The 40,480-nt window shown below is 58.1% G+C and carries 27 protein-coding genes, 1 pseudogene and 1 riboswitch (1 of these 29 running past the window's edge); of the genes and pseudogenes, 9 read left to right on the top strand and 19 right to left on the bottom strand.

What is annotated here, in order from left to right; translation table 11 throughout:
• On the top strand, window positions 1-157 hold a 157-nt coding region (locus BM155_RS13215; protein WP_139223265.1), incomplete at its 5' end, for a transposase.
• A 415-nt stretch (window positions 158-572) separates the two neighbouring features.
• Here the strand turns inward: BM155_RS13215 and moaE are convergent.
• From moaE to BM155_RS13180, 7 genes are all read right to left on the bottom strand, one after another.
• On the bottom strand, window positions 573-1,025 hold the full coding sequence (gene moaE / locus BM155_RS13210; RefSeq protein WP_074903616.1) for a molybdopterin synthase catalytic subunit MoaE: 453 nt from the start codon (window positions 1,023-1,025) through the stop codon (window positions 573-575).
• 4 nt (window positions 1,026-1,029) lie between these two features.
• On the bottom strand, window positions 1,030-1,275 hold the full coding sequence (gene moaD / locus BM155_RS13205) for a molybdopterin converting factor subunit 1 (RefSeq protein WP_067151827.1): 246 nt from the start codon (window positions 1,273-1,275) through the stop codon (window positions 1,030-1,032).
• Entirely contained in the window at window positions 1,268-1,759 is a 492-nt protein-coding gene (moaC, locus tag BM155_RS13200) for a cyclic pyranopterin monophosphate synthase MoaC (RefSeq protein WP_074903614.1), read from the bottom strand. Before moaC ends, moaD begins: the two co-directional genes overlap by 8 nt.
• Window positions 1,760-1,763: 4 nt before the next feature.
• Window positions 1,764-2,306, bottom strand: a complete 543-nt coding sequence (gene moaB, locus BM155_RS13195) for a molybdenum cofactor biosynthesis protein B (protein ID WP_074903608.1) — start codon at window positions 2,304-2,306, stop codon at window positions 1,764-1,766.
• Between the two features lie 35 nt (window positions 2,307-2,341).
• The gene (gene mobA / locus BM155_RS13190; protein ID WP_302848370.1) at window positions 2,342-2,923 is read right to left on the bottom strand and encodes a molybdenum cofactor guanylyltransferase; all 582 of its coding nucleotides are present in this window, start codon (window positions 2,921-2,923) and stop codon (window positions 2,342-2,344) included.
• Window positions 2,924-2,955: 32 nt separating this feature from the next.
• Entirely contained in the window at window positions 2,956-3,933 is a 978-nt protein-coding gene (gene moaA, locus BM155_RS13185) for a GTP 3',8-cyclase MoaA (RefSeq protein ID WP_067151815.1), read from the bottom strand.
• Window positions 3,922-4,065, bottom strand: a riboswitch (molybdenum cofactor riboswitch). It overlaps the preceding gene by 12 nt.
• Before the next feature lie 78 nt (window positions 4,066-4,143).
• On the bottom strand, window positions 4,144-5,352 hold the full coding sequence (locus BM155_RS13180; protein WP_074903604.1) for an alginate export family protein: 1,209 nt from the start codon (window positions 5,350-5,352) through the stop codon (window positions 4,144-4,146).
• A gap of 580 nt (window positions 5,353-5,932) precedes the next feature.
• On the opposite strand from BM155_RS13180, the gene BM155_RS13175 reads away from it, so the two are divergent.
• The 4 genes and pseudogenes from BM155_RS13175 (at window position 5,933) to BM155_RS13155 (ending at window position 11,948) form a co-directional block, all read left to right on the top strand.
• Window positions 5,933-7,408: a NarK family nitrate/nitrite MFS transporter gene (locus BM155_RS13175; RefSeq protein ID WP_067151809.1), complete on the top strand. Its 1,476-nt coding sequence runs from the start codon at window positions 5,933-5,935 to the stop codon at window positions 7,406-7,408.
• A gap of 438 nt (window positions 7,409-7,846) precedes the next feature.
• A complete protein-coding gene (locus tag BM155_RS13170; RefSeq protein WP_067151806.1) occupies window positions 7,847-8,716 on the top strand; it encodes a universal stress protein in 870 nt (289 codons plus the stop codon).
• A gap of 344 nt (window positions 8,717-9,060) precedes the next feature.
• A pseudogene (locus BM155_RS13165) lies at window positions 9,061-11,337 on the top strand (ribonucleoside triphosphate reductase).
• The gene (locus tag BM155_RS13155) at window positions 11,334-11,948 is read left to right on the top strand and encodes an anaerobic ribonucleoside-triphosphate reductase activating protein (protein ID WP_074903599.1); all 615 of its coding nucleotides are present in this window, start codon (window positions 11,334-11,336) and stop codon (window positions 11,946-11,948) included. The pseudogene BM155_RS13165 and the gene BM155_RS13155 overlap by 4 nt, the downstream one beginning before the upstream one ends.
• Window positions 11,949-12,066: 118 nt before the next feature.
• Here the strand turns inward: BM155_RS13155 and BM155_RS13150 are convergent, their stop codons facing one another.
• From BM155_RS13150 to BM155_RS13115, 8 genes are all read right to left on the bottom strand, one after another.
• Window positions 12,067-12,945, bottom strand: a complete 879-nt coding sequence (locus tag BM155_RS13150; protein ID WP_074903598.1) for a U32 family peptidase — start codon at window positions 12,943-12,945, stop codon at window positions 12,067-12,069.
• 10 nt (window positions 12,946-12,955) lie between these two features.
• Window positions 12,956-13,951, bottom strand: coding sequence for a ubiquinone anaerobic biosynthesis protein UbiU (gene ubiU, locus BM155_RS13145; protein WP_074903594.1), 996 nt, complete (start codon window positions 13,949-13,951; stop codon window positions 12,956-12,958).
• Between the two features lie 70 nt (window positions 13,952-14,021).
• Window positions 14,022-14,507: a ubiquinone anaerobic biosynthesis accessory factor UbiT gene (ubiT, locus tag BM155_RS13140; protein ID WP_074903592.1), complete on the bottom strand. Its 486-nt coding sequence runs from the start codon at window positions 14,505-14,507 to the stop codon at window positions 14,022-14,024.
• Between the two features lie 203 nt (window positions 14,508-14,710).
• Complete coding sequence (locus BM155_RS13135) at window positions 14,711-15,520, bottom strand: peptidylprolyl isomerase (RefSeq protein ID WP_074903591.1); 810 nt, start codon at window positions 15,518-15,520, stop codon at window positions 14,711-14,713.
• Window positions 15,521-15,535: 15 nt separating this feature from the next.
• Window positions 15,536-16,231 (bottom strand): respiratory nitrate reductase subunit gamma, encoded by a 696-nt coding sequence (gene narI, locus BM155_RS13130; RefSeq protein WP_074903589.1) that lies wholly within the window; start codon window positions 16,229-16,231, stop codon window positions 15,536-15,538.
• A complete protein-coding gene (narJ, locus tag BM155_RS13125; RefSeq protein ID WP_074903587.1) occupies window positions 16,228-16,968 on the bottom strand; it encodes a nitrate reductase molybdenum cofactor assembly chaperone in 741 nt (246 codons plus the stop codon). The genes narI and narJ overlap by 4 nt, the downstream gene beginning before the upstream one ends.
• Before the next feature lie 12 nt (window positions 16,969-16,980).
• Window positions 16,981-18,528, bottom strand: a complete 1,548-nt coding sequence (gene narH / locus BM155_RS13120; protein WP_074903585.1) for a nitrate reductase subunit beta — start codon at window positions 18,526-18,528, stop codon at window positions 16,981-16,983.
• Window positions 18,525-22,286, bottom strand: coding sequence for a nitrate reductase subunit alpha (locus tag BM155_RS13115; RefSeq protein WP_074903583.1), 3,762 nt, complete (start codon window positions 22,284-22,286; stop codon window positions 18,525-18,527). The genes narH and BM155_RS13115 overlap by 4 nt, the downstream gene beginning before the upstream one ends.
• A gap of 353 nt (window positions 22,287-22,639) precedes the next feature.
• Here BM155_RS13115 and BM155_RS13110 point away from each other — a divergent pair, with 353 nt between their 5' ends.
• Window positions 22,640-24,538: a histidine kinase gene (locus tag BM155_RS13110; protein ID WP_074903581.1), complete on the top strand. Its 1,899-nt coding sequence runs from the start codon at window positions 22,640-22,642 to the stop codon at window positions 24,536-24,538.
• Window positions 24,539-24,766: 228 nt separating this feature from the next.
• Entirely contained in the window at window positions 24,767-25,039 is a 273-nt protein-coding gene (locus BM155_RS13105) for a hypothetical protein (protein ID WP_067151767.1), read from the top strand.
• Window positions 25,040-25,132: 93 nt separating this feature from the next.
• Here BM155_RS13105 and trhP read toward each other — a convergent pair whose 3' ends face one another.
• Together trhP and BM155_RS13095 are read right to left on the bottom strand one after the other, a co-directional pair.
• Window positions 25,133-26,437 (bottom strand): prephenate-dependent tRNA uridine(34) hydroxylase TrhP, encoded by a 1,305-nt coding sequence (trhP, locus tag BM155_RS13100; protein WP_067151764.1) that lies wholly within the window; start codon window positions 26,435-26,437, stop codon window positions 25,133-25,135.
• Window positions 26,438-26,725: 288 nt separating this feature from the next.
• Window positions 26,726-28,339 carry an MFS transporter gene (locus tag BM155_RS13095; RefSeq protein WP_067151761.1) on the bottom strand — a complete coding sequence of 538 codons (1,614 nt, stop codon included), beginning with the start codon at window positions 28,337-28,339 and terminating at the stop codon, window positions 26,726-26,728.
• A 193-nt stretch (window positions 28,340-28,532) separates the two neighbouring features.
• Here BM155_RS13095 and narL point away from each other — a divergent pair, with 193 nt between their 5' ends.
• Both narL and moeA read left to right on the top strand, forming a co-directional pair.
• Entirely contained in the window at window positions 28,533-29,186 is a 654-nt protein-coding gene (gene narL / locus BM155_RS13090) for a two-component system response regulator NarL (RefSeq protein WP_074903580.1), read from the top strand.
• Between the two features lie 81 nt (window positions 29,187-29,267).
• The gene (moeA, locus tag BM155_RS13085) at window positions 29,268-30,506 is read left to right on the top strand and encodes a molybdopterin molybdotransferase MoeA (protein ID WP_074903579.1); all 1,239 of its coding nucleotides are present in this window, start codon (window positions 29,268-29,270) and stop codon (window positions 30,504-30,506) included.
• Between the two features lie 59 nt (window positions 30,507-30,565).
• Here the strand turns inward: moeA and BM155_RS13080 are convergent, their stop codons facing one another.
• On the bottom strand, window positions 30,566-35,602 hold the full coding sequence (locus tag BM155_RS13080) for an OmpA family protein (RefSeq protein ID WP_254773190.1): 5,037 nt from the start codon (window positions 35,600-35,602) through the stop codon (window positions 30,566-30,568).
• 110 nt (window positions 35,603-35,712) lie between these two features.
• Window positions 35,713-40,480: the final stretch of a DUF11 domain-containing protein gene (locus tag BM155_RS13075; protein WP_139223264.1), read on the bottom strand. 6,782 nt of this gene lie beyond the right edge of the window; the window shows 4,768 of its 11,550 coding nt (coding positions 6,783-11,550); its start codon lies beyond the right edge, outside the window; the stop codon is at window positions 35,713-35,715.

Here is a 40,480-nt window from a genome sequence, read left to right as displayed (position 1 = left end):
GATCCGGGCGAAGGTGGAGCATCCCTTCCGCTACATCAAGCGCGTGTTTGGCTACGACAAGGTCCGCTACCGGGGGCTTGCAAAAAATACCGATCGCCTGTGTCTGTTGGCAGGCTTCACCAACCTGTTAATCGGGAGAAAATACCTGCCCGTCTAGGGGCAGTGCGCCTGAAATCCGCGGATAGCAGGTTTTAGGCAAGGAAACGAGGGGGTATTGCGTGAAAATATCGGAAATTTGAGCGTTAAACGTTCAACTTTTTGAGTGGCTCAGCTTATTCCCAGAAAACGGTGAGTTGATCAGAGGTTCCCTAGGTACTCCGACAGAGTCGAAATGTTTATATCCCACCACTTGCATTGTTTTTCCGCGTGCCGGTTCTTTTACTCACCAGAGAGCGGATGCATATGAGGTTCTAAAGAGATGATGATTGATCGGGGCGACAAGGTGAAGGGGCGAGCGATTATTATAGGCCCAAATCGTTTTTATGAAATACTTGACAATTTACGTAGGATGTGTAGTGAGATTCGGAGCGCTATTACGAATTCAACAGAGCCTTAAAAACCCCCAGCACAGGCTACCCCCACTTCTCCATCTCCCGTTTATCGATTTCCCTGGCCGCCACCCAGCGGTCTCCGGTTTCGCTGGACTCCTGTTTCCAAAACGGCGCCTCTGTCTTGAGACGGTCCATAATGTACTGGCAGGCGGCAAAGGCCGCCTGGCGGTGGGGGCTGGTCACGCCGACGAAGACAATATCGTCCTGCAGGGCGAGGGGGCCAACGCGGTGCAGCAGGCGCACCCGCCCCAGCGGCCAGTGTGCCCGCGCATCGGCGGTGATGTCCTGCAAACTTTTTTCTGTCATGCCCGGATAGTGTTCGAGCTTCAGCCCGCGGACGGCCGCCCCGGCGTTGAAGTCCCGTACGGAGCCGACAAACATTACGCAGGCGCCGTCTCCGCGGTTTTCCCGGCGCAGTGCCGCAAACTCCTCAGCTACGGAGAAGGCGCCTTTGCGCACTTCGATAAAATCCATCGGCTTACCCTCCGGTTACCGGAGGGAAGAAAGCCACCTCATCACCATCGGCAATTCGAGTGGATGCCAAAGCCATTTCCCGGTTGACCGCGGCCTGAAGGTCCGCAGCTTGCAGTGGCGCCTGCCAGTCGGGAAACTGTTCGCCGAGATATGTGCGCAATTCGGACACACTGCCGGAATAATTTTCCAGCTTGTACTCGGCCGTTCCCAACTGTTCGCGCAGACTTGCAAAAAACAGAATCTTAATCATGCCGCTCACCTCCGGGGCGCCAATGCCCCCGCTTACCGCCATTTTTTTCCAGCAGGCGCGTGGGGCCGATTTCCATCGCCGGGTCCACCGCCTTACACATATCGTAAATTGTCAGTGCCGCTACCGCCGCGGCGGTCAGAGATTCCATTTCCACGCCGGTGCGTCCGGCCAGGCGGCAGTAGCTGCGCACGCGCACGCAGTGGGCCTCCGGCTGCAGTTCAAACTCAATTTCCACCTTGGTCAGCGCCAGGGGATGACACAGGGGGATCAAATCGGCGGTTTTCTTTGCCGCCTGAATACCGGCAATACGCGCTACTGCCAGTGCATCGCCTTTTTTGTTGTTTCCCTCTGAGAGCAAGGCAAAGGCCTCGGCACTCATATGCACCGCGCTCTCGGCGCGGGCACTGCGTTCGGTCACGGCTTTGTCGGTGACATCCACCATGTTGGCTTCACCGCGCGCATTTAAATGAGTTAAACGTTGCACGGCTTCACCCCCTAGAGGCGCAGGACATTTGTGCAGGGCGAATATGCGGCACAAAATTGCATGGGCGGTGACGCGCATCCAACTGTTCGAGCAGTATGCCCTCCCAAGCAGTGCGGCAGGCGCCTGTGGAACCGGGCATACAACAGATCAATGTGTGATTAGCCAGGCCCGCGACGGCCCGCGACTGCACGGTTGAGCTGCCGATGTCTGTGAAGGAAATGTGTCGGAACAGTTCACCAAACCCCTCCACGGTTTTATCGAACAGCGGCACCAGTGCCTCTGGCGTGGAATCGCGTTCGGTGAACCCGGTGCCGCCGGTAACCAGTATCACCTGCACTTCCGCATCGGCAATCCACTGCGATACCGTCGCGCGTATTCGGTAGATGTCATCCGGAACCAGGCACCTGTGCGCCAGCCTGTGTCCGGCGGCCTGCAGGGCATCGACCAGATATTGGCCCGAGGTATCAGTGTTCTCGGTGCGGGTGTCGGAGACCGTCAATACCGCAATATTGAGCGGCTCAAAGTTTTCTGCAGCGTGTCCAGCCATCTATTCTTCCGCCTGTTGAGTCTTGTGAATCGGTTTTAAAGAATGTTCCGCGCGCGGATGGTGCTCAAATGGCCCCGCGCTTGGGCCCCGTATTCCGGCTGAACATGCGCCGCGTACTCAGCCGGCGTATTGATATTGGCAAAACACTGCGCAGTGCCGGGTATTGCCAGTCGCTGCGCGCCGCATTGCCGCAGCAGTGCGCCGATGGAATTCGGTCCGCGTTTGCGCACCGCGGCATCCAGGAACTCACGCACTCCGGTATCCAATGGCAACCACAGCGGAAAATAAAAATCGCCGAAATAACTGGCTCGGCCACTGCGTTGCCCCGCCGCCAGCAGCTGCGCCAGTAGTTCGCCATGCAGCAGCGGCATATCCACGGGGATTACCAGCAATGCCCCGCTTTCCACGGCGCACGCGGTGCCGTAGAGGCCGCCCACGGGCCCCATGCCGGGTACCGGATCGGGAATACCGCCAGGGCGGTTGCCACTGATTAATACCTGCGCCAGCGGAAGCACGCGCAGCAGCGCAACGGCGCGCTGTAGAAAGTGCTCACCGCCCGGCAGTGGCAACCCGGCCTTGTCCCGCCCCATTCGACGCGACCGTCCGCCGGCCAGCACAACACCGCAACAATCCAACACCCGCGACACCGTCAACCTCCCAGCATCGCCAGATTGCGGGTCGCGCCAGTGAAACCTCGGTCCAATTGATGACCGGCGCTCTTGCCGCACACTGCGCTGCGAATCAGCGCCGCCAAATCCCGGTGGTCGCCACTGGCAATCGCGCTGCGCAAATCTATCCCCGCCTCGGCAAACAGACACAGATGCAGGGCGCCCTGCGCCGACATGCGCAGGCGATTGCAGCCCGCACAAAAATCCCGACTATAAGGCATGATTAAACCGATGCGGCCAATATAGTCCGGGTGTGTATACTCTTTTGCCGGCCCGGCGTCGCGCCCCCGCGGCAACAGCTCCCAGCCGGTGTGCAACAGCCATTTTTCAATATCGCGCCCGGCCACATGGTTACTGGCAAAAAAGTCGCGGTTGTCTCCGGTGCGCATCAGTTCAATAAAACGCAAGCTGACGGGCGTTACCTTCACCCAGTCGAGAAACTGCTCAAATCCAGCCAGATTGTGCTCGCGCAACAATACCGAGTTGACCTTGGTTGACACCCCCAGCTCCAATGCGCGATCTATGCCGCGCAGGACATTCGCCAGCTTGTCGTGTCCGGTAATCGCCCTGAAGCGCTGCGGGTCCAGACTGTCGACGCTGACGTTGAGCTGGTCCAGACCCGCGCGCTGCCAGGCATCGATTTGTGAGGCCAGGCGGTAACCGTTAGTGGTGATGGCAACACGGCGGATACCATCCACATTTACCGCGGTTTCAATCAACTGCACCAAGTCTTTGCGCAGCGAGGGTTCGCCGCCGGTGAAACGCACTTTCTCGGTACCCAGGGAGGCAAAGGCGCGAACAACGGTGTTCACTTCAGCGACACTGAGCGGCTTCTCCCGCGCAATCGATTCACCGCACTGGTAGCCATCCGGCAGACAGTAATTGCAGCGGAAATTGCAGATATCGGTCACGGACAGGCGCAGGTAATAGAACCTGCGCCCATAGTTGTCTTTTAACATTAAACGCCTTTCCAAAGCCGGGAGGCAGGCCGGTTTCCCGGACGGCCCTGGTGGTGGAAAAATTTTCCAGCCACGGTTCCCGTTCCATACGCACAGCGCTTAGGTTGAGGGAACTCGGTGTTTAAACTGCGGGCAGTGTAACAGCGGAGCGGAAGATTGCCCGGGGGCAAAAGTGGTACTCCTTACGGCGTACCGCGCCCGTCCCACGGATCAAAAAGCCGCGACCACTTGTAGCCACAATTTGTCGGTATCGCTGCCGTAGTCCTCGGCACGGTAAGAGGCAAATTTCACCAGTGCCGACAAATTTTTGCTCAGTGCGCGCTCATAGCTGAGATCCCACTCACTCCCCCAATCACCAGATCCCTCCGCCGCACTAAAGCGGTGATAGGTTATCCCCAGCCGTCCGCCGGCCAATCCTGCGTTCGCGCCCAGATAAGCATCTTCCACCCCCTCGGCCGGCGTTGTGAGGAATTGGTCGGCGAACCCCTGGAATTTGTGCAGGGTTGCCAGCGGCGTGGCAAAGCCCACACCGTTGTCGCTGCCCAAAATCTCGTAACCCAGCTTGGCATCCACTGGCCCCAGCGCTGTAGACAGTTCCGCCAGGTAATAAGTCGCGCTGTAGTCGAGGCTGCTCTCGCCGCTTTCGCTCTGGCGGGCATAACTCAGGCGCGTTCCCAGTATCCCGACATCTGCGATATAGGTGAAACCGAGTGTTCGGCTGGAATTGTTTGTCGCCTGGTCCAAGTCAACATCCAGAAAAAAAAGATGCAGTTTTTGCTTCTCCGCAAAGGGATAAGTGGCATTGAAAAGATGAATGTCGCCATCCCAGCTTCCCTGATCGCTATCCTCACCAAAAATGCGATGGACTCTGTAGACGTAGCTGTAATCGATTTGCAGAGATTCTGAATTGCCGTAGCGAAAGCGGTATCCGTCAAACGTCTGCTCGTTCTGACGCCAGCCGACCCCACCTACAAAACGCTGATCGCCCAGGTTAATACGTTGACGACCAGCGGTAATGTCGTAGTTGTCGCGCGCGTAGCGAAGATAAGCCCGGTTTACTTCGGTTCCCTCAGGATCAGCCACCAGTGGATATTCTGAGTTGCCATTAGTGGTGGAGTTATAACTGTCACTGCCAACGGCGGAGACATCGTCCATTTCAACGCCGATGACAAGGCCCCGATAGATTCCGCTTGTCCAGCTGAGACGGCTTCTCAAGGTCGATGCATTGGCCTGATCATCAAATCCCGCCTGATCGACACTTTCCAATCGGTAGCGCAGACTCAACCCCAGCTGGCCATTTTGCAGCGCATCGATCAGTGTCTGCGCTTCCCGGTCGGCGGCGAGCGGTTGCATTGCAGCAGTCAAAGTGGCGCAAAACAATAGCGCGCGGTTAGTATTGGTAGCGTTACCGGGGAGCATATTTTCTTCCTCTGGGACAGTATTTAGAAATCTCTGTTGAATGCACTTTCTGAGGGAAAGTTTTTTTCAAGCGCCGACCGGAAACTCAAGTGATAAATTGCCTGAGTGCTCCAGGAGCAATTACAGCGTTCGCGTTACTCTTTAGAGGAGGGCGCAACCTTTGCCCGAAAGTTACACCACGCACCATTTTCCGGGTACTGGCCAGATGGCGTACCACCTGCGCCCTGCCCGATTATTATCCGCGCCGAAGAGAGCAAATACCGAAAGATCGATACCTAAAAATCTACCTATAAAAAGCTCATTACCTGTACCCACTAAGATCCGCTACTCCTATGGAATTATGCGGAACCACAGAGCCCCGGCGTCAGCAGCCAATGCTCAACGTAATTGAGCGCCCTGAAGCCTCAAAAGCGCTTGTGCAATTTCATCAGAGACCACTTAACCGCCGGGGGTAGATCCGATTTTCTGCATGCTTCCCCGCCCTCCCATTACCACTTTTACCAACTTTTCCAGTAACGGGGCCCGCTTATGATGGACTGCCGAGTGATTGGCAAAAACTACTGTGTTAAGAGGAGCTGTCATGCGTTCACAAAGCGGCCTCAACCTTTTCAATTGGCGCGACCCGAAAATTAAAACACTACATATCACTTGGGTTGCTTTTTTTCTGAGCTTCGTCGTCTGGTTCAGCCACGCACCGTTACTGGTATTTATCCAGGAGGCATTCGACCTCAGCAGCCAACAAGTCAAAGCGCTGCTGATTCTCAATGTGGCGCTGACGATACCCGCGCGCATTATCGTGGGCATGATGGTGGATAAATTCGGCCCCCGCTCTGTCTACAGCGCCCTGCTGATGATTTCCTCGGTAATCTGTATCGGCTTTGCCACCGCCGATAGCTATGTATCGCTGGCACTGTTCCGTTTTTTACTGGGCTTTGTCGGTGCCGGATTTGTTATCGGCATCCGCATGGTGGGCGAGTGGTTCCCAGCCAAGCAAGTGGGCCTGGCCGAGGGAATCTACGGCGGCTGGGGCAACTTTGGCTCCGCTGCAGGCGCAATGACCCTGCCGGGTATCGCACTGCTGATCGGTGGTGAAAACGGCTGGCGCTACGCCCTGGGCCTCACTGGTGTCATCGCCGGTCTATACGGCTTCCTCTACTACCGTGTCGCGCGCAATACCCCCGAGGGCGCCACCTATTTCAAACCGAAAAAAACGGGCGGGCTCGAAGTCACCAGCAGAAAGGATCTGTACCTTTATCTGTTGATGAATATTCCCATGTATTTGGCATTGGCATCTCTGGGCTACAAACTGTCACCGGCCGGCGTGCAGCTGTTGACCTGGCAGACCACCTATGTGCTTTGGGGATTACTGGTGCTGCTGTTTGCAGTGCAGTCCCGCCAGATCTGGCTGGTCAACCGGGAACACCTGCGGGCCGGTGTTCCGGAACTGGAAAAATATGAGTTCAAGCAGGTCGCCATCCTCGATCTGGCCTATTTCGTTACCTTTGGCTCTGAGCTGGCGGTAGTATCCATGCTTCCTCTGTTTTTCCTGGAAACCTTCGATGGGCTGAATGCGGTACAGGCTGGTTTGCTGGCTTCCGGCTTCGCTTTTATGAACCTGGTATCGCGTCCCACAGGCGGTCATTTCAGTGACAAAATGGGCCGCCGCAACAGTTTGATGTTTCTCGTCGGCGGCCTGGCCGTAGGTTATTTGGTACTGAGCCAAATCGACAGTGACTGGTGGATACCGGCGGCGGTGATCGCCACTATGGCCTGTTCCTTCTTCGTGCAGGCCGGTGAGGGCGCCGTTTTCGCCGTGGTGCCGCTGGTCAAGCGACGCATGACCGGGCAGATTGCAGGCATGGCCGGAGCCTACGGCAATGTGGGTGCCGTGGCCTATCTGACCGCGCTGTCGTACGTCGATTACAGTACTTTCTTCTTGATAATTGCGGGCTCCGCCGCGCTGGTATTCTTTATCTGCGCCTTTATGGATGAGCCCAAAGGCCGAATCGCGGAAAGATTGCCCGACGGGACAGTGCATCTGATCAGCGTGGAATAAGCGGCAGCTAGCGCGCTAGCCGGGCAATACGCTGATTCAGGAATCTCTGCCTTTTATATGGGAGCTACAGTGGACTTCGGCGCGCTCACCATAGTGTGCGCATTTCGAAAACGCACGAGTACATCCCTGTAGCTCCTGTCCATTTATCCGACAGTTTCGAACTACCCATCCCATCACCTGAACGTCTCATCCGGCCTCAAAGTATCTTTATCGTCAGCTTGAACTTTGTCAGAGATTTCCTGATCCCTGTCAGCATCGCTGCCTTGAACCCTCTGGTAATGATCTGGATCAAGCACCATACAGCAGCTAGCGTTAGATTATGGAGGTACTGGCCACCCGATATGCCCCGACGGGGTCAGGGTGCCCGGGCAATGACGCAGGCTTTGCGCATTATCGCAAGGGGCACCGCGATAATGCGCCCGTTATAAGGATGAAACCGTGAAAAATATTCTCGTCATTCTCGACAAACCCAAACACGAACAAATCGCACTGCAGCGGGCCTTAGCGCTGGCCAAGGCAACGGGCGCGCGCCTGCATCTGATCAGCTTCGTCTACGAACCACAGCTGACGATGGCCGGTATGTATGAGGCAATGGATGAGTTAATGCACACGATGCTGGGCGAGCGCAAACGCTGGCTCGCAGAACTGCGGGAGAAATACCAGCTTCCAGAGGACACCGAGACACAAGCAGTTTGGCACTACAACATCGCCTCCTGGATCCTGGAGATCTTAGAGCGAGAATTCTACGATCTGCTGATCAAAACCGCGCAGAAACAATACGGCCACGGCGGCTTTGGCTCTATCGACTGGCAGCTGATCGAACACGCGCCAATACCTTTGTGGCTCGCCGTCTCCACGCCGTGGATCAAGCGGGACCGCCTGCTCGCGGCCCTGGACCCGATGATGAACACCCCTCTGCACAGAGAACTCAACCAGCGGGTGCTGACCACCGGCGATCATTTGGCTCGACTGTTAGGGGCGGAACTAGAGCCAGTGGCCTGCCTGCCAGGCGCCGGTGTCCTCGAGGAACTGGGGCTGGCCACGGGCCGAAACACCTCCGCGGAAGCGCGGCGCGCGGCGCAGGAACATCTGCAGGCAATCATCGCCAATAGCGGCGCGACTTGCGGTGAGCTGCACCTTGTGTCCGGGAAGCCGTCGCGAGAGGTCAACCGGATCGCAGACCGTCTCAAGGCGCGTCTGATGCTGGTAGGGCGCGGGGTGCGCAAGGGCGCCGCCGGTTTCCTGCTCGGCAATACCGCCGAACGCATTCTCGCCAAATCCAATACCGATGTAATGGTTGTGCCCTAAACCGGCACTCAACCGCCAGTGCAATAGATGTCCCTCATCTATTGCATTGGCGCCGGACATTACCAGCGCAGAAGGGGTAGTAAGTAAACTCCGGATTTATCCGGACCCTCGCGGTCTCCCCCGCCAAACAGGTCCATCCCCCCAGCGCACAATCCCCCGGTGGGGGTAGACGGCTGCATTTCTGAGGGTATCCAGCACTGTCCATGGCACCTTCCCAATGCTTGTTCAGGCACAAAAACCACTATATGTTGTGAAAATATAAATCATCAACACTACATATAGACACGCAAGCTCAATCCGGCGCTCCTCCCGAGTGCCGACAGACGGTTTAGCCAGGAGTCCCAATGCCCGCGTTTTCCCCCTCCGATCTACCGGCAGCAACCCACTATGCCAGCGAGGCCAGCCATCTGCTCGTACACAAACGCGACGGCCGCACAGTGCGTTTTGACCGCGCGCGGATCGCCAGCGCCATTTTGCGCGCGGGACGAGCCACCGGTGCCTTCGGTGCCTCAGAGGCGGACCGGCTCACCGATCAGGCCGTCCAAGTGATCACACACCGTCACGACGGCAGTGCGCCGGTGGATATCGAAGAGATCCAAAATATCGTCGAACAGGTCCTGATTAGCAGCAACTATCTGGACACCGCGCGCGGCTATATTGCCTACCGCAGCCGCCACCAACAGATGCGCGAAGACCGCCAAACGCTGGTGGACGTCACCGCCTCCATCGACGAATATCTGCAGCGGGAAGACTGGCGGGTGGCCGCCAACGCCAACCAGGGCTATTCCCTCGGCGGACTGATCCTGAACAGCGCCGGCAAGATGATTGCCAACTACTGGCTCAACCACGTTTACACACCGGAAATCGGCGCGGCGCACCGCGAAGGTGATCTGCATATCCACGACCTCGACATGCTGTCCGGCTATTGCGCCGGCTGGTCGCTGCGCACGCTGCTGCAGGAAGGGTTGAACGGAATACCGGGCAAGGTCGAATCGGCACCGCCAGTACATCTGTCCAGTGCTATCGGCCAGATAGTGAATTTTCTCGGCACCCTGCAAAACGAGTGGGCGGGCGCACAGGCGTTCAGCTCTTTCGACACCTATCTGGCACCGTTTATACGCAAAGATGGACTCAGCTACCGCGAAGTGCGCCAGTGTATGCAGGAGCTGATTTTCAATCTCAACGTACCCTCCCGTTGGGGCACCCAGACGCCCTTTACCAACCTGACCTTTGACTGGGTATGCCCGGAGGATCTGCGCGAACAGGTACCCGTTATTGGCGGGCGCGAAATGCCATTTACCTACGGCGATTTACAGGAGGAAATGGACCTGATCAACCGCGCCTATATCGAAGTGATGACCGAGGGTGACGCACGCGGCCGCGTCTTTACCTTTCCGATCCCCACCTACAATATCTCAGCGGATTTTCCCTGGCACAGTGAAAACGCGCAGCGGCTATTTGCCATGACCGCCCGCTACGGGCTGCCCTACTTCCAAAATTTTATCAATTCCGATCTGAGCCTCAATATGATCCGCTCCATGTGCTGCCGCCTGCAGCTGGATCTGCGAGAGTTGCTCAAACGCGGCAACGGCCTGTTCGGTTCCGCCGAACAGACTGGTTCCCTGGGTGTGGTAACCATTAACTGCGCGCGTCTGGGTTATCTGCACCGGGGCGACGAATCCGCTTTGCTAGCCGCTCTCGACCGGCTGCTGGAGCTGGCCCGCGACTCCCTGGAAACCAAGCGTAAAGTCATTCAGCGGCATATGGACGCGGGCCTTTTCCCCTACAGCAAACGTTACCTGGGCACCCTGCGCAATCACTTCTCCACCATTGGGGTCAACGGTATCAACGAAATGCTGCGCAACTTCAGCGGCGACCGCGAAAGTATCGTCACCGCACAGGGCCGGGCAATGGCGGAGCGCCTCTTGGATCACATCCGCGCACGCATGGCGGAATTTCAGGAAGAAACCGGGCACCTGTACAACCTGGAGGCGACACCAGCCGAGGGCACGACCTACCGTTTCGCCCGCGAAGACCGCAAACGCTTTCCCGATATTCTCCAGGCCGGCAGCAGCGATGCCCCCTACTACACCAATTCCTCACAGCTGCCGGTCGGTTATACCGATGATCCCTTCGAAGCATTGGCACTACAGGAGTCTCTGCAGGCGCGCTATACCGGCGGCACAGTACTGCACCTGTATTTGGGTGAACAGCTGCCGGACGCCGACAGCTGCCGCAAGCTGGTACAACGGGCGCTGGAAAACTACCGACTGCCCTATATCACCGTAACACCCACTTTCTCCATTTGTCCGCGGCACGGCTACCTGAGCGGCGAACACGAATTCTGTCCCCGTTGCGACGAAGAACTGCTCGCGCAAAAGCGCTGTTGTACCACCCACTGAAAACACTCAAAGGAGCCTTTTATGAACGAGCAAATCACCGTTTTGCGAGATGACGAGCGCACCCGCTGTGAAGTCTGGAGCCGCGTAATGGGATACCACCGCCCCGTCTCTTTCTGGAACCCCGGCAAGCAATCGGAACACCGTGAGCGGCGCTACTTTGTCGCCATCGACAGTAACGACAAAGTGCCGACCGGGAGGACGGAGGCAGCGGCACAGTGAAGGAGCGACTGCGTGTCGGCGGCTTCACCCCCTTTACCGCCATCGACTATCCGGGGGCACTGTCGGCGGTGGTATTTTGCCAGGGATGTCCCTGGCGCTGCCGCTACTGCCACAACAGTGGATTACTGCCGCCCCGCGCACCCACGCCCTACGCGTGGGAGCAATTACTCGAATTCCTCGGCCGCCGCCGGGGAATACTCGACGCGGTGGTCTTTTCCGGTGGAGAGCCGACCGCGCAGGCAGCGCTGGACAGCGCCGTCAACGATGTGCGGGCCCTCGGATTCAAAGTGGGCCTGCACACCGCGGGCATGTATCCGCGCCGGTTGCGCCAACTGCTGCCCAGGCTGGACTGGGTGGGATTGGATATTAAAGCACTGCCGCAAAACTACCCGGCGATCACCGGCGTCGCCGCAAGCGGCGACACCTCCTGGGAGAGTGCCCGGCTACTTGCCGCGGCCCAGGTGCCGTTGCAGGTGCGGCTCACCCGCCATCCGCGGCTGACCAGCGAGGAAGAATTAAATGAAATCAGAAAAAAACTGCTGACACTCGGCATTAATGAATTGGTGGTGCAGCGCTGCAATACACAGTACTGTCTGGACAGCAGACTGTAACCTGTGTTTATCCGGTGCAAACACTCACGGATCTGTCTCCGGGAAAAAACGCTCGAGTGATGGAGTAAAAAAACCTCTGATAAACTCACACGGGAGCTGTAGTGAATTTTCGGCCCTCTCACCCGCGGCTGCGGGCAATCAGTTCGAGTCCCGGCTGAGCCCGCCAGTAGCCGTCTACCCCTTTCTCCAGGTCTTCCCGGCAGGGCTCGCCGCGGCGGGCGCCGTCGAATGCCGACACCACCCGCGCCATGTCTTGCCACTGCGGAGAAAGGCGCAGGATATCCACCCCGAGTTCCTGCATTTCAGCATAGTGATGCAACAGATTGACCGGTTCGGCGGACATTGTCTGAATGCCATTGATTAAAAACAGCGCTTGCTCTTCCTGCGAAGCCAGGGGCAGGCCAGCGGGAAACTCGATGCAGCGGTATCCGCAACTGTCCTTGTCGAGCCCGAGGTGGCGCGCGGTAAAGCAGCGGGCTGAATACGCGAGCGGCATATGGCCGTAGGCGAATACCTCCACTTCGGGTTTTCTGTCACAGGCAGCCAGCACTTCTCCTAATTGGCGTGCGCTCATTTCCACCGGCACAGTCCAGCGCACCATACCCAGTGACATCATCTGCGCCAGCGCGTGCTGATTGTAAATGTTGATCGCGGGGCCACAGACAAAAGCCAGACCCGCCTCCGACAACAGCTGCACCGCCGACATATCGTTGGCCTCCACCAGCAGCTGGCCGTTATCGCAGATTTTACGCACCCAGTTGAGGTCGGCATTGGACTCCAGCAGTGTCAGCGTAGACAGCACTATCTGCTTATCCGACAGCGCCGCCAACTCCCGGGCCAATTGCAGCCAATCCGCCGCGCGCAACTGATGGCGCTTCCCGCATACCACCTCCCCCAGATAAATAATATCCAGCGGTGTGGTCAGCATTTGCGCATAAAACTGCTGGATATCCCCCCGCGGCCAATAATACTGCACCGGTCCCAAAGCGAGCTGCATAACGCCTCCTTTACTGCCAAGGGCGATCGTACGCGCCCAGTGTGGTTTGCTTGCCCTCGGAGTTTTTTGCCAGAGTCGCGCGCCAGCGCTCCTCGATGGAGAAATCCCCACCGCGCCGCAATACTTCGTCTATCGCATCTCGCCAGGTGCGCACCACCTGCGCCACATATGCGGGACTGCGCTGCCTGCCCTCCAGCTTGATCGCGCGGATACCGGCGGCCCGCAGTTCCGGCAACAGCGCCATACTGTTCAAGCTCGTCGGTTCTTCCAGTGCGTGGTGGCGCCTGCCCTCCACGATAAAACGCCCTTTGCACAGCGTGGGATAACCGGCGTTTTCCCCCTCGGCGAAACGATCGATCAACACCCCGTTCAGCCTCGTTTCCAACCCCTGCGCACCGTCTCGCCACTCCACAGCCTGGGCCGGCGAGCAGACGCCGTTCAAATTGGGCGACTCCCCGGTGACATAGGAACTCAAGTGACAACGCCCCTCGGCCATAATGCATAGACTGCCAAAACCGAATACCTCCAGCTCCACTTGGGTTCCAGCCGCCAGCTGCTGCACTTGCTTCAGAGACAGCACCCGGGGAAGCACCGCGCGGCGGATGTGGAACTGGCGGCGATAAAATTCCAGCGCGGAGACACTGGTTGCCGATGCCTGCACCGAAAGGTGTAAAGGCATAGCGGGATACTTTTCTGCCGCATAGCCCATAAGGCCGATATCCGCCAGAATTACCGCATCGGCATTGAAGCCGGCAGCCCGGTCAACTGCCGCCTGCCAGCGCGAAAAACTGCGCGGTTGTGCATAGGTATTGATGGCGACGAACAATTTTCGTCCCCGGCTGCGTATACGCTCGAGCGCCCGCAACGCATTTTTGTCATTGAAATTCAAACCGCTGAAGTTGCGCGCGTTGGTTTCATCATTGAAACCGATATAAACGGCATCCGCGCCGTTATCCACAGCAGCCTCCAGTGCTGGCAGGCTACCGGCAGGGCAAACGAGTTCCATAACAATGTCATTTCAATTTTGAGGATGGATAAAAAGCAGCAGCGCCGCTGACGGGCTTACCCCGGGAAATTCAGGCTTGAGAGAGAGACGCCAGCTTGTCCGCCATAACCGTCAAGCATCGCTGCAGCCACCCCGGGATACGGCTTCGGTCCAGTGCATCCAAGCGGTTCTTCACCGTCAAACCGATTTCCGTCTGCCCGCGGATCATCAACCGGCGATGAAAAAATAGGGTATCCGGATCTTCCCGCCCGGCGGCAATCGCCAGGAAGTCACCCGCTGTCGCGGCAATGGTGGAATCGGCCTCGGCCGCCGCAGAAGCGCGGACAAATCGCCCTCCCCGCTTGCCGATACGGAAATGCACCTTTAAATCTGTCACTGCAATTTCCAACACGCGACCGTCCAGAAAATCAAACACCCCCTCATCCAGTTCTTCTGAAAGCTGCCGGTTGAGGAGTTTCACCAGCGCAACCTCTCCCGGCCATCGCGGGAACAACGGCAGAAATTTGCGGCCAATTCTGTAGCCACCATGTGCAATCAGGTTACCGACAGCTGGCATATTCGGACTCCATACCCGCATCGATGTGTATTGAGGAATCTCTGATTAAGTCGCTTGGCGACAGTAATGAGACCTTTTCCCAAAGATCACTACCGCCCCATGTACTTTAATCAGCGGCTCCTTAAGCTGATGTGTGAGATTACTTCGGTGTGTCCGAATCGTCGAACGCTGCCCCGTTCCGGGACCGTTGATTGGCCGCGCCCTCAATTGAGCAGGCGGATGCCACCGATATCCGCCGAACGAACCAGATCATTGAGGTAGTTCGCAATCATTTGCCGTCGCAGCTTTTCCCGCAAATAGCGATCAATGTTTTTTTCTACATAGGAAAAATCCAGCGGTCTTCCCTGTTCGAGCTGTTCGACATAGATCAAGTGCCAACCGTATTTCGTCCGCACTGGGGATTGCATCAGACCGATTTCACCGGCGAAAACAGCTTCTTCAAAAGGCGCCACTGTATCGCCGGGGCCAACCTGGCCGAGACTGCCGCCAGCGTCGCGGGACGAGCAGTCCGAATGCCGGTGTGCCAATTCCGCGAAACGCAACAGCGGGTCGGGTGCTTTGCGGATATCTTCAAGCAACGACTCGGCGAATTTCCGCTGCCGCTCTTGCGCCGCCTTTTCCCCGGGCTTTACCAGCAGCAGAATATGGCGTACCTCCGCCAGCGGCTTTGAGGTAAACCGCTGCCGGTGCTCGGTATAATAGTCGTAGCGCTGCGCCTGGGTCGGATCGACCTGTGGCACCTCTCTTTCGAGCAATCGCTCTACCGCGGCATCAAATACTTCGCTGTGGATGTCTATATCCTTTTCACACAGCCCACATTCGAAGGCCCGCTCTCGCAACAGGTGAGCCAGTACCAATGCCCTGGCGGCAGCGTAGATTGCCTCCCGGGATGTGTCCGCAGGATGGTACTGCATCTCGGCATAGATCTGTGTCTGCGGGATCTCCCTGCCGTTCACCGTTACCGGGCCGACAAGGGGCCGATCATCTGCATCACTGGCCAGAAGTGCGCTCATGTTCGCCTCCTATACTCACAGGCCGCCGGCAGCCTTGGCGCGCACTATTTGATAGTTGCGGCGGAAGTACTGCACCGGAATACTCCACACATGCACCAAGCGGCTGAACGGAAATACGAGGAATAAGTTCAACCCGAGGAAAACGTGCAATTTGTAGATCACATGTACCTCGCTGATTGCAGCAACTGCCCCCGGTGCATTCAGCGTGACGATCGATTGTGCCCAAGTCATCAGCTTCAGCATTTCCGCGCCGTCCATATGACCCGCGGATACAAAGATGCTGAGCAGGCCCAGAATCAACTGCACATACAGCATCAACAGAATGACGATATCCATACGCGAGGAAGTGGCACGGATACGGGGATTCGCCAAGCGTCGGTGCAGCAATATGGTCATGCCGATAAAACAGATAACACCAAAAAGTCCTCCGGCACCCATCGCCAGTGCCTGTTTGGTAGATGCCTCTACCCCCAACAAATGCCAAACCGCCTTAGGCGTCAGCAATCCAACAAAGTGCCCGGCGAGAATCGCCAGCACCCCGATATGGAACAGATAGCTGCCGAGGCGCAGCTTTTTCTTTTCCAGCAGCTGGCTGGAACCGGTGCGCCAGGTGTACTGATCCCGGTCGTAGCGGATAAGGCTGCCCAGCAGGAAAACGGTAAACGCTACAAACGGATAAATTCCGAAGAAAATGGTATTGAAATAGTTCATTGTTTACTCCCAAGCATCACCGACGTATCCGGCGCGTGATTGCCCGCATCGACCCAGGTAATTGCCTTATCGTCTTTGAGCTGCGCCGCGCTGGGGCGAGTAATGCCCTGCTCGCAGGCACTGCCCTGGGCAGCGGAAAAACTGACTGCCTCTTCTTCCCAGATCTTGTCCAAAACTTCCGGGGTATCGTCCCGTGCTTCTCCAGCCACCTGCCGCGCAAGGCCATCCCGATCGACTTCAACCTCGCTTAAATCCAACAGCGCATCGACCAGTTCCGCATAAACCGACTCCCTAGCCCGCAGACGCGTGGCAAGCAAAGCGAGAATATGAGCGATCTCCTGTAGCCACTCCCGCACCGCCTCCTCCTGTGTGGCGCAAAACTCCAGGTAGGCTGGCAGATAGTCCGGCAACTCACGTTCGGCAAGTGCCAGGCCCGCACTGCGGTAGCGCTTCATCAGGTCCACCATAGCCTGGCCGCGATCGCGGGATTCGCCGTAAACATGCTCGAAAATATGCAGGGATACCGCGCGCCCGCGTTCGAACAGGCCTTCATACTCGCTCTGCCAGTCGAGCAGCTCGCGGCGCTCGTAGTATTCGATAAAGCGCAGCAACCGGTCGCGCAAGCGGGGACTCAGCGCATCGCTTTGACCAATAAAGTGGATAACCTCCGGCAGATGCGCAGCCAATGTTTCGTCCGGGTAGTCCAGCAGTCGAGATATCAATCGAAGACTTTTCATCACCTTCTCTCACTAATCAGCAACTTTCGCTGGGATGATTTCGCGAACCGTTTGTTTTTTACCCCCAAATATATTTACGGGATCATTGCCGGTGCTGCAGCCGTTACCGAAACTGAAACCACAGGCGGATTTAATGTCGTAGGCGCTTTCCGCGTAGGACTTATAGCTGGAAGGCACCACAAAGCGGTCCTCGTAATTAGCCAGCGCCATGTAGCGGTACATATCCTCCACCTGCTGTACCGTCATGCCCGCCGCTTCGAGCAATTCCCGATCCTGCACACCGTCGACATGAACCCCGCGCATATAGGCGCGCATTACAATCATGCGTTCCAACGCGCGCGCCACTGGCGCTTCATCACCTGCAGTGAGCAGGTTGGCCAAATACTTCAACGGTATCCGCAGGGTGGAGAGGTCGGGTATCTCGGCATTCATACCGACGGTTACCGTTTCCACCTCACCCGCCTGAACGGCATTTTGAATCGGGGACAGCGGCGGCACATACCAGACCATCGGCAGAGTGCGATATTCCGGGTGCAGGGGCAGCGCCACCTGCCAGTCAATGGCCATTTTGTAGACCGGCGATTGCTGTGCAGCATCGAGCCATGACTGCGGAATACCTTCCGCGCGCGCAGCCTCCTGTACTTTGGGATCGTGTGGATCGAGAAAAATATCGCACTGGGCGCGGTACAGGTCTTTCTCGTTCTCGACTGCCGCAGCTTCCGCGATGCGGTCGGCATCGTACAGCAGCACCCCCAGGTAACGAATGCGCCCGACACAGGTTTCGGAGCAGACAGTGGGCTGACCGGATTCAATGCGCGGATAACAGAAGATGCACTTTTCGGACTTGCCGCTTTTCCAGTTGTAATAGATTTTTTTATAGGGACAGCCGGAAACACACATGCGCCAGCCCCGGCATTTATCCTGATCGATCAGGACTATGCCGTCTTCCTCGCGCTTATAGATAGCGCCACTCGGACAAGACGCCACACAGGCGGGGTTGAGACAGTGCTCGCACAGGCGCGGCAGATACATCATAAAGGTGTTTTCGAATTCACCGTATATATCCGCCTGTACCTGCTCAAAGTTTTTGTCTTGTCTGCGCTTGTCGAATTCTGTACCGAGGATTTCCTCCCAGTTGGGACCCCAATCAATTTTTTCCATCCGCTGGCCACTGATCAGTGAGCGCGGCCGCGCTACCGGCTGATGTTTTTGCTGCGGCGCCTTGTGCAGATCCTGGTAATCGAAATCAAAAGGCTCGTAGTAGTCATCAATTTCCGGCATGTGCGGATTGCCGAAGATATTCGCCAGTATGCGGTGCTTGCCCCCTTGGCGCGGTTCCAGTTTTCCGTTCTTTTTGCGAATCCAGCCCCCCTTGTACTTTTCCTGGTTTTCCCAGTCCTTCGGATAGCCGATACCGGGCTTGGTCTCAACATTGTTGAACCAGGCGTACTCAACCCCTTCGCGGGACGTCCAAACATTTTTACAGGTCACCGAGCAGGTGTGGCAGCCGATACACTTATCGAGGTTCAGCACCATGCCGATCTGGGCTCTCACTTTCATTGCACAGCCTCCTCCGCGGCCGCCGCCGCTTTAACGTCTTCCCCGTCGAGCCAGTCGACCTTGTTCATCTTTCTCACAATGACAAATTCATCCCGGTTGCAGCCGACGGTTCCGTAGTAATTGAAACCGTAAGACTGCTGCGCATAGCCACCGATCATATGTGTCGGTTTCATTACGGCGCGGGTCACAGAGTTGTGGATACCGCCACGTGTGCCGGTGGTTTCCGCACCGGGTGTGTTCACAATGCGCTCCTGGGCGTGATACATCATCGCCATGCCATCGGGCACCCGCTGCGAAACCACGGCGCGGGCGGCAATAGCGCCGTTGACATTGAAGATCTCAATCCAGTCGTTGTCTTCGATACCCGCCTGTCTGGCATCCGTCTCGCTCATCCATACGATGGGACCGCCGCGGGATAAGGTCAGCATCAGCAGGTTGTCGGAATAGGTACTGTGAATACCCCACTTTTGGTGTGGCGTAATCCAGTTCAAAATAATTTCCCGGTTTCCATTCGGCTTTTTGTTCAATACCGGTGCAACGGTTTTCAAGTTGATCGGTGGCTTGTACACGCACATGTTCTCGCCGAAATCGCGCATCCATTCGTGGTCCTGGTAGAACTGCTGACGGCCGGTGATGGTGCGCCAGGGAATATACTCGTGGACATTGGTATATCCCGCGTTGTAACTCACGTGCTCGTCTTCAAGGCCGGACCATGTGGGCGAGGAAATGATTTTGCGCGGCTGGGCGACAATATCGTTAAAGCGGATCTTTTCTTCTTCTTTCGGTTTTGCCAAGTGCGTGTGGTCGCGCCCGGTAATTTCACCCAACGCCTGCCAGGCTTTTACCGCCACCTGTCCGTTGGTCTCCGGGGCAAGGGAGAGAATCATCTCCGCGGCATCCACCGCCGTTTCGATTTTGGCGCGACCGTCGCGTTCCGATTCCTCCCGGTAGGTGCGGTTCAGTTTTTTCAGGAAATCCACTTCCGCTTCGGTATTCCAGCTAATCCCCTTACCGCCGTTGCCGATTTTCTCCAGCAGCGGTCCTACTGATGTGAAACGGTTGTAGGTGTTCGGGTAGTCGCGCTCCACCAGGATCATGCTCGGTGCGGTTACCCCCGGCACCAGATCGCACTCCCCTTTCCACCAGGCTTTAACGGCAAATGGCTGGGCAATTTCTCCCGGGGTATCGTGGTGAATCGGCAGGGTCACCAAGTCCTTTTCCACACCCAAGTGACCTTCGCAGAGATCGGAGAAGGTTTTGGCTATCCCCTTGAAAATTTCCCAGTCGCTGCGCGCTTCCCAAGCCGGGTCCACGGCTTTTGTCAGCGGGTGGATAAACGGGTGCATATCGGACGTATTCATATCGTCCTTTTCATACCAGGTGGCGGTGGGCAGAACGATGTCGGAATAAAGGCAAGTGGTGGACATGCGGAAATCCAACGTCACCAGTAGATCGACCTTGCCCTCGCGCGGCTCATCGTGCCAGGTGATGTCTTCCGGCTTTTTGCCGCCGGCTTCTCCCAGATCCTTGCCCATCAGTCCGTGCCGGGTACCGAGCAAGTGCCGCAGCATATACTCGTGTCCTTTGCCCGAAGAACCCAGCAGGTTGGAACGCCAGATAAACAGGTTGCGCGGGAAATTCTGCGGGTTGTCCGGGTCCTGGTTGGCAAACTTCAACTCGCCGCTCTGCAGCTGTTGCACGGCATAGTCTTTCGGGTCCATACCCGCGGCTGCCGCTTCCCGGGTCAACTGCAGCGGGTTGACTCCCAGCTGCGGTGCAGACGGCAACCACCCCATCCGCTCTGCGCGGCTGTTGAAGTCGATAATGGAACCACTCCACTTATCCTTGTCGGCCAACGGCGAGACCACTTCGGCCATTTCCAGTTTTTCATAACGCCACTGGTTGGAGTGGTTGTAGAAGAAGGAGGTACCGTTCATATGGCGCGGTGGTCGCTGCCAGTCAAGCGCGAAAGCCAGAGGTGTCCAGCCGGTCTGCGGGCGCAGTTTCTCCTGTCCCACATAGTGGGCCCAGCCACCGCCACTCTGGCCGATACAGCCACACATCATCAACATATTGATCAGGCCGCGGTAACTCATATCCATGTGATACCAGTGATTCAGCGCCGCGCCGACTATAACCATAGAGCGCCCGCGGGTCTTATCGGCGGTGGTGGCGAACTCCCGCGCGACCCGGATCACCTCTCCCCGGGGCACGCCGGTCACGCGCTCTTGCCAGGCCGGGGTATAGGGTTTGTCTTCGTCGTAACCATGTGCGCAATTGGGGTCTTGCAGTCCCTGCTCCACACCGTAATTGGCTAAGGTCAGGTCATAGACACTGGCCACCAGGATGGTTTCCCCATCAGCGCCGCGGATCTTTTTCACCGGCACAAGGCGTTCGATCACATCGTCGTGGCCGGTGTTCTGGAAATAGTCATACTCGTGTGCGGTGCCGCCAAAATAAGGGAAGGCCACAGTGGCAATGGTATCGGCACAGTCTTTCAGGCTGAGTTGAAGTGTCACGTCGGAACCATCGGCACCGTCGCGCTGCTCGATATTCCATTTCCCTTTTTCCCCCCACCGGTAACCGATGGAGCCATTCGGCGATACCAGGCGCCCGTCTTTGTTGAGCGCCACGGTTTTCCACGCCGGGTTATTGCCCTGCCCCAGGTTGTCCACCAGATCAGACGCGCGCAGGAAACGGCCCTGGATCAGCCGGACACCTTTTTTCTCCAGAGTGACCAGCATCGGCATATCCGTGTATGTGCGTACATATTCGGTGAAATAGGCACTGGGCTTTTCCACGTGAAACTCTTTGAGAATCACATGGCCAAAAGCCATCGCCAGAGCCGCATCAGTGCCCTGGCGCGGTGCCAGCCAGGTATCGCCAAACTTGGAGCACTCGGAGTAATCGGAGGTGATCACACAAGTCTTGGTGCCCTTGTAGCGCACTTCACTGAGAAAATGCGCATCCGGGGTGCGAGTCTGAGGGACATTGGATCCCCATACGATGAGGTAGTTTGAGTTGTACCAGTCGGCAGATTCCGGCACGTCGGTCTGCTCCCCCCAGATCTGCGGAGAAGCCGGCGGCAGGTCGCAGTACCAGTCGTAAAAGCTCAGGCAGTTGCCGCCGATCAGCGACAAATAGCGGGCACCGGCGGCGTAGGACACCATGGACATGGCCGGAATTGGTGAGAAACCGGAGATGCGGTCGGGACCGTAGCGCTTCGCGGTGTAGATATTGGCGCTAGCGATCAGCTCGTTGACCTCGCTCCAGTCCGCGCGTACAAAACCGCCCATACCGCGGCAGGCTTTATATGACTTCGCTTTTTCTGGATCCTCGACAATGCTGGCCCAGGCATCCACCGGATCCGCATGCTCGAGCTTGGCCTGACGCCATAGCTTCACCAGGCGCTTGCGGATTTTCGGGTACTTGAGCCGGTTGGCGGAGTACATGTACCAGGAGTAGCTGGCGCCCCTGGGGCAACCCCGTGGCTCGTGATTAGGCAAATCGGGGCGCGTGCGCGGATAATCTGTCTGTTGAGTTTCCCAGGTGACCAGCCCGTCTTTTACGTAAATTTTCCAGCTGCAGGATCCCGTGCAGTTCACCCCGTGGGTGGAGCGCACAATCTTGTCGAACTGCCAGCGGCGGCGGTAACCATCTTCCCAACTGCGGTCATCATCGGTCTTTTCGCCATGGCCGTCGGCAAAAGGCTCCCGTTGCTTTTTGAAATACTTCAGTCGGTCCAGAAAGTGGCTCATACATTACTCCGAGACATAGACGCCGGTATGTGATTAGCGGATGGAGCGGAATATAAAAGCTGCCGGGAGTGAATACACCGGGGGAAAAATCGACTTCAAATTGCCGTCTACCCCTTTTGGGGTAGAACAAAATTTCTCTTTTCCGGTTAAAGTGCGACGGTGTCTGGCGCGAGGAAAAATTTTCCTCCCGCGCGCGCGCCGGGCGCGGGCAGCCGGCTTTTTGGGAGTACTACCAAGTAACCACTGCTTTACTGGCGTAAACGCGGTTACCGTGCAGGTATACAAATGTATCAAGGGTTCCCCAATGAAAATTCCATCGGGCATAATGTGTCCGCAACAGCGAGGGGCTTGCCATGGCCAAAGTATTGAAGCGCGTCCGACAGTCCATTGTCTTCCGTATCGGCGGTTTGCTTCTGCTCACGGCGGTAATCGCCATCAGCTCCATGGTGGCCTCCTATGTGATCTCGGACGCCGCTCAGCACGATGCCGAAGCCATCAACCTGTCCGGTTTCGTGCGTGCGCTGAGCTACAAACTGACCGCTGCGGCACAAAGCGGTGACACCCAATCCACACGGGAAATGACGGCGGCGCTGGACAAGCAGCTGCAAAAAATTTCCACCATCTCCAGTTTTCCACTCTCAGACGCATCCACCGAGGCAGACAATTTCCGCGCCGTACAGCAAGAATGGCAACAGAAGATACGACCACTGTTGAATGACGTCGCCGCCGGAGAAAGGGCGATCGCCAGCCGGGAGTTGCTGGCCTTCACAGACGCTTTCGTCACCAAGGTGGACAGGTTGGTCCTCGACTACCAGCGTATCGCCGAGCAAAAAGTGAAATTCTTGCGATTGGTGCAACTGGCTTCTCTGTTCGCCACCATCACCCTGGTTTACTTCTCGGTGTTTACCCTGTCGCGCTCCGTGGAGCAGCCCCTCAGGGAACTCATCTCCAGCTGCCGAGAAATCGCACGCGGCAACTTCCGCCCGCGCTTGACCCTGCACAGTGAAGACGAACTCGGTCTCCTCACGCAGACGATCCGGCGTATGAGTGAAGTGATCGACCAAACGCACCGTCAACTGGAAGAGCGGGTAAAGGAAAAAACCAAGCAGCTGCGCAAAAGCCACGAGGTGCTCGATTTTCAGTACCGCTTGGCGCGACGCATTAGCGAAGGAACGCTCGTAGGCGCCGAGCTGAAACCGTGGCTGAAGGAATTCAGCGAACTGACCGGACTCAACGACCTGGACCTGTGTCTGATGACGCCCCGGGGAGAAACGCCCTATGAACATTTAATCCACGGCCGGGGAAACCAGAGTTGCACCGAGCGCGACTGCTATAATTGCTCGCACGCCTGTGGTCCCTCGGAGCGTGCGAATCAGCGCCTTTACCGATTCCCCCTGGAGGCGGACAAGCGCAACTACGGAGTCCTCGTTTGCAGCCTGCCGCGCAACCAGCTGCTACACCGCGAGCAGCAACTGCGCCTCAGCGCCTTCGCCGATGCGATCACCACCGCCATTACACTCAAAGAGCGCGGCCAGCAGGAACGCCGCGTGGCACTGATGAACGAGCGCGCCATTATCGCCCGCGAGTTGCACGACTCCCTGGCGCAGTCGCTGTCCTATCTGAAAATTCAGGTCGCGCGCCTCAATCGCTGTACTCGGGGGGAAAACATTGATCGCGCACAAATCAGCGAAATCTCAGAAGAATTGAAACAGGGGCTGGACGCCTCCTATCGCCAACTGCGAGAACTGCTCACCACCTTTCGCCTGCAGGTATCGGAAGGTGGACTGCACAATATCCTCTGCCGCTCCGTGGAACAATACCGCGAACAGCACCCGGAAATCGCCATCGAACTCCACTACGAACTGGAAGAAATTCCCCTTACTCCCAACGAAGAAATTCACCTGCTGCAACTGGTGCGCGAGGCATCGCAAAATGCCGTTTACCACTCCTGGGGCGACCGCGTTTCCATCAGTCTGTTGCCGGGAGAAGGACAGCGAGTTTTCGCCAGCGTCCGGGACAACGGTAAAGGTATCAGCGATGCACCGGAGAAACGGAATCATTTCGGTATGTCCATTATGCAGGAGCGCGCCAGTAACCTCGGCGGCGAACTCATTATCCGCCGCCGCGAAACCGGGGGTACAGAGGTCAGCTTTTCATTTATCCCCGAATACGCACGCGCGCAGCAGACACAAGAAAACAACCAGACTCAAGCAGATTTGCACTTACTTTTCGCTTCCCGGACAAATGGGTGACATTGTTGCGCCTCTGATCTTGGAAAAGGATGTTTTGGGAAAGCGGCCATTAAACGTGGAGAGTATAACAGATTTAAGGAATCGATGACGGAGCTACAGGGGCGCACCCGCGCGTTTTCGAAATGACACCCCATTGCCCGAGCATCCCGAAACCCGCTACACGGCTCATACGAATTTATAGGGGTTCCTAAAAGCAATCAGAGCCCCATCAAAACCGTTGGAAATGCCTTGAAACCCGATACCGTCACCGCAATGCGCGGGCTGATCACTGAAGTCCGCAATACAATGCCATTCAACCTGCCCGCCGCCGCACTCTGCGCCGGCCCCTGTCGCGGATGCCCGAAAAAACTGCTCGAATACCTGGACCAGGAACTGGAAGACTGGGAGCAACGCCTCGACAATGGTGAAAAACCCTCCCTGGGCGATGTTTCCAAATTCGCAAAAACCTGCCGCCGTATTCACCAGGCGCTGGCGGCCAACCAACTGGTGGAGCCCCTTTGAAGCGCAGCCGGGTTTCTCTGTGACTGAATCGCGCGTATCAGAGATGGAAATTTTCAGCGGCCTTTTGCGCAGCAAGCGGCCGCCCGTATCTGATCAGTCGATATAGCGCATCAACATGCTATAGCCGACATGCTCGGCAGGCAGTTCCAGCGGCAGGCGCATGCGCACCACGTGGCCGGATCCCGGCGCCACATCCAGAGATTCACCGCGCTCGGACTCCAGCACTTCGAGGCGGAAGCTCTGGTTGCCGCCGGGAGTAACCAGCTCCAGCTGATCGCCGCGCTCGAAGCGGTTTTTTACTTCGACGGTCATCCAGCCATCTTCCAGGGCCAGTGCCTCGCCGACAAACTGTCGGCTGGCGTTGCTGGATACGCCCTTTTCGTAATTCTGGAATTCGCTGGGCACGTGGCGGCGATAAAACCCCTCGGTGTAACCGCGGTTGGCCAGATGTTCGAGACTGGCCATGAGTTCAAAATCGAACTCGCGACCGGCCAGCGCGTCGTCGATCGCGCGGCGATAGACTTGGGCAGTACGCGCAACGTAATAGTGGGACTTAGTGCGGCCTTCGATCTTCAAGGAATGGATTCCCATCTGCACCAGGCGCTGCACATGCTGCACCGCGCGCAAATCCTTGGAATTCATGATGTAGGTGCCGTGCTCGTCCTCGTACACGGGAATCAGTTCACCTGGACGGTTTTTTTCCTGCAACAACATGGGCTCGGGGTGCCCGCTGGACGGGTCCACCTCCACTGCGGCAATCAGGTCGCCGGTCTCCGTTTCCCGCGCCGGATGGGCATTGTATTCCCAGCGGCAGGCGTTGGTGCAGGCCCCCTGGTTGGAATCCCGGTGGTTGATATAGCCGGACAGCAGACAGCGCCCGGAGTAGGCCATACAGAGCGCGCCATGGACGAAGACTTCCAGCTCCATCTCTGGACAGCGCATGCGGATTTCTTCAATTTCGTCTAGGGACAGTTCCCGCGAGAGGATGACCCGCTCCAGCCCCTGTTGCTGCCAGAACTTCACCGTGGCCCAGTTGACTGCGTTGGCCTGCACCGAGAGGTGTACCGGCATGTCCGGCCAGTGTTCGCGTACCAGCATAATCAGCCCGGGGTCGGACATGATCAGTGCATCCGGTCCCATTTCAATCACCGGCTCCATGTCGCGGAGGTAACTGCGCAACTTGTCGTTGTGCGGAGCCACGTTACTGGCCACATAGATCTTCTTGCCCTGGCTGTGGGCTTCTTCGACTGCCGCCGCCAGATTCTCCATCCGGTTGAATTCGTTATTCCGCACCCGCAGGCTATAGCGCGGCTGGCCCACGTAGACTGCATCGGCGCCGTAGGCAAAGGCAAAACGCATGCTTTTCAAAGTCCCGGCCGGGGAAAGGAGTTCAGTCATGGCTTACTTCCGCGTGGGAGGGGGGAGTTGATCCCGCCTCGTTATTGCTTCTTGCGATGTTATCCACACAGCCGCACGGCTGCGGGCTGCAATTGTACCCCAACTTTCCGAGATCACACGGGCCAACGCAGTCAAAGTACGCACAAGCCCCCCGCTCCGGGAGGCTGCGGGCGGCACGGCGATGAATAATCAGGGATTCCCCGACAGTCCCAGTGCGACAGACATATTTTCCACGCACAAAAAAGGGGAGTACCGACTCCCCTAAGCCGCAACACACAGCGGAAATTGTTATGGATTATAGAACTCGCCGTCCTTGCGCAAATAGAACCAGTAGTTGATCAACAAGCACACCGCATAAAACAGGGCAAAGCCGGCCAGCGCGTACTCCGGGGTTGTCGCCTTGATCTGCTCGCCGAACACCTGAGGGATATAAAAGGCTCCATAGGCCGCAACCGCGGAAGTCCAACCCAATACCGGGCCCGCCTGCTCTTTTGGGAATACCATGGCGATGGTGCGAAAAGTGGAGCCGTTGCCGATGCCTGTGGCCGCAAACAGGGTCAGAAAGAGCAGGAAGAAAGGCAGAAAATATTCTTCAGGTGTGGCGGAGGCGTAAGCCGCTTTCATGTAATAGGCGACACCCAGCGCACTGGCAACCATAATCAGGGCACAGATTTGTGTCACCAGAGCGCCGCCGACGCGGTCCGCAATCCATCCGCCCACGGGGCGAATCAGCGCACCGATAAACGGGCCCATCCAGGCGTACATCAATGAGCTGGGACCGCTGGGATTAATAGTATCGTGCGTCATCACGCCATCGACCATCACGTGGCTGTATCCGAAGATCACTTTGATGGCCAGGGGAAACGCGGCGGAAAAGCCGATAAAGCTGCCAAAGGTCATGGTGTAGATCACACTCATCACCCAGGTATGCTTATTATTGAAAATACGGTACTGGCGATTGAGACTGCTGCGGATATCACCGGGCAGCATTTTCAGGCCGTAAACGGTACCGAAAATCACCATCAGTAAGACAATTTCCTTGGGCAGCTGCCAGCCCGCTCCATTGGCACTTTCCGGCAAAATCAGCCACAGGCCGATCAGGGCGGTGCCCAGGCCAATGCCCAACATCAAGGTGATTTTGGCAAAGCTGGCTAGGGGACTGCCGATATCGGGGGAGACTTCATCGGTGCGGATATTGTCCATACCAAACCAGGTTGCCACCACGAGGGGGATCAGCAACAACAGCCAGACAAAACCCGCATTTTGAATCCAGGATTCAGAACCCGCCGGCACCTTACCGATCAGAGACCCGGATGCACTCACCAGAACCATTGGATCGCCACCCATAGCACCAAATGCGCCGAAGGTCATAAACAACGGCACGATGATCTGCATGGTGGTCACGCCGAAATTGCCCAGGCCGGCATTCAGTCCCAGTGCCAGGCCCTGCTTTTCCCGGGGAAAGAAAAAACTGATATTGGACATAGAAGAGGCAAAGTTGCCGCCACCGAATCCGCTGAGCAATGCCAGCAGCTGAAACACCCACAGCGGCGTGTCCCTGTCCTGCAGGGCTATGCCCGTACCCAGGGCGGGGATAATTAACAGCGCGGTGGTGAACACAATGGTATTGCGCCCGCCGCACAGGCGGATAAAGAAACTGCTGGGAATCCGCAGCGTGGCACCCGTCAATCCGGCGATGGCCATCAGCGTAAAGAGTTCGGATTTGGCAATTGGGAATCCCAGGTTGAGCATCTGTACGGTAATGATTCCCCAGTAGAGCCACACGGCAAATCCGGACAGCAGGCTGAGGATGGAAATCCACAGGTTGCGGGTCGCTATTTTTTTACCCCTGGATTGCCAAAACTGGCTGTTTTCCGGGGTCCATTCATAAATGTCAGACACAGTCTCGGCTCCTGATCGGTTAGCTATTCTCGACTGCGACTATGGACAGTGGCGGACGGCCGCTCAATTACCATCAATAAGTACCCCTTTTTCATCCTATACCTCCTAAGGGGTAGTCGGCGTTTGCACCCATTTTCCTGTGCTAGCATGTCCGCCAGACACGCCCGTAAACCCATTGAACGCAGGAGTACTCATGTCCAACCCGGCAAGAGTGATGATGGTCGATGATCACCCTCTGTTCCGCAAAGGACTGATGCAACTCTTCAGCCTGGAACCGCGCCTGGAACTGGTGGCGGAAGCCAGCAGTGGAGCGGAAGCGGTGAAGCTGGCCGACGAGTGTGACCCAGACCTGATTCTGCTCGACCTGAATATGCGCGGCATGGACGGGTTGGATACGCTGCGGACCATGCGCGCGGCCGGCGTGTCCGCGCGCATCGTGATGCTGACCGTGTCCGACAACAACGCGGATGTCGTTGCCTGTATCCGCGCCGGCGCCGACGGCTATTTACTGAAAGATATGGACCCGGAAGACATTCTCCAACAGGTGCTGGCGGCCACCCACGGCAAAATGGCCATCAGCCAGCGCCTGACCGAAATTCTCGCCTCCGCATTGCGCAAGCCCGACCAGTCTGGTGCCGATACACTCTCCACCCTGACAAGCCGCGAGTACCAGATTCTGCAATTGATCGCAGACGGCCTGAGCAACAAACTCATCGCCCGCGAACTGGATATCAGCGATGCCACTGTCAAAGTGCACGTGAAACACCTGCTGAAAAAACTTGGGATGCGCTCGCGGGTGGAAGCCGCGGTGTGGATGGTCAATCAGAAGCGGGCCGAATCCCGCTGATGCCGATAAATACTGGGCCGCGCTCGCGGCCCCGCGGGCGACGCCTCGAAAATCACACGCCTTACCCCTGCAGGAATCCCCATGACTGACTGCTGTACTCAACCCGGCCTGATTCCTATCGAAACAGCCAGGGCGACCTTGTTGCGAGATATGATCCCGGTGGAGGACACTGAGACGATTCCCCTGGCGCAGGCCTGCGGACGAGTACTGGCCGCGCCTCAAATTGCCGGTATCAACCTCCCGCCCTGCGACAATTCGGCGATGGACGGCTACGCGCTGCGGCTTGCAGATCTCGAGGACGGCAAACCGCTCCGCTTGGCCGGCAGCGCCTTCGCCGGCCGCCCCTTCAGCGGCGAGGTCGCGCCCGGGACCTGTGTGCGCATCATGACCGGTGCCGCCCTGCCCGCTGGCGCCAATACCGTGGTGATGCAGGAACAGGTTGAGCGACAGGGAAAATCCGTCTTTGTACGCGGAACCTTGCGCCGGGGTGAGCATATCCGCCGGCGCGGAGAAGATGTGGCCGAGGGGGACGCGCTGCTGGAGGCCGGCACGCGGCTATCGGTGGCCCGCATCGCCCTGCTCGCTGCCGTCGGTATCGGTGTGGTGACGGTGTACCGACGCCCGGTGATCGCCCTATTTTCCACCGGGGATGAACTGCGCCCGCCGGGGGCCACACTCGGCAACGGCGAAATCTACGACTGCAACCGCACCGCACTGCTGGCCGCGCTGACGCAGCTGGGCGTCGATACGCTCGATCTGGGCATACTGCCCGACGACAAGGCAATTATCCGGGAAAAACTGGCCCGCGCCGCCCGCGATGCCGATGCCATTATTACCTCTGGCGGGGTCTCGGTAGGCGATGCCGATTACACCCGGGAAGTACTCGAGGAAATGGGGCGGGTCAATTTCTGGAAAGTCGCCATGAAGCCGGGTAAACCCTTCGCCTATGGCCACCTGCAGGGGACGCCCTTTTTTGGCCTGCCCGGCAACCCGGTGTCCGCGCTGATCACCTTCCAGCAGCTGGTGGTGCCCGCCTTGACCGCGATGCAGGGCGGCACCTGGTGTCCACCGGTACCGCTGCGGGCAAAACTGGGGAAAGCGCTGAAAAAGAAACCGGGGCGCACCGACTTCCAACGGGGAATTTATCGCCGGGACCCGGCGGGCGGCCTGAGCGTCGAGCCGGCTGGCAATCAGGGCAGCCACATTCTCTCCGGCCTCGCGGAGGCCAACTGTCTGATCATTCTGCCGCGCGACAGCGGCAATGCCGACAGCGGCGATAGCGTTGCGATAGAACCACTCGGGGTGCCGCTGGCTCCCTGAGTGGGCCCCGCTCCGGAACCGGTTGCGGCGACCAAAGCGGGGCGAATTACTCGGCGTTTTTACAGCTTGCCGATCATATTCAGGAAGACGCCCTGACTGTCGTAATCCAACTGGGTCAGATCATCGGAAAAGTCGGTGAAGTTGTACCCCACCCCTACTTTCAAGTGGTCGCCCATATGCCGGTAAAGGCCGACCAGGGCACCACTTCTGCGGTCCTGGGCATCCGGCAGGTCAAGCATGCGCCCTTCGATCAACAGGTCCCAGCGATTGACGAAGTGCCAGTCGGCGCGCAGCACGTACAGGCTGGCGCGGCTGTCGAAGAACTCCGGGTCCACGCGGTCGAAACTCAGCTGGCCGAGACGGTAGGCGTACTTGGCACCGAGCGTCCAGCGACGGCTGATATCGTAGCTGGTGTCGACGGAAAAAATATGACTCTTCTGAATAAATTCCGTCGCACTGTTTTGCACCAGCACCTGGTCCTGGGTTGGCACATTGTAGAAGTAGGTGTACTTCAGCAACGTATTCCAGCGGTCGTTGTTCACCGGGCGGTAGGCGTAACCCATTACCGCCTCAGTGAATTTACCGTCGTAAAATTCGCCTTGGGAGCTTTTGCTGTCGGAATAATTCAGCTTGCCCACCAGGCGCCAATCCGGATTGATCTGGTAACTGAAGGTGTTTTTCAGCAGCCAGGTGTCGCGCTCTGATTCGGTAACAGTGTCTGCGTCCACCGGTGTCTCCATCGCATCAGTGCGATATTCAACCGCTGAGGCAAAGCGAACATCTCCGCTGCTGAAATTCGTATTCACCCCCAGCGCGCGGCGGTCCGTCCGTGCGCCGGTGCGCGGATCTTCCAATGTGCCCGCTTCGACGGAGGTGCCATAGCTCCAGCGGTCATTGGGAGCAAGGTCCATCCCCAAGGCGTGTGTCAGACCGGTGGAAACATCGCCGTGACTGTATTGCTCCTCGCCGTAAATACTCAGACTGTCGGAATAGCGGCTGCGGAAGCCCGTACTCATATTGCCCTTGCGCGCGCGCACGCCGGTGTCGGTGCGCTCGTTGTCGAGGGTGTAATTCAGGTAGAGGCTGGTCCTGTCGGTAATCAGGTAGTCAGAACCCAGGCGCGCGGCGGTACCGGTATCGCCACCGGACAATTCACTGTCCAGCATCAGGCGCTCATTGACACGGTAAGCGCCACCAAAGCCGATGCGGTTGTTTTCCTCCCGGGTACCGGTCACTTCCATGGTGTTCTGGACGAAGCCGAAAGCACTCCAGTTTTCCCCGGAGTCGTAGCTGGCCTCCAGGGCCATGTCGGTCCTGTCACCCTGTGTTTGCGTGGCCGGCACCACCGGTGAGAAATCCTCACGGCTGTCGCTGCGGGCTCCGGCTTCGAGACGCCAGCGGTCGCTGAGACGCAGTCCCACCATCACATCCACCGCACTCGTATGTAAGCCGAACTCCTGCTCGCTGTTATCGGCTTTCACACCGAAATCGAAGCGATCGCCGACAGGCACATTGAGGCTGGCGCCGTACTGGGTGGTGTCATAGTTGACCAATTGTCCCGGGGCGGAAAAACCGGCCTCCCGCTCCTGGTGATAGAAGGTGCCCGAGCCACGCACACCCTCGAAGAAATCGCTGAGCTGCAGGCGGCCTTCAAACTTGGACGCGCCCGCCTTTGCCTCCGGGTCCAGCAACTCCTGTTGATCAAAGCTGTAACCGCCGTCGTAAGAATTGACGATATCCTGGTCGCCGCCCTGGCTGTCCGCCACTTCGATCTTCAACCAACTGCCCGCGCTTTTGCGCAGGGTCAGGTCCACGCCCTGCAGGGATGTCTCGTAGCCCTCTTCTTCCTGTTGGGAGGCGCTGAAACCGAGTTTTACATGGTCGCCGAACCAGTAGTGAGCGCGGCCGCCGACAGCGAGGGTATCCAGCTCTTCAAAGCCCGGCGTGTACTCGTAGCGGGCCACCAAATACTGCGGGTTGCCGTTGTAGGCGCCGTCCTGAATCAACAGGTTGTCATTGGCCAGCGCCGACAGGGGTTTATTCAGTAATACCCGGCCCTGGATATAGTCGATGTCGTAATCGACTACCGCGGTCAGGTTTTTAACCCCCAGAACCAGGCCGGAGTCCTTGTCCCGCACCTCGATCCGCAACCGCTCGGAGCCGCTCAGAATATCCTGGTGGCGCAGGAAATAGAGGGAACCGCCGGTGCCGCGAAACTCTTCGCGGGCGGCGATAGTTCCCGGCTCGGCGGCAAAGGCATCCAACTGAAAACGCCGCTCGCCAAAGCTGGTCATACCGTCGCTCTCGTAGTGGCCGCTGGCACCGTAGAGGGCACGATCGATATGAGCCAGTTCGTTGTCGGTGTACGCCGCTTTGAAATTGCCCCACAGGCCGTAGTCGTCGTACTTGGACAGTTTCACATAGAACTTGCCGGAAGTGGGCGCGTCTTCGACCACGGTGGAATCATCGCCGAAGGTGGGGTAGTAGAGATCGCTGTCCAGGCGGCGGAAGAGCGCGTCCGGAGATTTTTCCAGGAAATTACTAAACAGCTCGTCCAACGGCCCCTCTTCGGTGTCCGCGCTGGCGGACAGGCGCCAGCCGTCACCGAAGCCGCCGCTGGTGTAGAACGCCAGGCGCCCGTCGTAGCTGACGGAGTTGTCGTAGTGGGTCTCGTCGCCGGTAACCAGCTTGGCGGGGCCATTGGTTTTGTCGTAGCCGATGGTCAGATCGGCGATACCAACGGTAAACCAGTCACTGTCGGTAAACTGCAAGTCGCGCAGAAACAGTTCGCCGTTACCCTCGGAATCCAACACTGCCACTTCCACCGTGTGGGTGCCGCGATCGAAAATCTGCTCGGCGACAAACCGGCCCTGTTCGTCGACCGGCACTGGATTGCCCCCCAGCCACACTGTGTGGCCTGAGGGGATACCGGCGCCGTTGACGAGTACTGTGTTGCCATCCAGGGGAATACTGCGCCGCGCCAGGCGATTTTCCCCATAACCCACCAACAGCTCCTGTTGCGGATCGGCGTCTTGCCACACTTCGTCCAGGCTGTCGACTATCCACAGCATCTGCGGTTTTGTTTCGTCGTAGCGCCCCTTGTCGTCATATACCCGCAGCAGGTACTGGATTTTTTTCAGCGGTCCGCGAAAAGATTCGAAGGCCGCCTCCCATTTGCCCTCGCCGTTTCCATCCAGTTCTACCACCGCCAGCGGCACATCCCGCGGCGACTGTTGCTCCTCAAACAGGCGCACTTCGGCGCGCTCGATAAATGCCGGATAGTTGCTGTAACTCTTAAAGCGCACAAGGCTGTCGGCAATTTCCGTGTCCGGGTCATCGGCGTAGCGGATACTGCTGGGCCAGGCGGTTACATTCAGCCGCGGCTGCATTTTTTTGTTGTCGAAACGGAAGCGGATATTGGCGTTTTCCAGAGCCACGTCCGTACAGCGCTGCAGATCGGCGGAATTTTTGTAGGGATCGTACTCCGGGGCGCCGTCCACGGTGATCCGCATCAGATTCAAGGCGTAGGGGTTGTGGGTTTTGGCCTCGCGCTCAATGCGCTCTATTTCCACCAGGTCCTTGTCCGCCAAAACCGCCAGCTCGTCATACAGCACCTGCACTTCCACGCGCGCGCCGTCGGGTGCGATAAAACCTGTGGCGACCACATCATCGGACTGCACATAGCCGCGCCCTTCGAACTCGACCTGTTCGTCGCTGAGGTTCAGTTGCCGCTGGACCTGTTCCATAGCACGGCGCGCACGGGCGGCGGAGAGTCCCACATCGTCACCGTAAACCATCGCTTCGCGGCGCTCCATGCGCTCATTGTCGCTGTAGCCGATAAAACTCAGGCGCACATTAGTCTTACCTGCCACCTCTTCCATGGCGCTTTGCATACGGGCAAGCTGTGCTGAGGTGACAACCGGATCCCCATTTTGGAAGCGGATGGGTTCAATGGCACCATTGGGGGATTCGTGTGCAATGGTGATGGTTTCGGCTGCGGCTGCCTCGGGGCAAGCCTGCACATCGTCGAGCGGCGTTTCCAGCGGGTCGTCGTACCAGAATTCCACTTCCACACGGCGGTTCAGTGCCCGGCCTTTGGGGGTATCGTTGGCGGCAATCGGCTGCGTATCGCCCTTGCCGCTGCTGGTTACCATGTCATCCGGCAGGTTCAATTCGTCGCGCACCGCCAGTGCAACCCGGCGCGCCTCGGCACGGGACAGGGCCATATGATCGCTGTACAACTTGGCTGGCCCTTCCGGCAATGGCAGAGAATCCGTGTGGCCGACAAAGTGAATCACCAGATTATTTTTATCCGCCAGGTTGACCATTACCTCGCGGATACGGCGCACGAAAGCTTCGGGTAAATCCACCTGCCCCGGCTCCAGTCGCAGCGGTGTCACCAGGTTTTTCAGCCGCGCGCGCTGCACGCTGCCGGCGGTGTAGTGCAACCGGCAGACGGTTTCCTGGCGGCATACTTTGACGCGGTTTAACGCCAGTGCCTGGGCGCGGATATGCTCGGCCATGGCAACTTCATCCAGGGCGTCATAGCGGGCCTGCACCTGCACGCGGCGATTCAGTTCGCGCCCGGCACTGGTAATGTTGTCCGCAATTGGCTCTTCGTCGCCCCGACCTTCAAAGGCGATCATCTCTTCCGGCAGCGCCAGCGCCTCCTGGAAAAATTTCGCCACCCGCTCGGCGCGGGCGCGGGTAAATTCCCGCTTGTCTTCAAAGTCCGCCACCTGCTTCGGACTCATCGGGCCGCTGTCTGTGTGCCCGATAAAGAGCAGTTTCAGATTGGGCTTGTCTTCGAGCTCCTGCAGTTTTTCCTTCAGCGCCTCGACAGAATCCCTGGGGATTTCGTCGTCCAGCTCGCGGAATGTGAACGGCTCGATCAGGTTTTCTTCCACAACGGGTTCCGGCGGCTCGGCAAACAGTGTCGCATCCTGGAGCCACTGACGACGCGGCTGGCCGAGCAGCATGGACTCGGTATTGCCACCGATCGCTTTTTCCTCGTATGCGCTTTCCGCCTCCTCTATCTGTGGTGACAAACCGGGAATTTTTTTCCACACCTGCCACCAGGAAGCGGGCGCTTCCACAATTTCTCCGTCTTCCTGCGCGCACACGGGAAGCGCGAACAGTAAAGCGAGAATCCAGATTGGGGGAGCCGTTCGTTTTCCTCTCATCATTCCAATTTCACCAGAGGACATTATTGCAATCCTCCCCTGCTGGGCGGCGCGCCGCGCCGCCAGAAAATTTCAGTTTCAATAGTCAGCTCGTATTGGTCGTATTCGCTCGCCCAGGCGTCTGCAATCCGCGCCTTGATGGCCGCCAGGCGCGCGTCCACCAGATCCGGGTTTTCGTTTTCCGCCAGATAGGCCAGGCGCAGTACCGAGGGCGCTTCACTCAGTTTTTCCAGCAGCAGGTCGACGCGGGAGTGCCACTGCGGACGCAGTTCGGTTGTGCCGGGTTCAAACACCGCCTCGGCCATATCCAGGCGCACCACCCGGTGCAGGCTGGCACCGAAGTTGATCTTGACCGCTTTACCGCGTGTCGCGCGCACCACGCGCGGGTTTTCCGTGGTCAGGCGGTAGCCGCTGGGCAGGCTGCGGTCGTCCAGTTTCATAATGAAATTGGAGCCACGATTTTCGTCCGGTACTACCGCGCAGGTGATATGGAAACGACCGTAGGCATCGGTGGTGGCATTCAGGCCCGTGGCAGTGACAACCCGCGCACCGGGTACACCGCCCTCTCCCGGATCCTGATAGCCGTTCATATTTTTGTCGTCGTAGACCTTGCCAATCACATCCGTGCAATCGAAGGTTGGGTCCGGCACCACGCGCACCGTGGCGGATGCCTCGGCGGATGCTACTTGGCCGGACAGCTGGTTGAACATGCGCGCGCGGTTCACATACTCGCCTTCGCTGACACCGGAGCCGACCACCAGCAACAGTTTCATTTCCCGGGTCTGCTCCGCTTCTACGCGCAGGTCCGACCAAATCAGCTGCAGTCCGTTCACTTCCGGCTCCAGCGGTTCCCCGTCGAGACGCGCGGAGCCGGAGACGTATTTGAAGCCGGCGGGGAAGAAGTCCACCAGTTGCAGGTCTGTCATGGGCACTGGCAGGGTATTGCCGAAAGTGATTGTGTAGGGCACCAGCTGGGCGCGAGTCACGTTCAACAGCGCCGCCGTTTTAGTAATCGTCAGCGCACCTTCCAGCTGCGGGTCCACCGGAATATGGTTATTAAACAGCTGGCTTTCACCCGGAATCCGGTCGTCGTCCAGAGTCAGGCGCAGGTAATAATCAGTAGCCTCGTCGCGCGCATCAATATCCACTGGCGGCGGCAATTCGGAGAGTTGCACTTCGCAGTGCTCAGCAGTGCCGGGGATTTTGTCCGCGCTGCTGCCGAGGCAAGCCGCCACATCAAAGCCGGCGGTATCCGCACTTGTCTGCGCTGGAATAATCTGCGACGGCCCACTGACAAAGTCGTCACCCGGCGCCTGTACCTGTATCAGATAGTCGGCATGGGCGGGACAGGCGGGATCACTAAAGTTGATATCGAATTTGTAGTAACCGCCGGGCAGGCTCACCTGGTTCTGTTGTTTTTCGTCGTCGAAGCAGCGTGCCGGCAGCGCTTGGCCACTGGAGGCGCGCAGCATCGTCAGGGTGGCGCCGGCCAGGGGCTGGCGCAGCACCGAGTCGTAGACGGTGCCGTTGGGCGTAATCGGCAGATTCAGGTTCTGCGGGTTGGCGCCAGACTCCAAGAAAATTGCGCTGATATGTTGCGGCCCGTCGGTGTAATCCGAGCTGGTGTTACCGAGAGATGCGGTATTTTCACCGGCATCCGGCGCGGTGAACCGCAGCTCGTAGCTGGCACCATCCACAGCATCCATTTCCATGTAATTGGGCACCAGGCCCTGGAATTGGAAATACCCCTGATCGTCACTCTGCACCGTCTCCAACAAGGCGTTGTTGAAGTACAAATCCACGGTCCAGTTGCTCAACAGCGATTCGTCCGCATCCAGGCGCTCGTTGAAGTTCACATCGTGCCAGAGGTAACCGCTCACATTGGCGATACCGGGCGTGCCGCCCACATCGATGGCGACACTGGCCTGGTTGTACATGGGGGGATCATTCCAGCGCACCTCGGCGGTGTTCAGCACCCGGTAACCGATCTCCAGGTCTTCCGAGAGCTTCGCCTGGAAGCGCAGGGTAGCCATTTCATTGGGTTGCAGCTCGCCGTAGAGCGCGGAGTAGTCCGCGCTAATTACCGTATCGACCACGGTAATTCCGTCCGCCTGGCCGTTCAGCTGCGCAGAGTCCTCCACATAAGTGAGCACATTCTCACCCGCCACCAGCAGGTCGTCGGTAATAACCACATAGGTGGCGGGCACAGCGCTGATATTGGTGACGGTAATCAGATATTCGAGTATGGCGCCCGCCTCCGCGGCGCCGCCGCCGACCACAGCGACTTCCTTAGTGATCGCCAGTTGCTGCGCATCGCCCACCACCACAAGGGTGGGCTGGGCGCCGTTGGCCGGGTTGCCGTCGGCGTCGGTCAGGGTCAGCGGCAGCTCCTCGCTGTAGACACTGCCCTGGTTGCTGATGATGGTTCCCCGCGGCGTATCGGCATTCACCATCACGTCGAAGGTGACCGTCGCTGTCTGCATGGACGTAATCACGCCCTCATCGGCACCGGGCAGTGGCGGTGTGAGGTCGGCGGAGGAAATGGGCAGGCCGGCATCTAAGCGCGACATACCACCGGCGTTATCCGCCACCACCATGCCGTTAAGGGTGGTGCTGCCGGCCACGTAGGTGGTGTTGGCGGGGATGGGGTCGGTCAGGGCAACCCTGGTGGCGTCCACCCCGCCCATATTGGTAACCGCAATGGTGTAACGCAGTACATCACCGGGATCGACAACACCCGCGGACAAGTTATCTTCGACGATTTCCACGGTTTTAAGGGCGATCAGCAGCGGCAGGTCGCCGACGATGTCGATCGTGGGGTCATTGGGCGTATCGGTGGACGGATCGTCTGAGGGCACTTCATCAAAAGCGCCGCTGCCGGCACCGGCGCCATTCACATAGCCCTGGTTGGAAATCACCGTGCCGTCGTTGACATCGTTGATGGTGACATCAAACGTAACGACAACCGGCGCCGCACCTGCGGCCGTTGCACCGACAAAACCTTCCTCCGCTCCCGGGGAATTAATCGACATTCCCGCCGCCAGGGGCGTGCTGCCATTGACATCGTCCACCATCGCACCGTTCAGGGTGGTGGAACCAGGCACGTAGGTGGTATTGGCCGGCACCTGGTCACGCAGCATGGCATCGACAATATTTTCATTGCCGGTATTTTCCACGCGGATGGTGTAGCGCAATGTATCGCCGGCCAGCAACAAGTCGGGGTCGCCTGTGAGATCCGCGGAAGTTTTCTCGACTACCAGTAGCGGAGCCGATTCAATGAGAATCTGTGTCGGGTCTTCATCGCCGACGGTGTCCGGATCATCGGCACCGTTGATATTTGGATCGTCACTATATTGCAGCGCCTGGCCGGGCAGCTGTACCTGAGCCTGGTTCAGCACGGTGGTGCCGCTGTCGATTACAGCCGCTAAAGTAACTTCATAGATAATTTCCAGGGTCTCGCCCGCGGCCAGTGACAAGCCGCTGACATTCAACAGCCCGCTACCATGCGTTCCCCCCATGGCATCGGTGCCGCTGGTGTCGGCCCCCATCGGAACCGAAACAATCTGCAATGTGCCGGATTCGTACAGCGGCAAGGCATTCAAGCGCCCCAACTCATCGGTAATCTCGATATTCTCGACATCCAGATCGTTCAGGTTGGTCAACGTCAGGGTGTACTGCAATTGGTCGCCGGGCGCCGCCGTGGCCGCCGGAGTCAGACCACTGGTCAGGTTTGCCACCGCTTTGTGGAAGGAAATCCTGGGGACTTCCGCCGTCAAGGTATAGGCGTCTTCGTGGTCTTCCACCGAAGGCGTACCATCCGGCGGGTCATTGGTAAAGCCCGGGTCATAAACACGCGCGCCGGTCTGTGTGCTCTCCAGACTGTACCAGAGGGTTGCGCCCGCCACATTGGTCAGGGACGCGTTGTGCTCGGTATCCGCATCCAGGTAAGCGTCGTAGCTGATGCGCAAATGGTGCTCGGGCAGCAGTACGGCGTTGGCACCGCTGCCGGTCAGGGTAAGGGTACAGTTGTCGGCATCGAAAACGGCGCTGTAGTCCGTGGACTCCGCCAGTACACTCAATACGGTACCGCCGGCATCGACAATTTCTACTGCGGCGATTTGCGGCGGCGTCTGACAGAGACCGCCCTGGTCGGTATCGGGCAAGAGATCGACAACCGTAATATCCCAGGCTTCACCGCCGCCTTCGTTGCGCAGGTCCAACACAAAGCGGCCGGGCACACCGGATTGCAGCGTGCCACCGTCGGGTCCCTGCTTATCCATGATCAACTTGGGCTCGACGATGGTAAGTTCAACGGAATTGCCGCCGCCGACAACCGTATTGCCGCCTTCGCTATAGCTGTAGTCGGCGCTGTTGACGATAACGGTACCGTCCACGGCGTTATCCACGTCGGCCACCCGCGCCACAATTTCCAGCTCGGCACTGGTACCCGCGGTAATCACACCGATATCAAAAGTGAGATCCGTGGGGCTGGCCGGTGTAATAGGTGCACCATTCAAAGTAGCGCTCTCGAACACCATGATGTCACCGAGGCCGTCGAGTGTGTCGGTAACCACCACATCGGTGAGCGAGGAAGTTGGCACCGGCGTCTGCGGAATGGTGATGCGGTAACGCACTTCTTCGCCAATGGTCGCCGTGCCGTCATCGGGGGAAATCAGTTCTTTGAGCAGCGGGCCGGCATTTGCCTCCGCGGTGGTCATCACAAAGGGCGCCGCTTCGGGTAGTGCCGCGTATTGGCGGCCGGAAGCATCCGGCTGCGACCAGTGCTGGTTG

Origin of the sequence: Microbulbifer thermotolerans (assembly GCF_900112305.1) — a bacterium.
GTDB lineage: Bacteria > Pseudomonadota > Gammaproteobacteria > Pseudomonadales > Cellvibrionaceae > Microbulbifer > Microbulbifer thermotolerans.
This window is presented reverse-complemented; position numbering and strand designations above follow the sequence as displayed.

Bases quoted from the DNA above. Each gene is read 5' to 3' on its own strand.
- narL (WP_074903580.1), top strand. From the start codon at position 28,533: ATGTCCAACCCGGCAAGAGTGATGATGGTCGATGATCACCCTCTGTTC.
- BM155_RS13115 (WP_074903583.1), bottom strand. From the start codon at position 22,286: ATGAGCCACTTTCTGGACCGACTGAAGTATTTCAAAAAGCAACGGGAG.
- moaD (WP_067151827.1), bottom strand. From the start codon at position 1,275: ATGATTAAGATTCTGTTTTTTGCAAGTCTGCGCGAACAGTTGGGAACG.
- narI (WP_074903589.1), bottom strand. From the start codon at position 16,231: ATGAACTATTTCAATACCATTTTCTTCGGAATTTATCCGTTTGTAGCG.
- BM155_RS13135 (WP_074903591.1), bottom strand. From the start codon at position 15,520: ATGAGCGCACTTCTGGCCAGTGATGCAGATGATCGGCCCCTTGTCGGC.
- moaE (WP_074903616.1), bottom strand. From the start codon at position 1,025: ATGGATTTTATCGAAGTGCGCAAAGGCGCCTTCTCCGTAGCTGAGGAG.
- BM155_RS13110 (WP_074903581.1), top strand. From the start codon at position 22,640: ATGGCCAAAGTATTGAAGCGCGTCCGACAGTCCATTGTCTTCCGTATC.
- moaB (WP_074903608.1), bottom strand. From the start codon at position 2,306: ATGGCTGGACACGCTGCAGAAAACTTTGAGCCGCTCAATATTGCGGTA.
- moeA (WP_074903579.1), top strand. From the start codon at position 29,268: ATGACTGACTGCTGTACTCAACCCGGCCTGATTCCTATCGAAACAGCC.
- ubiU (WP_074903594.1), bottom strand. From the start codon at position 13,951: ATGGAACTCGTTTGCCCTGCCGGTAGCCTGCCAGCACTGGAGGCTGCT.
- ubiT (WP_074903592.1), bottom strand. From the start codon at position 14,507: ATGCCAGCTGTCGGTAACCTGATTGCACATGGTGGCTACAGAATTGGC.
- trhP (WP_067151764.1), bottom strand. From the start codon at position 26,437: ATGACTGAACTCCTTTCCCCGGCCGGGACTTTGAAAAGCATGCGTTTT.
- narJ (WP_074903587.1), bottom strand. From the start codon at position 16,968: ATGAAAAGTCTTCGATTGATATCTCGACTGCTGGACTACCCGGACGAA.
- BM155_RS13180 (WP_074903604.1), bottom strand. From the start codon at position 5,352: ATGCTCCCCGGTAACGCTACCAATACTAACCGCGCGCTATTGTTTTGC.
- narH (WP_074903585.1), bottom strand. From the start codon at position 18,528: ATGAAAGTGAGAGCCCAGATCGGCATGGTGCTGAACCTCGATAAGTGT.
- BM155_RS13150 (WP_074903598.1), bottom strand. From the start codon at position 12,945: ATGCAGCTCGCTTTGGGACCGGTGCAGTATTATTGGCCGCGGGGGGAT.
- BM155_RS13175 (WP_067151809.1), top strand. From the start codon at position 5,933: ATGCGTTCACAAAGCGGCCTCAACCTTTTCAATTGGCGCGACCCGAAA.
- moaA (WP_067151815.1), bottom strand. From the start codon at position 3,933: ATGTTAAAAGACAACTATGGGCGCAGGTTCTATTACCTGCGCCTGTCC.